Genomic DNA, 56,219 nt, shown 5'->3' on the forward strand with positions numbered 1-56,219 from the left:
TAGCGCCGATGGTAGTGTGGCATTCGCCATGCGAGAGTAGGACACTGCCAGGCACCCAATACAAGAAACCCCGCTCAATGAGCGGGGTTTTTTATTGCCTGCAATTCATCACGTCGCCGGATTATTAGACTTCCCCCTTCTTGTCATTCATTGATTAGCCTTCTAAAGCCCCAAAAAGACCTCTTTTTCTGTTCGATATTTGCTCACCAATTCAATGTGTTGGATACAAAAAGTACAGAATGTGATGCCTCTACCTTTCTTGTGATGTCTCCTCTGGTTTAATTCTTCAGTCCATATTGATGGACCAAGGAATCACAATAATTTAAGGAATAGACTCATGTTCAAGAGAACAGTAACGATGATGCTGGCGGCGGGAACCCTGGTATTAGGCGGTTGCGCATCCAATGGTGGTGCAGAGCAGGCTGGGGCAGACAACAGCGACTTCGGTGGCAAGTCCATCTACCTGCGCGGGGAGATGAACGACTGGATGGCGACTGATGAAAGCAAGGTAGTCAAGGTGGCCGACAAGCTCTATATGGCCAAAGGCACTCTCAAGAAAGAGTGGGCCCCCTACAAGTTCAAGTTTGCTGATTCAGGCTGGAGCTGTGGCACCAACTTTGGCTACAAGAGCCCGAGTGATGGTGTTGCCATACTGGGTGGTGAGGCTGTGCCGGTCAACCCCTGTTCCAAGTATGAGGACATGAAGTTCTCACCGGATGCCGATGGCGTCTACGAGTTCTATCTGAATATGGCGGGTGAAACACCGACGGTTTACGTCAAGAAGCCCTGATCTATCTCTGAGTGTTAAATCTCTCAGTAAATTAATCAGTTAAGTGCCTCGGCCCAGAAATCTACTGGCCGGGGCATTTTTTTAGGTTAGAATCGGCGCCCTCATGGCATCAGCTGTACTATATGTTGTGTCGTTAATTTTAGATGGCACCATTAGTTGTGTTTTCTGCTGTTGCCATGATGTTGATGCATTCACATAAGGTTGATTGAAAATGGCTAAATCGAACCCGGTGCTGGAGAGTGAGCTTGGCTCCCGCCTTATCCCCATGCAGGAAACGTCCCTCGAGATCTGGGATAGCAAGTATCGCCTCAAGAGCAAGGATGGCACTCCCATCGACAGCTCTATCGATGAGACCTACCAGCGGGTAGCCCGAGCTTTGGCGGAGCAGGAGCTGGAACCGGAGGCCTGGTATGAGTCTTTCCTGTGGGCACTGCGCAATGGTGCCATTCCGGCGGGCCGCATCACCTCCAACGCCGGGGCTTTTGAACACAAGCCTGCCACTTCGACCATCAACTGTACCGTTTCAGGCACCATCGAAGATTCGATGGACGATATCCTTGGCAAGGTGCACGAGGCCGGTCTGACCCTGAAAGCCGGGTGCGGTATCGGCTATGACTTCTCGACCCTGCGCCCGCGCGGTGCCTTTGTCTCCGGTGCCGGTGCCTACACTTCCGGCCCGCTCTCCTTTATGGATATCTATGACAAGATGTGTTTCACCGTCTCGTCAGCCGGTGGCCGTCGCGGCGCCCAGATGGGCACCATGGATATCCGCCATCCCGATGTGATCGAGTTTATTCAGGCCAAGCGTGAAGATGGCCGCCTGCGTCAGTTCAACCTCTCCCTGCTCATCACCGAAGATTTCGTCAAGGCGGTGAAAGAGGATGCCCCCTGGTCGCTGATCTTCCCCTACACCGCCAAAGAGGTGGAGCAGGATGGCATTGCGCTGGACGATCCTGCTCAGGTGCTATGGGCCGACTGGCCCAACAAGGAAGGGGTTGTATTCAACGAGTTGGGGCAGGTCGCTTGTAAGGTCTACAAGACCATGCCAGCCCGTAAGCTGTGGAATGTCATCATGACCTCCACCTATGACTATGCAGAGCCCGGCTTCATCCTGATCGACAAGGTCAACCAGATGAACAACAACTGGTTCTGTGAAGAGATCCGCGCGACCAACCCCTGTGGTGAGCAGCCGTTGCCGCCCTACGGTGCCTGTCTGCTGGGCTCGGTCAATCTGACCAAGTTTGTGCGCGACCCTTTTACTGAAAACGCGGCATTCGATTGGCAGGCGTTTCGCAAGGTGGTGGCCATCTTTACTCGCATGCTCGACAACGTGGTGGAGATCAACCAACTGCCGCTGGCCAAACAGCGCGAGGAGATCACTGCCAAGCGCCGTCACGGCATGGGCTTCCTGGGTCTTGGTTCGACCCTCACCATGCTGCTGATCAAGTACGGCTCTGCGGCATCCGTGGCCTTTACCGAGCAGGTATCCCAGGAGCTGGCGATGACCGGCTGGCAGGAGTCCCTGCGTCTGGCCAAGGAGAAGGGCTCTGCCCCCATCATGGAGCAGGAGTTTGAAGTGACTGGCAAGATGCTGCGTCTGCGCCCGGAAATGGCGGCTGATGGCATCAAGGTGGGTGACAAGGTGAAGGGCAAGGTGCTGCATGCGCGCTACAGCCGCTACATGCAGCAGGTTGCCGAGGTAGATCCTGCGCTGGTCGCCGAGCTGGCCGAAGTGGGTGGGCGTTTCACTCACCACAGCAGTATTGCGCCGACCGGCACCATCTCGCTGTCACTGGCCAACAACGCCAGCAACGGCATCGAGCCGAGCTTTGCCCACCACTACAGCCGCAACGTCATCAAGCCGGGCAAGAAGAGCAAGGAAAGCGTCGATGTCTACTCCTTCGAGCTGCTGGCCTATCGCGAGCTGGTGAACCCATCCGCCATGCCCTATGCCGATGATGAGGCGAGCCGGCTGCCGGACTACTTCATTACTGCCGATGACATCACCCCGGCGCAGCATGTGGACATTCAGGCGGCGGCCCAGCGCTGGATCGACTCCTCGATCTCCAAGACTGCCAACGTGCCGACCGATTTTCCGTTCGAGCAGTTCAAGGATATCTACATGTATGCCTCGGACTCCGGCCTCAAGGGCTGCACCACCTTCCGCTTCAATCCGGAGGCCTTCCAGGGCGTGCTGGTGAAGGAGAAGGATCTGGAGAACACCCTGTACGATTTCACCCTGGAGGATGGCACCGTCATCTCCGTCAAGGGGAACGAAGAGATTGAATACGATGGTGAGCTGCACACTGCCGCCAACCTCTACGACGCCTTGAAAGAAGGCTATTACGGTAAATTCTGAGAACGACATTATGGTCAAGAAGATCGACAAGAAAATCGTCGCCTACAAGGTGCGTACCAAGGATGAGCCGCAAGAAGAGCTGGCCCCGCAGGATGACGTGGTGCACATGCACGAAACCGTGTTGCGTCCGGAGCGACTGATGGGCACCACCTACAAGCTGAAGACGCCGGAACATGTCTCCGAGCACTCGCTGTTCATCACCATCAACGACATCATTCTCAACGAGGGCACGGTGCACGAAACCCGCCGTCCGTTCGAGATCTTCATCAACTCAAAGAGCCTGGAACACTACCAGTGGATCGTGGCGCTGACCCGCATTATCTCCGCCGTATTCCGCAAGGGTGGGGATGTCACTTTCCTGGTGGAGGAGCTGCGCTCGGTGTTTGATCCCAAGGGCGGATACTGGAACAAGGGCAAGTACGTTCCATCGCTGATCGCCGAAATTGGCAACGTGATCGAGAGCCATCTCACCGAGATAGGCATGCTCAAGGCGCCGGGGTTGGACGAGCATCAGCAGGCGTTTCTGGCCGAGAAGCAGGCCGAGTTGAAGGCGGCTCAGGAGGCTGAAGAGCAACAGACTGGCAGTGGTTTCCCGGCCAATGCCGCGCTCTGCTACAAGTGCCACACCAAGGCGCTGGTGCTGAAGGATGGCTGCATGACCTGCCTCAACTGTGGCGACTCCAAGTGCGGCTGACAAACATGCTCAAGTAGTTGAACGATAGAAAAAAGACCGGCCACAGTGCCGGTCTTTGTATTGCTGTTTTTATGCGCAATCAAATCAGGCGGCCAAGTGATTTGTTGCGCGATAGTAAAATCGGGCGTAGCGTTGAGGGTAATAAAACTGTCACGGCCGTGTGGTTTCAATGACATCTGAGATTCACACACGTGGCCCTTCAGTGCCAAGGAGGATGCTTATGGACAATACGGACCGAAAGCTGTTTATCCTGGATACCAACGTTCTGCTTCACGAACCCCTCGCTATCTACTCCTTCAAAGAGCACGACGTGCTCATCCCCATGACGGTGCTGGAAGAGCTCGATAACATCAAGGATCGCAACAAGGATGTCAGCCGCGACGCGCGGGTGGCCATTCGTGCGCTGGAAGATGTCTTCCGCGATGCAACCCCGGATCAGATCACCCAGGGCGTGCCGCTGGCTGGCGAAGCGAGCGGCAATATCTGCATCTTCAGCGATCACCATCTGCCGCAGGATGCCGAGGTGTTTACCGACAAGGAGGCCGACAACCGCATCATCAACGCGGCCCTCTATCTGCAAAAGCACGAGTTGAAGCGTCAGGTGGTGCTGGTCACCAAAGACATCAACATGCGCCTCAAAGCCAAAGGGGCCGGGCTTGCTCACGTTGAAGATTACCGTAGTGACCAGTTGATCGATGATATCCGCCTGCTGGCCAAGGGTTTTCAGGTGGTGCCCGGCAGCTTCTGGGAGCGGGTTGGCGAGTGTGAGAGCGAGACCCACGGCCGCGACACCATCCATGTGATCGATGCCAACCTGCTGGAGGGGGTTCACGTAAACCAGTATCTGGTGGATGAAGAGAATTTCTTCGCAGCCCGGGTGCTCAGTCACGACGGCAACAAGATCCGCATCAAGGATCTGGGTCGCGAGCGACTGATGTCCCGCAAGGCGTGGGGTGTCCATCCCAAGAACGTCTATCAGGGGATGGCGCTGGATGCACTGCTCGATCCGCACATCGATCTGGTGATCCTGACCGGCCCGGCCGGTTGCGGCAAGACCTTGCTGGCAATGGCTGCTGCGCTGGAGCTGGTGATTGAGAAGGGCATTTACGAGAAGGTGATCGTCACCCGGAATACCCCGGAAATTGCTGAAAGCATCGGCTTTCTGCCCGGCACCGAAGAGGAGAAGATGATGCCCTGGTTGGCGGCGGTGACCGACACCCTGGAGGTGCTGCATAAGCAGGACGAGAACATGAGCGGCTCGCTCAGCTACATCATGGAGAAGGCCAACATCCAGTTCAAATCGGTCAACTTCATGCGCGGGCGCAGCATCCAGAACACCTTCGTGTTGCTGGATGAGTGCCAGAACCTGACCGCGTCCCAGATCAAGACCATCATCACCCGCTGCGGCGAAGGCACCAAGATCGTCTGCTCCGGTAACCTGGCCCAGATCGACTCCAACTATCTGAGCCCGGTGACCTCGGGTCTCACCTACATCGTCGAGCGTTTCAAGGATTTTGACGGCAGTGCCAACATCTTCCTCAATGGCGTGGTGCGTAGCAGATTGGCATCCTTTGCCGAGGAAAACCTCTGATTTAGCTGACTATCTTCATATGAAAAAGGGAAGCCACTTGGCTTCCCTTTTTTGATCCCGTCACCAGTTCAGTGTCCTTGGGTCACTGTCCAAGGTAGCGCAGCAGCCCCGGGTGGTCGCTATTTTGCAGAATATCCGGCTTGCCTTGCAGGGCGATGCGCCCCTCGTCGACAAACAGCACCTGATCGGCAATCAGCTGGGCATCTTCAGGATTGTGGGAGACCATCAGTACGGTAATGCCTTGCTCGCAGGCTAGCCTCGCCACTTCCGCCAGCATCTCCCGGCGCAGGGCGGGATCGAGGGCAGAGAAGGGCTCATCCAGCAGCAGCAGCGGTTTGCCGCGCACCAGCGCGCGAGCCAGCGCGACCCGCTGCTGCTGGCCGCCGGAGAGCTGCTCCGGCAGACGGTTTAGCATCTCGCCAAGACCAACCCGCTCGGCTGCATCGATCACCTGTGCCCGCTGGGCGGCACTCAGGCGCAGACCCGGGTGCAAGCCGATGGCGATATTGTCGAACACCGACAGGTGCAGGAACAGGTTGTGATCCTGAAACAGGGTGGTGACTGGCCGCTCGGCCGGGCCCAGCGGCAACAGATCTTCGCCATCGAAGCTGAGGCTGCCCGACTCCACCGGCACGAATCCGGCGATCATCCCGAGCAGGGTCGATTTGCCTGCGCCGCTTGGGCCAATCAGCGCGGTGATCTCCCCTTTGGGCAGCTTCGCGCTGAAGCTGACGCGCCAGTCGGGGTAGCTGGTCACCAGCGTATCAATGTTCAGCATGTTTTCCTCCAAGTCCCCGTTCCACCAGCCAGAACAGGGAGAAACAGAGTGTCAGCAGCAGCAGGGCGGTGGCGGCCGCTTCGGTCAGCCGGTAACTGCCGAGCTGCTGGTAGAGCAGCCAGGGCAGGGTGGTGAGCTCCTGGCTGCCAAACATGGCGATGGCACCAAGATCCCCCAGCGAGAGGATCATCGACAGCGCCATCGCCAGTGCCAGCGGACGGCGCAGCAGCGGCCACTCCACCAGCCGCAGGCGATGCAGGCCACGTACCCCCAGGCTGTCCGCCAGCCGGTCATACTGGCGCACCACCAGCTGCATGGGGGCGGAGAGGGTGCGAAGCACATAGGGTAGCGCCATCAGGGCGTTGACCAGCACCACCAGCCAGGGGCCGAGGGCGAACACGTCGGCAAAGGGCATAAACAGGATGAACAGGCCGGTAGAGAGCACCACTGCCGGGATCATCAGGATCACCGAGCCGCTGGCTTCCCACAGGGCGGCAGCCCGTCGCTTGCGAACCCGTACCCGCAGATGACGGCTGGTGAGCAGCAGTGCGCCACCGAGCAGGGTGGCCAAGGCACCGGCTGCCAATGCAATCAACAGCGACTGGCCGCTCGCCTGCCACAGCTTGGCGGAAGTGAGTGCCATCAGCAGGCCGGGGTGGAGGCCGGCGACGACGATGGCCAGCAGCGGCGGCAGAAAGATGGCGAGGCCGATACAGAGCGAGAAGAGATCCACCACGGCCGTGCCCGGCTGATGGCGATCCGGCCGCAGGCAGGGACGACGGGGAGTCACCCGACTGGCCGGCGTAGTCTGCAGCTTGTGCTGCAGGAGCAGCAGGGTGGCGGTCAGGATGAGCTGCACCAGCGCCAATCCGCCAGCGGTGGCGAGATCGAAGTCAAAGCGCAGCGCCTGATAGACGGCCACTTCCAGCGTGGTGGATTTCGGCCCGCCTCCCAGCGCCAGCACTGTGGTGAAGCTGGTGAAGCAGAGCATAAAGATGAGGCTGGCAAGCCCCGGCAATATGCCGCGAATGAGCGGCCACTCCAGCAGCCGGAAGATATGGGATGAGCGCATGCCAAGCTGGCTGGCGAGGCGCCAGCTAGATTCGGGGATACTCTCGATGCTCTGCAGGATGAGACGTGCCGCCAGCGGCATGTTGAAGAAGACATGGGCCAGCAGGATACCGAACAGGCCGTAGAGATAGTTGCCGGGATCCAGTCCCAAGCTGCGCAGCAGTTGCGGCAGCCACCCCTGTTTGCCATGAACCGCCACGATGCCGAAGATGGCGATGATGACCGGCAGTACCAGCGAGAGACCGAACAGCTTGATCAGCAGGGTTCGGCCAATGAAACGGCGCCGAGCCAGCGCGCGGGCCACCGGAATGGCGAGCCCCAGGCTCAGCAGGGTGGAGAGCAGCGCCTGCCAGAGGCTGAAGCCCAGCACATGGCGCAGATAGGGGTCTGCCAGCAAAGTGCGCGGCGCCAGTGAACCGGCCTGCCACAGCAGGGCCGCCAGCGGCCCGAGGGACAACAGCAGGATCAGCAGGGTGGCTGCACTGCCCGGCAGCCACCAGAGGGGGCGATCCTGTCGCTTCAGCGCGAGCTGACTCACTGGGCGACGGCTTGCAGCCATTCGCGGATCCACCCTTTGCGATTGGCAGCCACCTCATCGGCACTGAAGGCGAGCGGCTTGGCTACGGTGATCATCTGCTCGAAACCCTTGGGTAGCGGCGTGTCGATAACCGGATACATCCAGTTGCCGGTCGGGATCTCGTTCTGGAAGGCGGGGCTCACCATAAACTGCAGGAACTGATCAGCCAGCTTCTCCTGTTTGGCACTTTTCAGCTTGGCGGCCACTTCCACCTGACGGTAGTGCCCCTCTTCAAACGCCGCTGCCTGATACTGAGGCTTGTTCTCGGCAATCAGGTGGTAAGCGGGGGAGGTTGTGTAGGAGAGCACCATGTCCGCTTCGCCATCGAGGAACATGCCATAAGCCTCGGACCACCCCTTGGTGACGGTGACCGTCTTCCTGGCCAGCTTGGCCCAGGCTTCAGGAGCCTTGTCACCGTAGACAGACTTCATCCACAGCATCAACCCCTGCCCCGGGGTAGAGGTGCGGGGATCCTGATAGATCACCTTGAGATCGGGACGCTCCACCAGCTCTTTCAGGCTTTTTGGCGGCTGCTTGAGTTTGTCTTTGTCATAAACAAAGGCAAAGTAGCCGTAGTCGTAGGGGACGAAGGTGTCATCCTGCCAGCCCCCCGGCACCTTGATGCCATCCAGCTTGGCGGGGTGGGGGGCGAACAGACCGCTCTGCTTGGCTTCGCTGATGAGGGCATCGTCGAGCCCCAGCACCAGATCGGCCTTGCTGTGGTTGCCCTCCAGTCGCAGCCGATTGAGGATGGCGACCCCATCTTCGAGGGGAACCAGATTGAGGGTGCAGTCGCACGCTTTCTCGAAGGCCTGTTTGATCTTGGGCCCCGGACCCCACTCGGCAGTGAAGGAGCTGTAGGTGTAGACGGTGAGAGTATCGGCGGCGAACACATTGGCCGACAGCAGGCCGGTGGTGACCAGCAGCAGGGTCTTCATGGGTGGCACTCCCTATTACTTGTTAATAACGAGGTGCCAGCGGGTGAGGGCGCAAAAAATGAGCGCCATGCCTCAAATTCCTCCGCCAGCATTATCTGGATCAGGTACACGGGTATAATCTCAGCGGTAAACCGCACCCCGTTTGAGAAACGAACCGCATTGTATTAACGTTCTTTTGGGTAGACCAGCACAATTGTGCAATACCCATGAGATGACGCCCACCCAACAGAGGATGTTCGCGTGCTTACCAATACCAAGGAAAGGCGTGCCTTTGCGCGCATGGTCATCAATGCTCCGGTCACCGTCTATCAGCAGCAGCTGGTGCTGGAGGGGATCTGCCGGGATCTCAGTGCCAACGGCATGGGAATTGCGGTCTCTGAACACCAGCTCGACATCAATCAGCCCATCCGGATCAGTCTTGCCACCAACAACAACCTGTTGCCTCCCTTTGAAGCTCATGCCCGTATTATCCGGGTGCTGGAGGAGGAGAGCGGGTTGCTGCTGGCGGTGGAGTTTCTGCCTCAGGGTTAATCCTCTCTCCTCATCGGCAGAGGGAGGGGGTTAGCCTTTTTCCTGAACCGGCTGCACACTCAACTGCTTGCTATCGACCAGCGTTTTGCTGGTCGATGCTATTTGGCCTGCAGGCAAGGTGGCGGGACCGGTAGGTTCGAGCAGCAGGTAGTTCTGCCCCTGCCAGTTGAGGGTCGCATCCCCCGGCTTGGCGGGCAGGTCAACAGCCAGCAGGGCATGGCCGGGGACGAACACCATGGCCTGTTTCAGCTCGGGAAAGAGCTGGGCCAGCATGGCGGCCATCAGGGTTACCTTGCTGTCGCAATCACCCCGGTTCTGTTCCAGTACCTGACGGGGCGGGAGGAAGCCCTTGCCCTGTCTTCCATTCAGGCTGTCGAGCTGCTGATAGGGGATGCTCTGGATAAAGGTGAGCATATGGGCCACGGTTTTCTGGCGCGCTTCTGTTTCGGTACTGCCCTGCTGTTTGAGCTGATCCGCCAGCGGAGCCAGCCCGCTGCGACTCTCCAGCGCGATGCGCACATGATCTTGCTTCACCGCCAGCTGCCCGTCGGGGGTGTTGAAGTACTGGAAGTAGTGTTTGGTCAGCCACGCCTGCTCCTCTTTGCTCCGCTTGGACTGCAGAAAGGCCATCGCCTCGCGTGCCTTGTCCTGATTGCTGCTTTTCAGATGCAGCTCCAGCGAGGGGCGGGAGAGGGTGAACTGCACCTCGGGGTAGTTCTGGCGCACCTCCCGCAGCAATACCTGCAATACCTCCTCCTGCATTCTGGCCGGGCGATAGGCGATGAGAGGCGGTAACTTGCCCTGTTCGAGCCGGTAGGTGAGCTGTTGGGATTTGCCTTCGCTATCCTGCCAGCCGACGCTGATCTGGCCGAGGCTGTTGTTGAAGCTGGTTTGGCTGGCCCCCGCAGGCAGGGCAAGCAGCAGGGCACAGAGCAGAGGAATTGCCGTCGGTCTCTTCATCATCCTTTCCTGTGGCACGGGCCAGTTCCGGTGGTCCAAAGTGGGAAGCGTCGCGGACAGTAAAACAGGGAGCCGAAGCTCCCTGTTGATTCTACTCGTTTTTTGCAACTGGCTGATTAAATCCAGCTCGGCTGCTTTGCCTCAAAGGCGCTGATGGCGGCCTCGTGCTGCAGGGTCAGGCCGATGGCATCCAAGCCGTTGAGCAGGCAATAACGGCGGAATTCGTCGATCTCGAAACCGAAGCTGAGGCTACCTGCACGTACCTGATTCGCTTCCAGATCCACTTCGATCTGGATGCCCGGCTGGGCGGCGACCAGCTGGAACAGGGCGTCGACCTCCTCCTCCTTCAGACGCACCGGCACCATGCCATTGTTGATGGCGTTGCCGTAGAAAATGTCGGCAAAGCTCGGGGCTATGATGGTCTTGAAGCCGTAGTCGGCCAGCGCCCAGGGGGCGTGCTCGCGACTCGAGCCGCAGCCGAAGTTCTCCCGCGCCAGCAGGATGCTGGCACCGGCGAATTGCGGCTGGTTGAGTACGAACTCGGGGTTTGGCTGCTGGCCGGCATCGTCCAGAAAGCGCCAGTCGTGGAACAGGTGCTTGCCAAAACCGATGCGGTTGACCTTCTGCAAAAACTGCTTGGGAATGATGGCGTCGGTGTCGACGTTGGCGCTGTCGAGGGGGACGACGATCCCTGTATGCTGTTTGAATCCTGTCATCGAAATGTCCTCTTACAGTGCGCGAATGTCGGCGAAGCGGCCGGTGACGGCGGCAGCGGCGGCCATGGCCGGGCTGACCAGATGGGTGCGGCCGGCGCGGCCCTGACGCCCTTCGAAGTTGCGGTTGCTGGTGGAGGCGCAGCGCTCCCCCGGTTGCAGCCTGTCGTTGTTCATGGCCAGACACATGGAGCAGCCGGGCAGGCGCCACTCAAAACCGGCCTCGATGAAGATCTTGTCCAGCCCCTCGGCTTCGGCCTGCGCCTTCACCTGCTCGGAACCCGGCACCACCAGCGCCTGCACGCCAGCGGCAACCTTGCGACCGCGAGCGATGGCGGCGGCGGCGCGCAGATCCTCGATGCGGCTGTTGGTGCACGACCCGATAAATACTTTGTCGATGGCAACGTCGGAGAGCTTCTGACCCGGTTGCAAGTCCATGTAGGCGAGCGCCTTGCGGGCTGACTGCTGCTCCATCAGATCGCTGAAGGATTCCGGCGCCGGAATGGGTTCATTAACGGCAATCACCTGCCCCGGGTTGGTGCCCCAGGTGACCTGCGGGGCGATATCGGCGGCATCGAGCACCACTTCGGCATCGAAACGGGCACCTTCATCGCTCTTGAGGCTCTGCCAGTAGGCGATGGCCTGCTCCAGCGCCTCGCCTTTGGGGGCGAACTCCTTGCCGCGGATGTAGTCGATGGTGGTCTGGTCGGGGGCGATCATGCCGGCCTTGGCGCCCAGCTCGATGGCCATGTTGCACACCGTCATCCGCCCTTCCATAGAGAGGCTCGCAATGGCCTCGCCAGCGAATTCCACCACGTAGCCGGTACCACCGGCATGGCCGACCTTGCCGATAATGGCCAGCACCACGTCCTTGGCGCTGATGCCCTCGGCCAGCTTGCCGTTGACCGAAATGCGCATGGTCTTGGCGCGGCCCTGTTTCAGGGTCTGGGTGGCCATCACATGCTCCACCTCGGAAGTGCCGATGCCGAACGCCAGCGAGCCGAAGGCGCCGTGAGTGGCGGTGTGGGAGTCGCCGCAGACGATGGTGGTGCCGGGCAGGGTGATGCCGAGCTCGGGGCCCATCACGTGGACGATCCCCTGATATTTGTGGTTGAGATCGTAGAGGCGAACCCCGAACTCTTTGCAGTTTTCGGCGAGCGTCTCCATCTGGATGCGGGCCATCTCGCCGGAGGCGGCGATGTCCTTGGTGGTGGTGGAGACGTTGTGATCCATGGTGGCCCAGGTGAGATCCGGGCGGCGCAGCTGGCGGTTCATGGCGCGCAGGCCGTCGAATGCCTGCGGGCTGGTCACTTCATGCACCAGATGGCGGTCGATGTAGATGAGGGGGGTCTCCCCTTCCACTTCCCGTACCACGTGGGCGTCGAATACTTTCTGATAGAGGGTCTTGGCCATTGCTTCTCTCTTCCTTGTTCTCTGTTATGCGGCTCAGATCCGGGCGGCGATCTGGCTACCCATCTCGGACGTGCTCTGCACCGGATGGCGGGCGCTGGCCTGATGCAGGTCGGCGGTGAAGTAACCCTCGGCCAGGGTCTGGGCCACGGCCTGCTCAATGGCCTGGGCGGCAGCCTCCATCCCTAAGCTGTAACGCAGCATCAGGGCGGCGGAGAGGAGCTGGGCGATGGGGTTGGCAATCCCTTTGCCGGCGATATCCGGGGCCGAACCACCGGCCGGTTCGAACAGGCCGAAACCTGATTCGTTGAGGCTGGCGGAGGGGAGCAGCCCCATGGAGCCGGTGATCATGGCGCACTCGTCAGAGAGAATGTCGCCAAACAGGTTGGAGCAGAGCAGCACGTCGAACTGGGAGGGATCCTTGATGAGCTGCATGGTGGCGTTATCGATGTACATATGGTTGAGGGTTACGTCCGGATAGGACTTGGCGACTTGCGTCACCACCTCGCGCCACAGAATGGAAGAGGCGAGCACATTGGCCTTGTCGATGGAGGTGACCTTGCCACGGCGCACGCGAGCCGACTCAAAGGCAATCTTGGCGATGCGCTCAATCTCGAAGCGATGGTACACCTCGGTGTCGAATGCCTTCTCGCTCGCCCCTTCTCCCTCGCGCCCCTTGGGCTGGCCGAAGTAGATGCCGCCGGTCAGCTCGCGCACGCAGGCGATGTCAAAACCGCGATCGGAGATGTCGGCGCGCAGGGGTGAGAACTGTTCCAGACCGGTATAGATACGGGCCGGACGCAGGTTGCAGAACAGCTTGAAGTGGGCGCGCAGGGGCAGCAGTGCGCCACGTTCCGGCTGATCGTTGGGGGGCAGATGTTCCCATTTCGGGCCGCCCACCGAGCCAAACAGCACGGCATCAGCCGCTTCACAACCCGCGATGGTGCTTTGCGGCAGCGGGGTACCGTGGTTGTCGATGGCGATGCCGCCCACGTCATGGTTATCATACTCGAAGGCGAGGCCGAACCTGGCCTGCACCTTCTCCAGTACCTTGATTGCCTCGGCCATCACTTCAGGGCCAATGCCGTCACCCGGCAATACTGCGATCCGATAACTGCTCATACACTCTCCATCCTGATATTGTCATTCCATGCCGTCTGTTTGGTTCCGAACCCTGTTCAGACGGTTTCTGATTTGATGCTGTTATTGCGTTCCATCTGTTCGGCCACCTGATCGGCGCGCCAGATGCTGTTGATCACATGGAGCAGGGCGTGGGCCGAGGATTCGATGATGTCGGTGGCCAGTCCCATGCCGTGGAATTTGCGCCCTTTGTACTCGGCGACGATATCGACCTGACCGAGGGCATCTTCCCCTTCGCCCTTGCTCTTGAGGGCATATTTGTCGATGCGGATCTCATAGCCGGTGATGCGGTTGATGCACTGGTAGACCGCATCCACCGGGCCATTGCCGGTGGCCGCTTCGCAGATCAGATCCTGTCCCACCTTCAATTTGACCGAGGCGGTGGCCAGTACCGAGCTGCCGCTCTGCACCCCGAGGTACTCCAGTTTGAAGTGTTCCGGCTCTTCGTGGATCTGGCTGAAGAAGGCCAGTGCTTCGAGGTCGTAGTCGAACACCTGCCCCTTCTTGTCGGCCAGGGTCAGGAACTTGCCGTAGAGGTGGTCGAGGTCGTAGCTGCTCTCGGCGTAGCCCATGGACTCCATCCGGTGCTTGATGACGTGGCGGCCGGAGCGGGAGGTCATGTTGAGGTTGTTCTGGGTCAGGCCAATGCTCTCGGGGGTGATGATTTCGTAAGTGTTTTTCGCCTTGAGCACCCCATCCTGATGGATGCCGGAGCTGTGGGAGAAGGCGTTGGCCCCGACGATCGCCTTGTTGGGCTGCACCGGCATGTTGCACAGCTGGCTGACCAGTGTGCTGGTGCGATGAATTTCGTTGTGGCGGATATTGGTTTGCACCCCGAGCAGGTCGGCGCGGGTTTTGAGGATCATCGCCACCTCTTCCAGCGAGCAGTTGCCCGCCCGCTCGCCGATGCCGTTGATGGTGCACTCGATCTGGCGTGCCCCCATCTGCACTGCGCCGATGGAGTTGGCTACCGAGAGCCCCAGATCATCGTGGCAGTGGACCGAGATGATGGCCTTGTCGATATTGGGGACCCGGTTGAACAGGGTGTGGATGATGCCGGAGAACTCGGTCGGTACCGTATAGCCCACGGTATCGGGGATATTGATGGTGCGGGCCCCCGCCTTGATGGCGGCCTCCACCATGCGGCAGAGATTATCGATCGGCGTGCGGCCCGCATCCTCGCAGGAGAACTCCACATCGTCGGTGTAGCGCAGCGCGTGCTTGATGGCGCCGACCCCCATCTCCAGCACATCCTCGAAGCTCTTTTTCAGCTTGCTCTCCACATGGATGGAGGAGGTGGAGATAAAGGTGTGGATGCGAAACGCCTCGGCGACCCGCAAGGCTTCGCCAGCGGCGTCGATATCCTTGGGCAGGGCGCGGGCGAGTGCGCAGACCCGGCTGTTCTTGATGTGGCGGGCGATGGTCTGCACCGATTGAAAATCGCCGGGAGAAGATACCGGGAAGCCCACCTCCATGACGTCGACACCGAGCCGCTCCAGCGCCTGGGCGATCTGCAGCTTCTCCTTGACTGTCAAACTGGCCGCCAGGGCCTGCTCACCATCACGCAAGGTGGTGTCGAATATGATGACCCGATCTGACATGTGACTTCCCTCTTCCTAAGTTCGGTAACGTGCATCCTGCGGCGGCATAAAAAAACCCGTGCAGGGTGCACGGGTTTTTGTAAATTCCGGCTATGCCTTAGCCCGGCTACAAGGATCCCGCGCGAGTTAACGCGATTAGGGAGATTAGTAGTAGCGGGGTGGCGATACGCATGACGTTGTTATTCCTTCCAGTCGATAACGCTTTTACCAATATCGAGATTTTTATGCTGTGTCAACACGGAAGGTCAGGGGCAATCTGCTGACGTATTTAATCGGATTGTAAAGGATTGCAAATTTCCTTGTCCCATATTCGGCCCATGACCGATTATCTGGTCATTCCTGCTGTGCTCTATTCTCTGCACAACCAGATCGACTTATCAGCATTGGCTGAATTATCTGAGGTGTTAAATGGAAAAACGTAGACCTGGTCGTCCGGTCGGACGTTCTGACATTCGTGACAAGTTGCTTGCTGCCGCCCGTGAGCGTTTTCTCAATACTCCCTATAGCAAGGTGACTACACGCGAAATCGCGGAGCTTGCTGGCTCCAATCTGGCAATGATCCACTACTACTTCGGCAGTAAAGAGGGTCTTTACAAAGCGGTGCTGGGCGATGTCGCCGAGCCCCTCGACCATGCCTGGCAAGATGAACACAGCAATCACAGCCTCAACGAGCTGCTCAACACCTACTATCAGGTGATGGCGCCCAACAGCGAGCTGACCTCTGCCATCTCCAGCGCATTGTCGACCGAGAAGAGCCCGGGCCGGGATTTTGTGCTGAACCGCCTGTTGGAACGTCAGCTGCCGCAGTTCGATGCCCTGCTGGAAACCATGAAGTCCAACGGTGAGCTGGGTGACAATCTGGATCCCGACATGCTGAAGATCTCCTTCCTCAGCATGATGTGGCAGCCGTTTGTGATGAAAGATCTCTACGAGCAGGTGTTTGGCCTGAAAGTGGATGAGCACTTCATGGCCCGTCTGGCGGACCACAACTGCCGTCTGATGGAGACCGGTCTGCGCGGCAGCCACTGATTTTGCCGCAACATCGAGATTAAAAAGGGCCATTCGGCCCTTTTTTCATAAATCTGTTATCCCTTGTTCAACGTAACGTCATCCCGCTTTCTTACTCTGCAAGCAGAATTCAGGGAAGGAGGGGATATGAACAAGATCCAGCAATGGGACCTGCAGGTGTGCCGGGTCTGCCTGCTTCACGGCTACAACCGGCAGCAGGCGAGGGTGAGTCGTCTCATTTCCCGCACCGGCGATGGCCCGCTTTACGCCGTGCTGGCCGCCCTGCTCTGGTGGCAGGGGGAGGCAGAGCGGGAGCTGGTGCGACTGGCGCTGCTAGCCTTCGCCATCGAACTGCCCCTCTATCTGCTGCTGAAAAACAGCCTGAAACGGCAACGGCCGGTCGGCTTGCCGGTCTTTATCACTCCTTCCGATCGTTACAGTCTCCCCTCCGGCCACACCGCCGCCGCTTTTCTGATGGCCACCATACTGGCCACCGGCTTTCCGCTCTGGGCGCCCCTGCTGTTTGGCTGGGCGGCGCTGGTGGGGGCATCCCGGTTGCTGCTCGGGGTACACTACCTGAGCGATCTGGTTGCCGGTGCCCTGCTGGGTGGCGGTTGCGCCGTGCTGGCGCTCAGCTGGAGCCACTCATGAGGATACTGTTTGGGGTGCAAGGCACCGGCAACGGTCATATCAGTCGCAGTCGCACTTTGGCGCGGGCGCTGCGTACGGCAGGGGTCGAGGTGGATTATCTCTTCAGCGGCCGCCCTGCCGACCGCTACTTCGACATGGAAGAGTTTGGCGCCTACCGCGCCTTTCCCGGCCTAACTTTTGTCAGTCACGAGGGGCGCGTTTCTCCGTGGCGCACCCTGCAAGCCGCCTCGCCGCTCACCTTCTGGCGGGATCTGCGGGCTCTCGATTGCAGCGAATACGATCTGGTGGTGAGCGATTTTGAGCCGTTGACCGCCCACGCCGCCCGCCGCTATGGCAAGCCGAGCCTCACCGTCAGCCATCAGGCCAGCTTCAACTGGCCCATCCCGCGTTGGGGGGAGGATGGGGTCAGCCGCCAGCTGATGCGCCACTTTGCCCCGGTGGATCAGCCGCTCGGGCTGCACTGGTTTCACTTCGGTCACCCTTTGCTGCCGCCGGTGATCGACCCCATCACCGCCGCACCGGATAACGGCGAGATCCTGGTCTATCTGCCGTTCGAGCAAACCGAGGCGATCGCTGCCCTGTTGTCGCGCTTTGGCCAGCAGCGCTTCGTCTGCTTTCACCCCGCCATTCGCACCCCCAGCCAGTGGCGCAACCTGCGCTTCGAACCGCCATCGCGGCACGGGTTTATCGCCGTGCTGGCCGGTTGTCGCGGCGTCATCTCCAACGCGGGTTTCGAGCTGGCTTCCGAGGCACTCACCCTCGGCAAGAAGCTGCTGGTCAAGCCCCTCGGCGGCCAGTTCGAGCAGCTGACCAACGGCAAGACCCTCGAGATGATGGGACTGGCGACCCTGATGGATGTGCTCGATGCCAATCTGGTGCGCACCTGGCTCGACAGCGCCTCGCCGGGGGCGGTTTGCTACCCCGATGTAGCGGGGGAGCTGGCCCGCTGGCTGGCGGCGGGCGCTGACGAGAGCGTGGCCTCTCTGTCACGGCGGCTCTGGGCGCGCACTCTGTTTCCGGAGGAGGTAAGTGATCGCCTGAGCGAGCTGGATGGGGGCGACTGTTTATCCAGTTGCTGGTTATCGCAAGTGAGCGTTGTTGACTAGACTGAAAGGCGATCCCACCAAGGAGAGGACGGAGCAAATGCGCTTTACCAATGAAAACGGCGAAGTCATGAACCTGGCTGACAATCTCACCCTGCACGAGTTGCTCGATATGGGTGTCAGCATTTCGGTCAGTGAAGAGACAGATCCGGATCAGCAGATCTGGTTGGCGGAGCCGGATCAGGACAACTGAGTCATCATCCGGCATCAAGCCCACCGCTGAACGGTGGGCTTTTTTGTGGCTGTTTTCCCCCTCAGCGGAATGATCCGCTGGCCATTCCCCGACTTCCTTCCCTTTTGTCTCATGGTCGCTGCGGCAAGTCATTGAATGTTAATAGCCGGTTGAAATGTATGACTGTTCTGGTCAGATAAAGCCGTGGACAAGCGTTATGAAGCGGGTTAAGTTGGTTTTTCACCCTATTTTCGTGTGAATGACGGAAAAATCCTTTTTTTCTACTGTCGACGGGGCTGAATTGGACCGATCTGCATTCAGATAACAACAAGAAACTGATCGGGCTGTGCCGGGAAGCACGGCATCGTCGGCGGGATTCGCTAAACGGAGCAAAGCCTGGAGGGCTTTATCATGGAGATGTTATCAGGCGCCCAGATGGTGGTTAGAGCGCTGGAAGATCAGGGAGTTGAGCACGTCTTCGGCTACCCTGGTGGCTCAGTGCTCGACATCTATGACGCTCTCTTCGAAAACGGCAAGATGGAGCATGTCTTGGTGCGGCACGAGCAAGCCGCGGTTCACATGGCGGACGGTTACGCCCGTTCCACCGGCAAGGTGGGGACAGTGCTGGTAACGTCAGGCCCGGGAGCGACCAACTGCATTACCGGTATTGCCACCGCCTATATGGATTCCATTCCGCTGGTGATCCTCTCCGGCCAGGTGCCGACCAGCATGATCGGTGAGGATGCGTTCCAGGAGACCGACATGATCGGTATCTCCCGCCCGGTGGTGAAGCACAGCTTCCTGTGCAAGAAGGCGAGCGATATCCCTGAGGCCATCAAGAAGGCCTACTACATTGCCGCCAGCGGCCGCCCGGGGCCGGTGGTGGTGGATCTGCCCAAAGATGTGCAGAACCCGAAAGAAAAATTCCCCTACCAGTATCCCGAGACAGTCTCCCTGCGCTCCTACAACCCGACCAAGTCTGGTCATAAAGGGCAGATCAAGCGGGCTGCCAAGCTGCTGGTAGAAGCCCAGCGCCCGGTGATGTACGTGGGCGGCGGCGCTATCAACGCCAATGCGGACCATCTGGTGACCAAGCTGGCGGAGCTGCTGAACCTGCCGGTGACCACCACCCTGATGGGGCTGGGGGCTTTCTCCGGTGTCCATCCGCAATTTATCGGCATGCTGGGGATGCACGGCACCTTCGAAGCCAACAAGACCATGCACAACGCGGATCTCATCTTTGCCGTGGGTGCCCGCTTCGATGACCGCGTCACCAACAACGTGGCCAAGTTCTGCCCCAATGCGACCGTGGTCCATATCGATATCGACCCCACCTCCATCTCCAAGACGGTGCAGGCCCATGTGCCTATCGTCGGCTCGGTGGAAACCGTGCTGGAGCAGATGCTGGAAGTGATCCGCGAGTGTGGCTTCGATAACGACAAGGAGGCGCTGGCGGACTGGTGGAACCAGATCAATCAGTGGCGCTCCCGTCACTGTCTAGCCTACGAAAAATCGTCCACCCAGATCAAGCCGCAACAGGTGATCGAGACCCTCTACAAGGTGACTCAGGGTCAGGCGTTCGTTGCCTCCGACGTGGGCCAGCACCAGATGTTTGCTGCCCTCTACTACCCGTTTGCCAAACCGCGCCAGTGGATAAACTCGGGGGGCCTCGGCACTATGGGATTCGGCATTCCGGCCGCCATGGGGGCCCAGTTTGCCAACCCGGATGCGGTGGTCTGCTGCGTCACCGGCGACGGCTCGGTGCAGATGAATATTCAGGAGCTCTCTACCTGCATGCAGTACGGGGTGCCCATCAAGATCATCTCCATAAACAACCGTGCGCTGGGCATGGTCAAGCAGTGGCAGAAGATGTTCTACGGCGGCCGTCACAGCCACTCCTACATGGAGTCCCTGCCGGACTTCGTCAAACTGGCGGAAGCCTACGGCCACGTCGGCATCGCGGTGAGCGATCCGGCCGAGCTGGAGAGCGCCATGGAGAAGGCCTTCGCCATGAAGGAGCGGCTGGTGTTCATGGATATCTCGGTCGACCCGGATGAGCACGTCTATCCGATGCAGATCAAGTTTGGCGCCATGGATGAGATGTGGCTGAGCAAGACGGAGAGAACCTGACGATGGAACATATTATTTCGGTCGTGCTCAAGGAGCTCAAGTTTGGTTCCATCAAGGACGAGATGTGGCTGAGCAAGGCGGGGGAAATATCATGAGGCATATCATTTCGGTACTGCTGGAGAACGAATCCGGCGCCCTGAGCCGCGTGGTGGGTCTCTTCTCCCAGCGCGGCTACAACATCGAGACCCTGACGGTGGCACCGACCGAGGATCCCACTCTGTCGCGCATGACCATAGTCACCATGGGTGACGAGCGGGTGCTGGAGCAGATCCAGAAGCAACTGCACAAGCTGGTGGATGTGCTCAAAGTGTGCGATTTGAGCGAAGGGGAGCATATCGAGCGGGAGATCGCGCTAGTCAAGGCGCGCGCCGCCGGTGGGGCCCGTGACGAGCTGAAACGGCTGGCGGATATCTTCCGTGGCCAGATCGTCGACGTCACCCCCGAGCAGTACACGGTGCAGCTGGTGGGCACCAGCGAGAAGCTGGATGCCTTTATCAAGACTGCCGCCCAGACCAACGAGATCATCGAAGTGGTGCGCTCCGGCGTCTGCGGTATCTCGCGGGCGGACAAGGCGCTGCGGCCTTGATGGCTGGCGGGACAGCTGATGACTCGTCAGCTGCCGCAGAGTGAAAGGAAAGAGGGCTCTGCGGAGCCCTCTTTGTTTGGTTTTTCTTTATGATGGGAGGGGTGATGTTCGGTATTCATGATCTTGCTCTGTTTATGGTCTCGGGGCTGCTGCTCAACATCATGCCGGGACCCGACTCCCTGCTGGTTATGCTGCGCAGCGGTTCGCAAGGGTGGCGTGCCGGTTCGGTCGCGACCCTTGGCATCGGCACTGGTGTCATGGTGCATGTGTTGGCGGCGGCCCTCGGTCTGTCGGCCCTGCTCAGTGCCTCGGCCGAGCTGTTTGCCCTTATCAAGCTGGCTGGCGCCATCTACCTGATCTATCTGGGGTTCTCCCTGCTGCGCCAGCAAGCAACGGGTTCCATGGAGAGAGGGCTCACCTTGCCCGCCCTATCCTATGGCCAGATTTACCGGCAGGGTGTGCTGACCAATGTGCTCAACCCCAAGGTCGCGCTCTTTTTCCTCGCCTTCGTGCCCCAGTTCATCGCACCGGATGCCCCCGACAAGGCGCTCGCCTTTATCCTGCTTGGTTGCATCTTCAACCTGGGCGGCATCATCTGGTGTCACTTGCTGGTCTTTACCACCGTCTATGCCAGCCACAGGGTACGGTTGTCACAGCGTCTTGGTCGCTGGCTCAACCGGGGCATTGGCACCCTGTTTGTCGGGCTAGGGATCAAGCTCGCCAGCGACTAGCTCGCTGCTTTCTGACCTGAGGCAGATTATCGTGCACCGCGCTGTGGTATGGTCGGCAGTCAGCTGCGGGGCCAGCCCCGCTCTCTCTTTTTCAGGTCAGCCCCACTGGCCGCAGCAGCGAGATCCCTTGCCCAGATGAACATCGCCCGGCTCAAGAACTTTACCGAGATTGTGAAGAACAACTTCAACATCTCGGCGACGGCGGAGAAGCTCTACACCTCCCAGCCAACCCTCAGCAAGCAGATGAAGATGCTGGAAGATGAGCTGGGGCTCGCCCTCTTTACCCGCAAGGGGAAGAATCTGGTCGGCTTGACCAGCGCAGGCGAGCAGGTGATGGAGCTGGCCAAGGGGGTGGTGGCACAGGTGGAGCAGATCAACCAGCTGTCGCTCGGGGAGCAGCTGGCCACCAGCGGGGTGCTGCGTATCGCCACCACCCACACCCAGGCGCGCTACAAGCTGCCAGCGGTGATCACCGAGTTCAGTCGTCGCTACCCTGACGTGGCGATTCAGCTCCATCAGGGGGCGCCTGCCCAACTGGCCCAGATGGTGCAAAGCGGCGATGTAGATATGGCGATCGCCACCGAGTCCATGTATCTGTTCGACGAGCTGGCCGCGGTGCCCTGCTATCGTTGGGGGCGCAGCGTAGTGGTGCCGCACGGTCATCCGTTGATCGACTGCCAGCCGCTCTCGATGGCGGATCTGGCCCGCTATCCCCTCATCACCTATGTGTTCGGCTTTACCGGCCGATCCAAGATGGATAAGGCCTTCAGCCGTCACGGCCTTTCGCCGAAAACCGTGCTGACCGCCACCGACACCGACGTGATCAAGCACTACGTCCGGCTTGGTATGGGGGTCGGGGTGATTGCAAGCGTGGCCTTCGACGAGGGGGACAGGGAGGCTCTGGTGAGCCTCAACATCGACCACCTGATCGCCTCGAGTGCCACCCACATCTGCCTGCGCAAGCATGCCCATTTGCGTGACTACATGTACGACTTTATCCACCTCTACGCCCCCCATATCAGCCGGGAGACGGTGCAACTTCATCTGATCAATCAGCCACCGACTGCCAATATGGCGGAGTTGCCGTGGCTCTAGCCGCTGGGGGCTGCCGCGTACAGAGCAAAAATACAGAGATAAAAAAGAGAGGCCTTGGCCTCTCTTCTGGTTTTATCGGTATGCGGGATTAAGCGCTGCGGGTCGCCAGATTGATAAAGATCTGGGCTCCGACCAGCAGGCAGTCGTCATCCAGGTAGTAGGGGATTTGACCTGATGCAGGTAGTTGCAAATCCCTTGGCCTGTCAGGCGCTTTTAGTCGTGGCCAGATTGATAAAGATCTGGGCTCCCACTAACAGGCAGTCGTCATCCAGATAGTAGGGATTCGCATGCAGATAGTTGCAGATCCCCTTGGCCTGACAGCCGCTGCCGAGGAAGAACATGGCTCCCTTGCGGCCACGGCAGGCGTTGACCATGTAGCTGAAATCCTCGCTGCCGGTCATGGGTTGACCCTGAGCGTTGATCCCCTCAGAGGGTAATACGTCGGCGGCCGCTTGCAGCAGACGGGCGCAGGCATCGGAGTGGTTCTCCACCGCCGGATATCCGGCATAGACCATCTTGGTCTTGAAGCCGCGCAGTTCGCTCTGGGCCACGATCTCCTTGAAGCTGTTCTTCAGGATCTGGTCGGTCTCGGCATCCATGGCTCGGATGGTGCCGCGCGCCTGCACATGGTCGGCGATGGCATTGGGGATGGTGCCGCCGTTGATCATGCCGCAGCCAAATACCGCCGGGCTGAACGGACTGGTGCGCTTGGCGACGATGTAGTCCATGTCCTCGATGATCCGCACCGCTTCACGGATGGCATCCAGCCCCTTGTGGGGGGTCGAGCCGTGGGCGGAGATACCGTGCACATCCAGCGTCCAGGCGGAGCCCCAGGAGGACATGACACCGTGGTTGAACTTGATGGTGCCGGTCTCCATGGCGCCGTCGTTATGGAGGGCATAGACCTCGTCTACCCCCTTCATGCAGCCCAGTTCAACCATCTTCTCGGCGCCCGGCACCCGCATATCCTCTTCCGCCATCTGGAAGATAAAGCGGACGTTGTACTGCAGGCGATCGCGGTTGGCGGCCAGAAACTTGGCTGCGGTCAGGGCGATCGCCATATGGGAGTCGTGACCGCAGTTGTGGGCCATTCCCTCGTGGGTCGACTTGAACGCAACCTCGCTCATGTCGTGCATCTCGAGGCCATCCATGTCGGCACGGAAGGCGATGGTCGGCAGCACAGGATCAACTACCAGATCGCCGTGGAAACCGGTGAAGCCTGGGTAGTCGGTGAGACGGTAGCCAAAGCCTGTCATCAGCTCGCGGCAGTAGGCCGATGTCTTGAACTCGACGCCAGAAGCCTCCGGAATGGTGTGCAGATGGTGGCGCACTTCCTGACTGAAGTCGCGCAGGGCCAGCAGGGCCGGTTCAATGTGGATGTTGTTCATCAGATGATCCCTTGGATGGAGAAGCCGAGCTGGGCCACTAGTGAGGCGCCGAAGAAGCAGCAGGTGGAGACGATCATGAAGATCAGGATCACTTTCCAGGACATCTTCTTCAGCTCTTCCAGCTGACCGCCCACCGAGAGACCGGCAAAGGCCAGCAGCGGTACGCAGCAGGAGAGGAAGGAGATCTTGGCGACGGCGTCAATGAAGAGGCCGCGCACCGGGGTCTCCGGCAGGCAGATGAGAATGCCGATGATGGTGGCATAGGCAAACGCCGGCAGGGAGGAGGGCAGATAGCGCTTGGCAATCAGCGAAGCGAACACCACCAGCGACATGGCGATGAAGCTGTCGCCCATCAGCCAGAGCGGGGTGCCGGTAGTCAGGGTCTGGGTAAACATGGCCAGCAGGATCGCCAGAAAGACGAACCGCATATCCATTACGATGCTTTTCATGCTTTCTCTCCTTTGGCAGTCAGGGCATAGATTTTTTCAGCGAGCGGCAGACCCAGATAGGTGAGGGAGAGGGCGCCGAGGGCGGAGGAGAGCAGATTCGATGCGGCGGCGATACTCAGCACCTGCTGGGCCAGCGCTTCGTCGAGACCGTTGATCAGGGCGCCGGAAGCGGCACTCAGCATGGAGCCTGAGCCCACGCCGGAACCGGCGGCCAGCGCCAGCGGGTGCAGACCGGTGAGCGGGGCGATACTGCCCAGCACGCTGAACCAGAGGGTGCCGATGACGGAGCCGCACAGGTAGATGGCCAGCACACCGATGTACTCCTGGGAGCCGGTACCGAACTTGCCCTGGATCACCGCGACGGACGGCTCACGGCTGATGGAGGAGCAGGCCCCGATGGCGCGGCGGCCAAAGCCGAACTTCACCGCCAGCGGAATGGCGATCAGGATTGGCAGCAGGTTGCCGATCTCCTGCAGGAATAACGGCACGCCGACGCTCAGGATCATCTTCAGGTTGGGGATGATCATCCCCGCGTACTGGGTACCCAGGATCAGCAGGCTGAAGCCCACCATCTTGCCGCAGAAGCCCTCTTCTTTCTCGGTGAAGAGCTGCTTCCAGCCGGGTATGCGATCCTTGACCGGTTTGGCGGAGACAATCATGCCGATGATGACGGCAAAGAGCATCGGCAGGATCGGAATGATGGCGATGCCTATCTTGATCTCCTGCTTGCCTATCAGGTACTGGGCCACAAAGATCAGCATGGCGGTTGCCAATATGCTGACCGTGACCGTCTTGAGGGGACTGGTTTGCTGCATAGTCTTTTCTCTTGTTATTCCCATGTGTGGCCATCGTCAGGATTGTCCAGACCGATGATGGGGGCATGATAGGGAGGGTCGCGGGGGAGGAATGTGACCTTCATCAAGCTGGCCATATGGCATTTTTTCATGGGGTATGCCCTTTAACCCTATGGATACCAAGGGTTAAATGCCGTTAACAGAACGTCAGCATTGGCTGGACAAGATACGCAAACAGGAGGGAAATGGTGACACCGCCCAGCAGGGCGGTGACGCGTATCAGACGGGCGTTTTGAGGCGGGCACTGCGCAGCAGCAGGGGCAGTTGGTAGAGCACCAGGGCGCCGAGCACCAGTCCGGCTCCGGCCAGTTTGGCGCCGCCGAGGGGTTCGCTATAGAAGAGGGTGCTCAGGATCAGCGTCCAGACCGGTTCCAGCAGCATCATCAGGGCTGCGTGAGCGGTAGTCATCTTGCTCAGTGCATGGGTGAGCAGCCAGTAGCGCAATGTGGTGGCGATCAAGACGCTCGCCGCAAACCAGCCCCAGATGCCGTGGCTGACTCCAGCCTCGGGCCACTGCTCGGTCAGCAGGGAGAGCAGGGTGCCGAGCAGGCCGGTCATCGCCAGCTGGATACAGGTGAGCCAGGTCGGTGCAATGGATTGGGCGAAGTGGCGATGGACGGCAAGCTGGATGCCGAGGGTGGTGGCCGCCGCCAGAAACCAGAACAGCGAGAGCGACACGCCCCAGTGGGTACTGCTGGAGAGCAGCAGCAAACCGGCGATGGCGATGGGCAGGGTGAGCCAGTAGTGGCGGCTGGGCTTGGCCCGAAAGGCTCCCCATGCGGCCAGCGGGGCCATCAGGGTGGCGACGCTCATGATAAATGCGCCGCTGCCCAGCGCATCGCTCTGGCTGATGGCGGTGACCCACAGCAGCAGGCTGGCACCGAGCAATGTGCCGCAACCGGCAGCGCGCACCAGCTGGGCGCGGGTCGGCGGCGGTTCACGCAGCCAGGCGAGTGGGAGCAACAGCAGCGCCGCCAGCAGGAAGCGGCTGCCGATAAAGGCGGCAGGGGGCAGTTCGCGGATCGCCTCTTTCGAGAAGAGCCAGCCAGCGGCGGCCAGCAGGGTGACCAGTACCATCAGCAGCAGGGGAGTGCGGTTCATCGGGGTCGTCATGGTGAAATGGAGGGGAGAGCATAAAGGAAAGGCGCCAGGTATTGCTACCTGACGCCTTTCGCATCTGCCTTGAACCGCCGTCGCGGCTCGCGGCCAGCAATCAGTTCATGCCGTAACGCTTGAGCTTCTTGCGCAGGGTGCCACGGTTGATACCCATCATCACGGCAGCGCGAGTCTGGTTACCACGGGTGTACTGCATGATCACGTCCAGCATCGGCGCTTCGACTTCGGAGAGAACCATATCGTACAGATCAATCACTTCCTGACCGTTCAACTGGGCCAGGTAGTTACGCAGGGCCTGTTGCACAGAGTCACGCAGGGGGCGCTGGGTCGGCTCGGCAGCGTGATTGTGAGTAGTTGTTACCAATGCATCAGAAGTCAGGGTTTGTTCGAACATATTCGGTCGGCTCTTTAGTTATCTTGTTAACCTAATCCATCGAAATACGCTTCGAGTGCCTCAAGTTGCGCGTCTGCGCAATCCAGGGCATTGAAGTGCTTACGGAATTCTCGGCCCGTCTCTTCTTCATCCAGATACCAGCCCACGTGTTTACGGGCTATGCGCGCTCCCAGATATGCACCATAAAACCGGTGCAGGTTGGTTACATGCTCGTTCATCAGGGTGCGAACCTCTTCCCTCTCGGGAGGCGGCAGCTTGGTGCCCGTCTCAAGAAAATGACGGATTTCCCGGAAAATCCAGGGTCGTCCTTGCGCAGCTCGGCCGATCATCACGGCGTCTACACCGGTATAGTCGAGGACATACCGGGCTTTCTCCGGGCTGTTGATGTCACCATTGGCGACAACAGGAATCGATACGGCCTGCTTAATCGCCCTGATCGTGTCGTACTCCGCTTCGCCCTTGTAGAGGCATGCACGGGTACGACCATGCACGGCAAGGGCCGCGATACCGCAATCTTCGGCGATTCGGGCGATCTCCACGCCATTGCGGTTATCCGGATCCCATCCTGTGCGGATCTTCAAGGTGACAGGCACCTCCACTGCATCCACCACGGCCCGGCAAATTGCTTTGACCTGATCGGGGGCACGCAGCAGGGCAGAACCTGCCAACTTCTTATTCACTTTTTTTGCCGGACATCCCATGTTGATGTCGACGATCTGTGCGCCCTGCTCCACGTTGTAGCGGGCAGCAAACGCCATCATCTCGGGGTCGGCTCCGGCAATCTGGACCGATCGCAATCCGCCTTCTGCAGAGTGATCCATCCTCATCCGGGTTTTCTGGGTATCCCAGACATCCGGGTTGGCCAGCAGCATCTCGGAAACGGCCATGCCAGCCCCCAATCGCAAACAAAGTTCACGGAATGGTCGGTCAGTTACACCGGCCATGGGAGCCACAATCAAGGGAGTTTCAAGCGTGTGGGGACCTATCTGCATTCCACGGTTACCATCGGCTTAGGGCGGCGTATATTACGCATTTTTTAGGCAGGAGAAAAGGTTAGTATTTGAGCGTCAGCCATTTTTTTCTGAAAAAAACGTCGCGCCAAGGCTTGCAAATTCTGGAGTTATTGAAAAACGGCCAGATTGCCGGAGAGTGAGCGCTGTACCATTCGGGTCGGACGCCTGCATAATTGTCAGTCCACTTGCAGGCCCGCTTTGCGTTATGATAGCTGGCTTAAATCGAGCAAATGCTCCAAACATTTATGCAACAAAAGCGGATTGGGGATCTATGACGTCAAGGTTCATTAAATCACTCTGGCCGTGTCTGATGGGGGCCGTGCTGGGGTCGGCGCAGGCGCAAACCATCAGTTTTGGCGAAGCCTGGACCCGGGTCATCCAGCAGGATGAAGGGCTGGCTGCCGAGCAGGCCGGGGTCGATCGGGCCAAGCAGCTGCGCGAGGCGGCCAAGGATATGTATCTGCCCAAGGTGGATCTGGGGGCCAGCTATACCCATCTTGATCAGCCGATTGAACTTGATGCCCTCGATCTCAATCCGCTGGCCAAGCAGAAAGATCTGATCCTGGCACTCGGCAGCCTGTTCGGGGTCGGAGCCAACGCATTTGTCACCCCCCTGACCAAACAGAATGTGGTGACCAGCTCGGTCAAGATGCTCTGGCCGCTGTTTGCCGGTGGTCGCATCGATGCGGCGCAGGATATCCGCCAGGCGCAGGTGAGCGAGGCGCAACAGCTGCTGGTGCTCAAGGAGCAGTCCACTTTCGAGAGCCTCTCCCAGACCTATTTCGGCGTGGTGCTGGCTGCTCAGGTGGTGCAGACCAAACAGGAGATCGAAGAGGGGCTGGCCCACCATCTGGATCATGCCAAGAAGCTAGAAGCGCAGGGCCAGATAGCCAGGGTGGAGCGTCTCTCCGCCCAGTCGGCCTATGACAGAGCGCGCATCGATACCCAGAAGGCGCGCCGCAGCCTCGAGATCGCCGAACTGGCCCTCGGCCGCATGCTGAAGTTGCCAAATGCCCAGCCGGGCAGCGGCCTGTTCGTCAACAAGGAGCTGCCGCGCCTCGAGGGGTTGGTGAGCCAGACCCTGGAGGTGCACCCCGGTCTCAAGCTGCTCATTGCCAAGAAGGAGCAGGCCAAGGGGATGATCCGGGTCGAGCAGGGCAAATATGCCCCCGAGGTGTTCCTGTTCGGCAACTACAACCTCTATGAAGATGATTCGCTCGCCTCCAAGACCGCGCCGGACTGGCTGGTGGGGGTGGGTGTCAGCATGCCGCTGGTGAGTCGCGATGGCCGTTCCGAGACGGTGCAGGCAGCCAAGAGCGCCGAGCTGCAGGTCAATCTGCTGCAGGCCAAGACTCGCGATGATCTGAAGCTGCTGGTGGAGAAGACCTGGCGCGAAGCAGCGCAGGGGCTGGAGGAGTATCAATCCCTCTCTTCCACCCAGGCGTTGGCAGAGGAGAACGTGCTACTGCGGGACAAGGCCTTCGGGCAGGGACTCTCTACCTCCCTTGATGTGGTGGATGCCCAGAACCAGCTGGCGGGGGTGAAGACTCAGCGCGCGGCGGCGGCCTATCAATATGTAGTGTCGCTGGCCCGCCTGCTGGCGCTCTCCGGCCAGATGAACAGTTTCAATCAATATCAGCACGGTCAGGTGATCGAGGTGAACTCATGATCGCACTCCAGTCCGTGCCTTTTTCTATCTCTGTTTCGACCGCCAAGGGTCGCCCGTTTGTCGAGGTGAAGTGATGAGCCATCCCCCCATCAAAAAGAAGATGAGCCAGGGTAAACCGCTGTTGTTGCCGCTGGTGCTGGTGATCCTGGTGGTCTGGCTCGGCTGGCGCTTCTGGCTCGCCTATCAGCCCGAGCCGGTGCATCTGCAAGGGCAGATTGAAGCGCAGCAATATTCGGTCTCCTCCAAGGTGCCGGGCCGCATCGACGAGGTGCTGGTTAAAAAGGGCGATCAGCTGACCAAGGATCAGCTGGTCTTTACCCTGGCGAGCCCCGAGATCGAAGCCAAGCTGAGCCAGGCCAAGGCCGGTGAGGCCGCAGCGGGTGCGCTGGCGCAAGAGGCGGAGAAGGGGGCCCGTGCCCAACAGATCGCCGCTGCCAAGGATCAGTGGCAAAAAGCCAAGGCTGCCGCCCAGCTGCGTGGCAAGACCTATGAGCGGGTTGCCAGCCTGCACCGCGACGGCGTAATGCCGCTGCAAAAACGCGATGAGGCCTGGACCGCATGGCAAGCCGCCCGCTACAGCGAAGGGATGGCGTGGCAGCAGTACCAGATGGCGCTGGAAGGGGCGCGGGAAGAGACCAAGATCGCCGCCCGCGAGAAGGCCAAAATGGCGGCGGGTTCCGTGGCTGAGGTAGAGGCCTATCTGGCCGACACCCGCATCACCAGTCCCCACAATGGTGAAGTGAGTCAGGTGCTGCTGCGTAGCGGCGAGCTGGCGCCGCAAGGCTTCCCTGTGGTGACGCTGCTCGACATGAGCGATGCCTGGGCCCAGTTCCACATCCGTGAAGATCTGTTGCCCCGTTTCACCGTGGATACCGAGTTTGATGCCCGCATCCCGGGCCTTGGCGACCAGATGGTGCGCTTCAAGGTGACCCATGTGGCCGTGATGGGGGATTTCGCCACCTGGCGTGCCACCGATACCCGTCAGGGCTTCGATATGAAGAGCTTCCAGGTGGAGGCTCGCCCGCTGCAACCGGTTGAGGGGCTGCGGGTTGGCATGAGTGTGCTGGTTGAACTCTGATGGGACGTGAATTTCGGCTGCTGTGGCAGGATCCGTTCAGCCGTGCCCTGATGAGCTGGGTACCGCTGCTGCTGATGGGGATCCTCTGCTGGATCTTCTCGGCAGGGCTGGCCCGCGACCTCAAGGTGGGGCTGGTGGATCTCGACCGAAGCGTACTGTCGCGCCAGCTCGCCTTCTCGCTGGATGGCTCGGCCGGGCTCAAGGTGGCCAATCAGTTTGACTCCATCGATGCCGGTGCCCACGCCCTGCGCGGTGGCGACATCTATGCGCTGGTGGTGATCCCCAACCATCTGGAGCGGGATGCCCGCCGGGGTACCCAGCCGCAGGTGACAGTGTTCAACAACGGCCAGTTCATCCTGATCGCCAAGCTGGTCAACTCGGCGCTGGCGCAGGTGGTAGGCACCCTTAACGGTCAGGTCGGTGTGCTGGAGGCGATGGCCGAGGGCAAGGCACTGCCCGGCGCGCTCGGGCAGTCGGTGCCTATCAGCAGTCAGGTCACTGCGCTCTATAACCTCAACTCCAGCTATGCCCAATTTCTGCTGAGCGCCATTCTGCCCGCGGTGTGGCAGATCCTGGTGGTGCTGTTCGGCCTCAATGCGCTGGCCCGTACCGATCGGCTGGGGCTGGACTGGACCACTCGCGGTGTCTGGTTTGGTCTCTGGCGCACCCTGCTGCCCCACGTGCTGATTGGCTGGGGCTGGGGGATAGTCTGGACGCTGCTGCTGTTCAAGGGCTTCTCCTACCCCATGCACGGCAGCTGGCTGGTGCTGGTGGTGGGTCTGGGGCTCGCCTCGGGCGCCTGCGTCACCATGGGAGCCTTCTTTTACGGCATCATCCGGGATCCGGCCCGTGCCCTGTCGCTGGCGGGGGCTTACACTGCGCCCGGTTTTGCCTTTATGGGCGTCACCTTTCCGGTGAGCGCCATGGGGGATTTCGCCCGCTTCTGGCGCAGCCTGTTGCCGGTCTCTCATTATGTCGAGCTGCAGATTGGTCAGAGCAACTACGGTCTGCCAGTCGCATCGGCGTTGCCGCAACTGGGGGCGCTGCTGTTGTTCCTGCTCCCCCTACTGCTGGTGGTACGTCGTTACAAGCAGCAGGCCGAGCTGGCCCGTCAATCAGCCGCAGTGGCGAGCGCCGAAAAGGAGCCTGAGTGATGCTGGGATTTGTCGATCTGTTGCGCCTCGAACTGCGCACCCTGCTGGCGGATCGCGCCATCATGCTGACCCTGTTTGGCGGGGTGATCTTCTACTCGTTTCTCTATCCCCAGCCCTATCTGCATCAGCTGCCGCGGGAAGAGGCGGTGGTGGTGGTCAACGACGATGACAGTCAGCTGTCCCGTCAGCTGGAGTTTATGGCCGATGCCACGCCGCAGGTAAAGCTGGTGGCGCGAGCCAATTCGCTGGCCGAGGCGCGCCAGCTGATGATGGCCGGGGAGGCGAGCGGGATCCTGCACATCCCCAACCACTTCTATCGGGATCTGATGCAGGGCAAGAGCGTCACCCTGAGTTATGCCGGTGATGCCTCCTACTTTCTGGTCTACGGCACCATTGCCGAAGGGCTGGCGCAGGCCGGTGGCACTCTCGCCGCGCAGGTGAAGGTGGCGCGGCTGTTGAGTCACGGTGAGGCGCTGCCACAAGCGGCCATGGGCTGGAATGCGGTGGCCCTCAACGTGGTACCGGTGTTCAACCCCACCATGGGCTATGTGAATTACGTGGTGCCGGCGGTGTTCGTGCTGATCCTCCATCAGGTGTTGCTGATGGGGGCGGGGATCCTGGGGGCGACCCAGAACCAGCGCAGTTGCCGCGGCGAGCATGGTTACTGGCAAAGCGCGCCGGTGTTGCCGCTGCTGCTGGCCAGAACCCTGGTGCTGGCTGGGTTGTTCCTGCTGCCGGTGAGCTACTTCCTCGGCTTCTGTTTCGATCACTACAATATCGCTCGTCATGCAGATCCGGTGCAGCTTTGGCTGTTTGCCCTGCCGTTCCTGCTGGCGACCTGCTGGTTCGGGATTGTGCTGGGGGCGATCTTTACCCGGCGGGATCTGCCCACTCAGGTGGTACTCATATCCTCCCTGCCGCTGGTCTTTCTGGCGGGCTTTATCTGGCCGCTCGAGCTGATCCCTACGCCTCTCAACTGGCTGGCTCAGTGGGTGCCCACTATCCCCGCCATCGAGGGTTTTCTGCGCCTTAACCAGATGGGGGCCGACTTTGCGCAGGTCTCCCGCTACTGGTGGCAGCTGTGGGGTCTGGCGCTGCTTTACGGTGTGCTGACCTGCCTGTTGCTGCGTTGGCGGCAGCAGTCACTGCCGGTGGCCAGTCAGCCGGTCGTAAAGAGTGAGACGACCGCCGGTTAAGTGGGATGGTGCAAGCGCCCGTGAGATGGTGTGTGCGGTAAAGCGAAAACGGTCAGCCCTTGGGCTGACCGTTTTGTTATGTGGTGGGTATGAGCGATTTTACTGCTGCTTTAGCCGCGCTGGAGCGTGGGATCCCCGATGGCGTAGATCTGCCCCACCGCTGTCTCATCCGCCAGCAGGCGCAGCCCTTGGGCGGCCACATCGGCGCGGCGCACCAGTCCGTGTACCTCCTTGCCCTGACTCAGCTCGGCGCGGCCGGTGGCGTCGCCATCCTGCAGGCCCGCCGGGCGCAGAATGGTCCACACGAGGGAGCTGGTCTGCAGCCAGCTCTCCGCCAGACTCTTGAGACGTACCTCGTGACCGAAGGCGGCGCGTGCCCGCTCCGGCAGATACTGCCAGCTGTCACCACAGCCGAGGGAGGTGACCAGCAGCAGCCGTTTCAGGCCTGCCTGCTCCATGGCATCGATCACATGACGGTTGCCCTGATAGTCCACCGGCGTCGTCTGACGGAAGCTGCCGAGGGTAGAGACAACGTGGGCATCTTGCCCCGCTAGGGCGCACGCCTGCTGCACCGCAGCCGGATCCAGCGCATCCCCCTCGATCACTTCGACCCCCAGCGCATCTAGTTCTGTGGCCATCTCGGGGCTGCGCACCAGCGCAACGACCCGGTGACCCATGTTCAGGGCGTGGTGAGTAAAGGCGCGGCCCAGCCCGCGGCTGGCTCCGAAAATCAGTGTGGTTGGCATAGCTGAGCTCCCTTGGCAAAAGGGGCTAGCCTAGTGGCTTGTTCGCTTGCTGTAAATGAGAGTTGTTTCTATTTGTGAGCTGGCAGGGAGGAGAGAGTGCGAGCCTCCAGCGACTCGCACTCTTTGAGAGGGATCAGCCGTTGTAGTTGCCGATGCTGGGGCGACGGCTTGGGCCGCTCAGGTGGATATCCACCGGATTGAACGCCTTGATCGCCTCATAGCTGAAATCACCGATCGCCTGATGCAGGCTCTGGGGTGTGTGGTTGGTGATGATGATGACGCTCTTTGACAGGTTGCGACGGCGGCGCAGCAGGTGGCCGAGGAAGCTGGACTGGCTCTCCGCCATTTTGGCGCGGTTGGCCGATACCTCGTCGATGATCAGCAGATCCACCTCTTCCAGTGCGCGGCGGTACTGGTTGCGCTCATCCTGGTCGGGGATGACGTTGAAGAACAGCCGATCGACGATGGAGGCCCACTGCTGGAAGATCACCGATTTCTGGTGACGGGCGATCAGCTCATGCGCCACCGCTCCCGCCAGCGTTGACTTGCCGGTGCCGTAGTCGCCGTAGATCAGCATGCAGCCGCCACCGCTCTTCTCCCAGTGCTCGAAGCCGCTGATAAAGTAACGGGCTGTTTCGATGGGGTATTGCAGCGCCGGGTCACCGGCATCCATCTTGTCAAATACCCAGTCGGGGTTGAGGTCGGCCTGGGCGATCAGCTTCTGGATCCGCTCCTGACGGGCCGCTTTCTGCAGCTCGCGCACCTCGGCGTTGGCCTTGGCGTCATACTCCTTGCGCAGAGTCTCGTAGTCATACTGACTGCCGCCGGTCTCTTGTTGCAGGCGACGAATGCGCTCCAGCAGGCCACCCACATGGCGACTCAATTCCGGGTCGTGAATGCGGTGATCCTGCTTGGCCTTGGCGATCTTCTGGCGCTTGGCTTCGATCTCTTCCAGCTCCTGGCGCAGGGGATCTTGCGGGTCAGTCATGGAATGCTCCTTCTGCTCGATCAGGGATGGGTAGACAAGGGGTTGATTCTGCCTGCAGGCGGGGGCCGCTATCAATCATTATCCGACTCCTGCTGCGCTGCGGGTTCTTGCGTCTGCTGTTGGGCCAGTCGCTTGGCCTCTTCAATCATCTGTTGGGCCCGTTTGCTGGGGCCCGACTCTGGCGGGGCCGGCGTCACCTGCTGGTAGCCCTGCACCTCCATCGGTTTGCGACGGGTATAGCGGCGGGTCTTGAGGGCGCGAATGAACTTGAGCATCCATTGATGCTGAGAGTCGAACACCTCGGGGCGCCCGAGCCAGTAGGCGATAAACTCCCCCAGATCCTCTTCGCTATAGCTGGCATCGATCACTCCGCACAGGCGGGCGAGGGCGGGCAGCTCCTCGTCCGGTCGCCATTGCAGGTGCATCTGGAAGGGGCGCTCCGGCAGGGGGCTGCGCAATTTCTGGGTCAGCAGCGGCAACTGGAACGGGCACTGATGGTAGTGCTCACTCTCGGGCTGAGCCTCGACTTGCAGCAGGCCCGCCTCCATCAGTTCATCGAACAGCTCGGTGAGCTGGCGGGCATTGACCTGAAACGAAAAGCCGCAGGGATCTCCCGGATCGACCACTGCCAGCGCCCGACCCAGCTCGGGATAGTTGAGCCTTGCCGCCTGATTTTCCAGCACCAGTCGGCGCAGCTGCAGGGTATAGAGACTGCGAGCCGGATGGGACAATCTTGGGTGGGCAAGGGCGCTGTATTCGGCTGGGGTCATGGTCTTCTTCACGAGCTGGAGTGAGGGGCATTATCCCTTATGGCGCCCACTTGCACAATTCGTCACACTGCAAGTGAGTGCCCTGCATGGTCGGGTGGTGAAAATTGATCGTACCGCGGAGCGTTGAGCAGGGAGAGCGGGATTGTGTCGATAATCCAGCAGCTTGCACTATTTTGGTATGCAGATTAGCCAATCCGGCTATTTGTGACGCAAGGCACGCGGCATTTCTGCTGATTTAGACTAGTCTTATTACTTAAATAAACAATTGACTCATAAGGTTTTTGTCAACATGCCAAAACCCGGACTGCGGATCCTGGTGGTGGAAGACGAAGCAGTTTTTCGCCATTCGTTAGTGAGTTACCTCGCGCGGGACGGGGCAACGGTGTTTCAGGCTGAGGATGGAATTGAAGGGTTGTCAGCTGCAGCGATTTATCATCCCGACGTGGTACTGTGCGATCTCAATATGCCCAATATGGATGGCCGCGAGGTAATCGCCTGTCTCTCTGCGCGCTATCCCCATATTCCGGTTATCGTCATTTCGGCCCAGAGCTCCATGGAGGCGGTCGCCAGTGCCTTGCGTGCCGGTGCTCGGGATTACCTGCTCAAGCCCCTCGAGAACTTCGCACTGGTCGATCGCAGTATCGACCAGTGCCTGAATGGGAGTTCCACGCGAGCTCAGCAGCTCGAATTGATGGCGCATATGGATTACTTCAGTGCGCATGATCGGGCTGCCAGCCGTTTGCTCGCCGGGCTGAAGCCACCGGGATTGCAGGAGTGGGGCCCCTGGCAGGTCACGTTCAAGGGGCTTGGGCACCTCTTCATTCCCGATACCTTCAAGGTGGAAGACAAGCTGCTGGTGCTGGTGATGGAGATGCCCATCATGGGGACGGATGCAGGATTTTGCGGGGCGCTGGTGCGCTCTCTGATGAACGTGCCCTATCGCCAGTTTCAGCAGAACGAGAGCCGTTTGCTGAGCCAACCGCACCGGTTGCTCGACTACCTAAACCATCAGTTGATGGAGTCCGGGTTGCGCCACGCTTTTGCCATGGCTGCTCTGCTGTTTGATCAGCACGATGGGCTGGTATTTGCCAATGCCGGGCTCACTTCCCCCCACTGGTTGATGCGCTCGGGTGGATTACCGCTTGGTCTGATGCGCAACAGCCACTACGCTCTGCACAAACGCAGCTGGCATGAACCATTCGATCTGCAGTTTCGCAGCGACAGCGGTAGTGCGCTCAATGTGCAGGTGCGTCATCACTGAGGCTGCTTGACTAGAGACCAAAACAGACAAGGCGCCCGATGGGCGCCCTGTCTGTTGTCTACAATCCTGACCGTTTAGACGGTGGCGGAGTGTAGTTTCTTCTCTTGAGCTTGCGGCTCTTTGGCCGGGCCTTCGGCACCGTGCATCCAGTAAACCAGACGATTAGCCATGGTCAGCAGCAACAGGGCGCTCAGCACCGCAGCCAGGGCGATGCCACCGAAGATGGCGATCGGGCCGGCTTCACCAACAATGGAGCCGATAAAGCCCGCAGCATAGTTGGCGATGGCGATAAAGCCCATCCAGGCACCCATCATGAGGGAAGCCAGACGCAGCGGAGCCAGTTTGGTCACCATGGAGAGGCCGATCGGGGAGAGGCAGAGCTCGCCCAGGGTGTGGAACAGGTATGCGCCAACCAGCCAGAACATGGAGGTCTTGACGGTGTTGTCACCACCCTGCTGTAGCACGGCACCCACCATGAACAGGAAGCCGATAGCCAGGAACAGCAGACCCATGGCGAATTTCACCGGAGAGTTCGGCTCTTTCTTGCCGAGCTTGATCCAGATGGCCGCAACGACCGGTGCCAGAGTGATGATGAAGAAGGGGTTCAGGGACTGGAACCAGGCAGTCGGCACTTCGAAGCTGCCGATCATGCGGTCGGTATACTCCTGGGTGTAGAGGTTCATCAGACCACCGGCCTGCTCGAAGCCGGCCCAGAAGATGATGGTGAACAGACCCAGTACCAGAATAACCTTGATGCGATCCACTTCCTGCTTGGTCAGCGGTGCTTTCTGCTCGGTAGTACGCAGGGCGGCTGCGCGCTGGGCGGCAGTGACACGACCGATGTCACCCAGGAAACGTTGGGCCATGGTGGCCTGGATCACCAGAGAGAGCAGCATGCCGATACCGGCGCCGACGAAGGCTGCTTGCCAGCCGTAGGCGGTGGCGGCAGCACCACAGATCACACCTGCCAGCAGGGAACCCAGGTTGATGCCCATGTAGAAGATGGTGAAAGCACCATCACGGCGGTGATCGCCCTCTTCATAGAGGTCACCCACCATGGTGGAGATGTTCGGTTTGAACAGGCCGTTACCCACGATCAGCAACGCGAGGCCCGTGTAGAACATGGTGTTGACCATATCCGGGAACATGGCGTGGGGCAGTGCCAGAGTGAACTGACCTGCGGCCATCAGCACGGCACCGATCAGGATGGCGCGACGTTGACCCAGGAAGGTGTCAGCCAGCCAGCCGCCGATCAGCGGAGTGATATAAACCAGACCGGTATAGATACCGTAGAGTTTGAGGGCATCTGCCTGACTCCAGCCCAGACCGCCGTTGGCAGTCAGGTCGGTCAGATAGAGCACCAGTACGGCACGCATGCCGTAATAGGAGAATCTCTCCCACAGTTCGGTACTAAAGAGCAAAAAAAGCCCTTTAGGGTGACCTAAAAAGGTCCCTTTTGACGGGTTATTCATTGGAACTTCCACCTGTGTCTTATATTTTTTTGAGTTTTTTATGCAAGGGCGAGAAACACGCCTCAACCCTTATAGAACATGCGTGAATAAATTACAACATTATGATTTGCTGAGAGTTTATTTACTCTTGATTGATTTTTTGTTGCGCAAATGAAAAAGGAGCATCATTTGATGCTCCTCGAATACCTCTACAAAAAACAGATTTTTTAGCGATTACAACTGTTTGACGAACTGCTTCAGCCAACCGATGAACTCGCCGTTCAGCTCACGATGGCGTACGGCATATTCCACATTGGCTTTCATATAGCCGAGTTTGCTGCCGCAATCGTGGCTCTTGCCCTTCATGAAGTAGGCGTTGACCTGCTCCTGCTCCATCAGCATGGCGATGGCGTCAGTCAGCTGGATCTCGTCACCGGCACCGGCCGGGGTCTTCTCCAGCAGCGGCCAGATATTGGAGGAGAGGACGTAACGACCCACCACCGCCAGATTGGAGGGGGCTTCGTCACGGGGCGGCTTCTCGACAATGGCCTGCATTGGCAGGGACATCCCCTCGCTCAGGGCCTCGCCCTTGATGTCGGCGATGCCGTACTTGTCCACTTCGCTTTCGGGAACCGCTTCCACCATGATCTGGCTGATCTGGTTCTCTTCGAACATATGCACCATCTCGGCCAGGTTGTCTTTTTTCGGGTCGCTGGCCACTTCATCAATCAGCACATCAGGCAGCAGCACGGCGAAGGGGTTGTCACCGATCAGCGGGCGGGCACAGAGGACCGCGTGGCCCAGCCCTTTGGCCTCCCCTTGGCGGACGTGCATAATGGTGACGTCTTTCGGGCAGATCTGTTGCACCTCTTCCAGCAGCTGACGCTTGACTCGCTTCTCGAGGGTCGCTTCCAGTTCGAAACTCTTGTCGAAGTGGTTTTCGATGGAGTTCTTGCTCGAGTGGGTGACCAGCACGATCTCTTTGATACCGGCGGCGATGGCTTCGCGCACTACGTACTGGATCAGCGGTTTGTCGACCACCGGCAGCATCTCTTTCGGGATGGCCTTGGTGGCTGGCAGCATACGGGTACCCAGACCGGCTACCGGGAGCACGGCCTTGCGAACTGTCAGAGGAGTCTTTTTCATGGAAAACTATCCAGCGGGATTAAAGTGCGGCCATGATACTCCAAGAAAAATGGGGCAGCCACAGGCTACCCCATTCGTATATGCAGAGCTCGGACGTTATTTGACGATGATCATGTCACGGTTGGCTTCCAGCGTGGCAGGGCCAATTCCATTGACATCTGCCAGCTGATCGACCGAGGTGAACTTTCCCTGTTTCTCCCGATAGTCGACGATGGCTTGTGCCTTCTTGTCGCCAATCCCTTTCAGGCTGGTGAGTTCGGCAAGGGTGGCCGTATTGATATTCAGCTTGCCGGCTTCCTTGGCGACCTCGGCTGTGGTTGTTTGCTTCGGCGCTGCTTTATCAGCGGCCAACACAGGTTGGCTGAACAGGGGCAAGCAGGCTAACAGCATGATTGCAGAGAGCTTCTTCATCAGCATTTCCATTCCTCCATGATGTGGATATTGCCGAGTGGCATATTGATGAATAGCGTATCGAACGGGTCTTTTTCACTGCTATTTCTAACAGGTCAAATCCTCATGCCGATGGCGAAATATTTGCTATAAGCGCTTCGCTATGAATGCCCTCATATATCCAACCGTATGATCTGGAATGTATTTCAGATGCATCTTTGATTTGACGAGCAAACTTCTCCGAGATGCTCTGCTCAAACCGTTGTGGAGGTGCCGGATGGAATTATTCTGCGCAACAAAGTGCGGATGGCATGTTTCACTGGTCTTCAAAAGAGAACCAATAAAAAAGGCTGCTCACCTGGGGTGAGCAGCCTTTGTGATCGGTTTTTTCAGACAGGCACTAATTAGGCTTGTTCGTCAGCCTGGGCAGCCTGGATACCGGTCAGGGCGATGGTGTAGACGATGTCGTCAACCAGGGCACCACGGGAGAGGTCGTTGACCGGCTTGCGCATGCCTTGCAGCATGGGGCCGATGGAGACCAGGTCAGCGGAACGCTGCACCGCTTTGTAAGTGGTGTTACCGGTATTCAGGTCAGGGAAGACGAACACGGTAGCTTTACCGGCAACCGGTGAGTTCGGTGCCTTGGACTTGGCCACGTTCTCCATGATGGCCGCGTCGTACTGCAGCGGGCCGTCGATGATGAGGTCGGGGCGCTTGGCTTTGGCCAGCTCGGTCGCTTCACGCACTTTCTCTACATCGGCACCAGCGCCAGAGGTACCGGTGGAGTAGGAGATCATGGCGACGCGCGGCTCGATGCCGAACGCGGCAGCAGAGTCGGCGGACTGGATGGCGATCTCGGCCAGCTGCTCGGCAGTCGGATCCGGGTTGATCGCGCAGTCACCGTAGACCAGCACCTGGTCAGGCAGCAGCATGAAGAAGATGGAGGAGATCAGGGAAGAGCCCGGTGCGGTCTTGATGATCTGCATCGGCGGACGGATGGTGTTGGCAGTGGTATGTACCGCGCCTGATACCAGGCCGTCAACTTCATTGCGCTCCAGCATCATGGTGCCCAGTACCACGTTGTCTTCCAGCTGCTCGCGAGCAACCACTTCGGTCATGCCCTTGTTCTTGCGCAGCTCGACCAGACGCGGCACATAGCGCTCGCGTACAACGGCCGGATCGATGATCTCGACGCGATCGGTCAGAACTACACCCTGCTGCTCGGCAACACGACGGATCTCTTCCGGGTTACCCAGCAGCACCGGACGGGCAATGCCACGCTCGGCACAGATGGCGGCAGCCTTGATGGTGCGCGGCTCGTCGCCTTCCGGCAGCACGACACGCTTGTTGGCCTGACGGGCCAGCTCGGTCAGCTGATAACGGAATGCCGGCGGGCTCAGACGACGGGAACGGGTAGAGCTGATGGTCAGCGACTCGATCCAGTGTTTGTCGATGTGGCCAGCGACGTAGTCCTGTACCAGCTCGATACGCTCGCGGTCATCTTCCGGAATATCGACGTTGAAGTTCTGCAGGCTGACGGCGGTCTGCCAGGTGTTGGTACCGGTCATCATGATCGGCAGGCCGGTGGCCATGGCCTGTTGGCACAGCGCCATTACCTGCGGCTCCGGATGATAGTTACCGGTCAGCAGCAGGGCGCCCAGCTTGACGCCGTTCATGGCGGAGAGGCAGGCAGAGACGATGACGTCAGAGCGGTCGCCGGAGGTCACCAGCAGGCTCCCCGGACGGAAGTGCTCGACCATGTTGTGGATGGAGCGGGCACAGAAGGTCACGGTCTGCAGGCGACGGCTGTCCAGCTCACCCTTGTGCAGGATCTTGGCGGCCAGATGCTTGGCGAGATCCTTGGCGCGCGGGGCGATCAGCTGGGTGTTCCAGGGGATGCAACCCAAGATGCGCAGCGGGCTCTTGCCGAACACTTGCAGCACTTCCAGGTTGTGAGCTGCGTCAGAAGCGTGGTGATGGGCTTCGAACATCTCGGTCAGGTCAGGGCGGGTTACGCCATGCTCGTCAACCGGCGCGCCAACCTTGTTGATCACGCAGCCAACGATACGGGGGTTGTTGACACCACCGAAGTTGGAGCAAGCCAGTTCGATGCGCTCTTTCAGCTTCTGGCTGGAGTCATGGCCCGGATGGGTCACGAATACCATGTCGGCATCCAGAGCTTTAGCGACGTCGTAGTTCAGCTTGTTGGCAAAGGGCTGCTTGTCGGTCGGCACCATACCTTCGACAACCAGCACTTCGGCACCACTGGATTTCACGTGCTCTTCGAAGCGGGCAACGATCTCTTCCAGCAGGATGTCGGTGTTGCTGGAGCTGATCATGTTCTCGGCGTAGGAGAGGGTGAACGGCTCGGGCGGGTTGATGTTGGCAGCAGCGCGGATAACGGCGGTTGAGCGCTCGGCACCGGTTTCACCCGGACGCGGCTGGGCAACCGGTTTGAAGAAGCTGACATTGACACCGTGACGCTCCATGGCGCGAACAACGCCCAGACTCACGGAAGTTACGCCGACACCAGTGCCGACCGGGATAAGCATAATAGTGCGTGCCACTTTATACCCCTTGTTCATTTTTTGGGATCAGGAAAAGGCCGCCCTGGTGGGCGGCCTCGAGTTACTGCGTCAATTAAGCGCCGACCAGTTCCAGCGCGTCGTGGGCGATAACCCACTCTTCGTTGGTCGGGATAACCAGGGCCTTGGTAGAACCAGCCTTGGTGATCTCGCCACCCTTGCCGAAACGAGCCTTCAGGTTGGCGTCGTGATCAACGTCAAAGCCCAGCAGACCCAGCTTGTTCAGGGTGATTTCACGGATCGGGGCAGAGTTTTCACCGATACCACCGGTGAAAACAACGGCGTCCAGACGACCGTCCATGGCGGCAGCGTAGGCGCCGATGTACTTGGCCAGGCGATAGCAGTAAACGTCCATAGCACGCTTGGCTTCTTCTTTGCTGTCGTAGTTGTCTTCAACGAAACGGCAGTCGGAGGTCACTTCGGTCAGACCCTGCAGGCCGGACTCTTTGGTCAGCATGGTGTTGATATCGGCCACGCTCATGCCCAGCTTGTCGTGCAGGAAGAAGATGATGGCCGGGTCCAGATCGCCGGAGCGGGTACCCATAACAAGGCCTTCCAGCGGGGTCAGACCCATGGAGGTATCAACGGATTTGCCGTTCTTGATGGCGCAGACGGAACCGCCGTTGCCCAGGTGGCAGTTGATGATGTTCAGCTCTTCAACCGGCTTGTTCAGCTGCTTGGCAGCTTCCAGGCTGATATAGTAGTGGCTGGTGCCGTGAGCGCCGTAGCGACGGATGCCGTTCTCTTTGTAGAGCTTGTACGGCAGGGCGTACAGGAAGGCTTCTTCCGGCATGGTCTGGTGGAACGCGGTATCGAATACGGCCACGTTCTTGTCAGCCAGCGCCGGGAATACGCGGCGAGCTTCACGGATACCGATCAGGTGAGCCGGGTTGTGCAGCGGTGCGTACGGAACAGCAGCTTCGATGCCGGCGATCACGTCTTCGCAGATGACAACGGAAGAGGTGAAGCGCTCGCCACCGTGAACAACACGGTGACCGATGGCGATCAGGTTCTTGGACAGTTCCGGATTGAGCGGCAGGATCTTGTTGACGATGAAGTCCAGCGCTTCCTGGTGAGCGGCACCCGCACCCAGATCGGCACTGCCCTTCTCGCCATTCAGTTTCCACTTGATGCGGGCGTCGTCGAGGTTGAAGCACTCGGCCAGGCCGGACAGCAGGTCATCACCGGTGGTTGCGTCAATGACGGCAAACTTCAGGGAAGAGCTGCCACAGTTAAGAACAAGAACCAGCTTACTCATGAATAAATCCTATCGCAGATTGGGTTGTGTAGGCGGATGCGTTGGACGCGGTGCGGCCAAAAACTTTCAACTTATCCTTATGAGGGTTGGCAATCTGTTGCTTGCCCCTTGTATAGTGATACAAGACCCGAAATCCAGACGTCCCTGACAGGTCAATAGCAAGAAGCTTTTGACGCAAAAATGGGCGTACAAAGGATAACCCGATTGTTGAAAAATAACAAAGTCATCCTCAACCTTTGTTACTTTGCATCAAATTTTGTCGAGGTTTTGCCGTTAGTACGTTCAAAAAGCGCTCGGAGGTAGTATGAGCATGAACATTTTTGGAACTAAGTTACAGCAAGGCCGCCATTATATGACGCTTTGGCCGCGCCGTCCCGAGCTCAATTCGATGTTTCCTGAAAATCGGGTGATCAAGGCAACCGAGTTCGCCCTCAAGGTGATCCCCGCGCTGGCGGTGCTGAGCGTGATGCTGCAGTTCCAGTTTGGCGAGCTGCACTACTGGCCCTCCGTTATCACCTCCGTGCTGTTTCTGCTCAGTTTGCCGCTGCAGGGTTACTACTGGCTCGGCCAGCGTGCCGACACCCGCTTGCCCCCGTCGCTGGCGAGCTGGTATCGGGAGATCAACGGCAAGATGAACGAGCAGGGGGGCCGCCGCCAGCTGGTTTCCCAGCCGCGCTATGAAGAGCTGGCCGATACCCTCAAGGCCGCCTTCCAGCAGCTCGATAAATCCTTTCTCTACGAATAACCCGTTTCAGATGCAAAAAGGCGCCAGTGGCGCCTTTTTTGTTGCGGTTGGTATGCGGATCAGGCCGCCAGCACCTTGCGGATCTCCTGGATGGAGAGCTTGTACTGACGTGGACACTGACGCCACACCTGCAGCATCCGCTGGTATTTGTCGCGCATGGCGATGTCGCTGGAGAGCTCGTCGCACGGGCACTTGAGCTCGGGGAAGCGCTTGTCCACCTCCAGCAGGAAGCAGACGTAGTCAGCCAGCTCACGCTCCTGGCTGCGGCTGTAGCCGTTGAACTCCAGCCGACTGGCGTTGATCTCGCCCTGATCGGCTGCATCCAGATTGCCCCATGAGATGGCCAGTGCGTGGTGCAGCTCCAGGGTGTCGATCACCTCTTGGCAGGTTGCCAGATCCAGATGGCCGAAGCTCTTCTCCAGCTCGAGGATCTGCAGGCAGTAGCCGCGCTCGATGATGGTGCTGGCGCGCTGGTAGACGTCCGCTTTCTCCGGATTGAGTTTCGCCAGAATTTCGTACTGGTTGCTCAGGATCAAACGTTCTGTGTTGCTCATGTTCATGGGATATCTCGCTGGAAGATGATTCTGGGGTCACGTTAACCCATATATAAAATGAATTTTTTGATCTGGGCGGGGGAGTTGGTGAGAAAAATCCGCTGGCAAGGGGCGGCTGACCAGACAAAAAAGGCCTGCATGGCAGGCCTTTCAATGACGCAGGGGAGGATTATCCCTTGAGGAAATCCAGTACCACCTGATGGTGATCGCTGGTTTTGAACTTGTCGAAGTGGTGGGCAATCTTGCCCTCTTCATCGATCAGGAAGCTCTGACGGTGAATGCCGTCATACTCCTTGCCCATGAACTTCTTCGGGCCCCAGACGCCAAAGGCATCGGCGACGGCGTGGTCTTCATCGGCCAGCAGGGTGAAGTTGAGCTGGTCCCGCTCTTCGAACTTTTTCAGCCGTTTGGCCGGATCCGGGCTGATGCCAAGCACCACCACATTGAGGGCGGCCAACTCGGCGTTCACATCGCGCAGGCTGCAGGCCTGGGTAGTGCAGCCGGGGGTCATCGCCTTGGGGTAGAAATAGACCAGCACCTTCTTGCCGCGCAGGCCAGCGAGGCTGACCTGATTGCCATTCTGGTCGGGCAGGGAGAAATCGGGGGCGGGGCTGCCAGCTTGTAGTGGTTGCATGGTGTCTCCTCGGGTAAAACGCCCTCAGGCGTGTTTGCGATTGACGGTAAACTCGAACGATTCGGCACCCAGTTGACGACAGAATTCGGCGAAGGCGGTTTGCGAACCTTCCACTTCACCCTCTCTGGCCAGATTGAGCTGAAAACTGATCTTCAGCAGGTTGAACGGCTGCTGCTCCAGGGTCATGGATTGCATCGCCTGAATGTTCCAGCCATGTTCGCTGAAGAACTGGGTGCACTGGCTTACGATGCCGGGCTCGTCGCGGATCAACAGGTCGGCGCTGGCGCGGACGTCATACTGCAGGGACTGGTGGCGCTCGGTGCGTTTCATCATGGTGATGAGATCCCACTCCTGGCTACGCAGGGGCAGGCTGATTTCGAGTTGCATCATGCTGTTCCAGTCGCCCGAGAGCAGCATGATAAAGGTAAATTCATTGCCGAAGATGCCAAGGCGGCTGTCTACAATGTTGCAACCACAGCCACTGACGTGGCGGGTCACTTCATTGACGATGCCAGGCCTGTCCGTGCCGATGGCCGTTACGACCAGGTAGTGAGTCATAAATCTTCTCTCGTCCGTTATTTCGTTGCGAAAGCCGCGCTGGCAAGCCAACCCTCCGGCCCTGATGACCACTCCCTGAGGGACGCTGCCGACTTTCGTCCATTACTTTTTGTTCCGGATGGTATCACGGCTTGCCCCCTCTCTCCCTTGTTTTTCAAAGGGGTCAGCTTTACCATTACGCCCCTGAAAATCGGGAGAAAAGTCCATGTTACGCGGTAGTATTGTTGCGCTCGTTACCCCCATGCTGGCTTCAGGTGAAGTCGATTGGGCCAGTCTGGCCAAACTGGTCGACTATCATGTCAGCGCCGGGACCTGCGCCATTGTTGCGGTTGGGACCACAGGGGAATCGGTGACCCTGAGCGAGCAGGAGCATATCGCCGTCGTTGAAAAGACCGTTGAGTATGCCGCCGGACGCATTCCCGTCATCGCCGGTTGCGGCTCCAACAATACTGCCCATGCCATTGAATTGACCAAGCGACTGGCCAAAACCGGCGTGGTGGCGGGCCTCTCGGTGACTCCTTACTACAACAAGCCCACTCAGGAAGGTCTCTATCGCCACTATTGTGCGATCGCCGAGGCTAGTGGTCTGCCCCAAATTCTTTATAATGTGCCCGGTCGCACCTGTTGCGATCTCAAACCGGAGACCGTGGCCCGTCTGGCCAAGGTTCCCGGCATTATCGGTTTGAAAGAGGCAACCGGCGATTTGAGCCGCACCCCGCGGCTGCGCGAGCTGTGCGGGCCGGAGTTTGCTCTCTACAGTGGCGACGATGCCACTGGTTGTGATTTTATGCTGCAAGGTGGCGATGGCGTGATTTCGGTCACCACCAACATTGCAGCGGCCCAGATGGCCGACATGTGTCGTGCTGCGCTGGCCGGTGATGCCGGACAGGCGCATGACATCAACAATCTCTTGATGCCGTTGCACAAGACTCTGTTCTGCGAACCGAGCCCCACCCCGGTGAAATGGGCCTGTGCCCAACTGGGGTTGATTGCAACAGCCACCTTGCGCCTGCCGCTGGTTGACCTCACTCCCGAGGGCGAACAGCTGATGGCGCGAGCACTGACCACAGCGGAGTTGATGGCGAGTGTTTAAATCTAATGGAAAGGGAAATAGAGCCCGTCTGGTGCTGAGCGTTGCGACTGTGGCCGTCTTGGCCGGTTGCAGCACCCCCCAGGATCGCAAAATGGCCAACCGCGACTTCGGTTATGAAGATGCCCGCCTCGAGGGCCGCGCGTTCTTGATCCCCGCAGGATTGAGTGCCCCCACCTTCAACAGCCAGTACGATATTCCGCCGCTTCCTGAGAGCAGCCGTGAAGGTGCCCTCGGCGCCCAGGTCGATGTGCGCCCACCCGCTCAGCTGCTGACCGTGGTACCGGGCAGTCAGGTGGTGCAGAGCGCAACCGAACCGACCGTTGCTTTCTATGCCCTCAGCACCAGCCAGAGCGTGGAGCGCGATACCTGGTCGTTCCTGATGAACTTCCTGGCCAAATACAAGGTCACCACCGAGAAGCTGGATCAGCAGGATGGCGTATTGCAGACCGGCTGGTTTGACAACACGGTCGCTCTCGATGGCTGGGGTGAAGATGACGAAGACTTCAAAATCCGTCAGCGTTACCAGTTCACCGTGCGCAACGATGCCCAGCGCCACGCTGTCAATATGTCGGTCCGGGTACTGGATCACGAAGAGACCATCGACGGCGAGACCAGCAACAAGCTGACCCCTGCCGATGCCCAGCGCTATGCCGCGCGAGTGCTGAACCAGTTCTCTCTCTATTACGACAGCCAGCTGAAAGCCCGCGAGCAGCACAAGTCCAACGATGGCATGGGTCTGCAACTGGGTCTGGACAACAACGAACTGAGCGCCTGGATTGCCGAAGGCTCCTTTGATCAGGTGTGGCGTCGCCTCAACCAGGTACTGCCTGCTTACGGTTTCACCATCAAGGATACCCAGCAGTCACTGGGCTGGATCGACGTCGAGTACGAAGAGCCGGGTGCCGAGTTCTGGAAGGCGAAAGGGAGCGAGCCGTTCAAACTGGAGGAGGAGAAATACCGCTTCCAGCTTGGCGAAATGGCGGGAGGCAAGACCTCCATCACCCTGTTCGACAAGGACAAGAAGCCGGTATCGTCCGGGGTTATTTCCCAGATGTATATCAGCCTGTCCGAGGCGTTCGCCAAGGGGCTGGCCGATCAGGTAGCAGCAAAAGCAGAATAAATACAGGGGCCTTGTGCCCCTGTTTTGTTATCAAAATCCCCCTGAAAACGCGGGGATTCCGAGCGGTTTTCGATGATGCGAGCCCCCTTGCCAGCCCGTTACAAACAGAGCGTGCAGGTGAGGAACTCGCGATGTTTACCCCCCACAAACAGGAAGTGTTATTAGCCATGAGTCTTGCAGATCAAGTATTGGCGGTGAATGACGATTTGCCGATCCGTACCGATAAACCTGTCCATTCCGGCAAAGTGCGTAGCGTCTACTGGTTGACCCCCGAAGACAGTGCCCGGCTCATAAAAGAGAAAGGCTATGATGTGCCGGCCGATGCGCCCCTCGCCCTCATGGTGATCAGCGATCGCATTTCGGCTTTCGATTGCATCTGGCAAGGTGTGGATGGCCTGAACGGCGTACCGGGCAAAGGGGCGGCGCTCAACGCCATCTCCAGCCACTGGTTCAAGCTGTTCAAGGAGAAGGGACTGGCTGACAGCCACATTCTGGATATTCCGCACCCCTTCGTCTGGATCGTGCAAAAAGCCCGTCCGGTGATGATCGAGGCGATTGCCCGCCAGTACATCACCGGCTCCATGTGGCGTGCCTACAAGGATGGCGAGCGCGAGTTCTGCGGCATCACCCTGCCGGAAGGGCTCAAAAAAGATCAGAAGCTGCCGGAGATCCTCATCACTCCGTCCACCAAGGGCGTGCTGAAAGGGCTGGATGGCGTGCCGGAAGCCGATGACGTCAACGTCTCCCGTGCCGATATCGAGCGCCATTATAAGGGCTTCAACTTCAGCAAGCCGGCCGACATCGACCGCTACGAAGTGCTGCTCAAAGAGGGCTTCAACGTCATCAGCGACGCGCTGGCCGGGCTGGATCAGATCTTCGTCGATACCAAGTTCGAGTTTGGTTATGTCCACGATGCGGCAGGCAACGAGAAGCTGATCTACATGGACGAAGTGGGCACCCCCGACAGCTCCCGTATCTGGGATGGCGCCGCCCTGCGCGACGGCCAGATTGTCGAGAAGTCTAAAGAGGGTTTCCGTCAGTGGCTGCTCAACCACTTCCCGGATCCGGACATCCTGCTCAACAAGAACCGCATGCCGGAACGTTTTGCCCTGGCCCGCGACAACAAGCTGCCGACCGAAGTGATGATGGATATCTCCAACACCTATGTCGGGATCGCCGAGAAGATTATCGGCCACAAGCTGGCGCGTTCTGCCAATCCCAAGCAGGAGATCATCGAGGTGCTGCGCGATCAGTACGGTCTGATCGACTAAGGGTTGCGCTCTTTTTTTGTCGCCAACAAACAAACGTTTGCTGATGGTGAAGGAGAGAGGCAGATAAACAGACGGGCCCCGCTATGGGGCCCATTTTTATTGCTGGTCTGGCGGCAAGCGAGCGGCGATTAGCCGTTGACCCTGAACACCTGGCCGGTCTGGATGCCCAGCACCGACTTCTTGTAGGCCTGCGCTACCTTGGCGGCGGGTACCGGTACGAAGCCCGGGAAGAAGTCAGCGTATTTGTCCATCGACTCCTCCAGCACGGTGGGGCTCACCACATTGATGCGCAGGCCGCGGGGTAACTCGCAGGCGGCCGCTTTCACAAAGTGATCGATAGCGCCGTTGACTGTGCTGGCGCTCACGCCCCAGTTGATCGGCTCCTCGCTCAGAATACCGCTGATCAAAGTGATGGAGCCCTTGTCAGTCAGATAGGGAATGGCGGCGCGGGTCAGGTTGATCTGGCCCATCAGCTTGCTCTCCAGTCCCACCTGCCACTGTTCGTCGGTCATCTCGGTCAGGCCGTTGAAGGCCACGCTGCCGCTGGCGACAACCAGTGCATCAAACTGGCCCAGCTTGGCGAACAGCGCCTTGATGGAGGCGGGATCGCGCATGTCGACCGTGGCATCGCCACGACTGTGGCCGACCCGGATCACCTGATGATCTTTGGCAAGCAGTTCACTGACTGCAGAACCGACGGTGCCGGAGGCACCCACAATCACAATTTTCATCTGCATCACTCCTGGTTGGGATGTATCGATTCTAGCGCAACAGAAAATGCGAAAAAGCGCGTAAAATAAACCCATTGTTTCCATATTGGAGCTAATGATGGATATCGCCCATCTGGCCAGCTTTTACGAGGTGGTGCTGCGCGGCAGTTTCTCGGCTGCTGCCGATACGCTGGGAGTGAGCAAGGGGATGCTGAGCCGCCACGTCAGCGCGCTGGAGTCCTCCCTCAATGCGCAACTGTTGCAGCGCACCACCCGCCGCCTCAGCCTGACCGAGGCGGGCAAGACCCTCTACCAGCAGGCGGGGGAGATCTTCGCGCTGGCGCGGCAAGCGGAGCAGGATATTCAGGCGCTGACCGAAGAGGATGGCGGTCGGCTGCGTTTTACCTGCCCGGTCAGTACCGGTGATCGCATGGTGAGCGAGCTGCTGACCAGCTTTGCCGCGCTTTGCCCGGGAGTGGAGGTGGAGCTCAACTTCACCAACCAGATGGTCGACATGAGCCAGGGGGAGAACGACATCGCCCTGCGCGCCATGAGCGAAGTGCCGGATAATCTGGTGGCCCTGCCGCTGGGGCGGCTCAAGGATGTGGTGGTGGCGAGCCCCGCACTGGTGGCGCGAGAGGGGCGTCCCGCCACTCCCTATGAGCTGAGCGGGCGCAGCTGCCTGTTGCAGGGGCACAATCCGGCCTGGGAGCAGTGGCACTTTATCCGTGAAGGGGAAGAGGCTCACATTCTGGTGCAGGGCAAGGTGCGAGCCAACCACTACAGTACCGTGTTACAACTGGCGCGTGCCGGTGTGGGCTATGCCAAGTGCCCGCTGATGCTGGTGGAATCGCTGCTGACGGCGGGAGAGCTGGTGACCGTGCTCGACGAGTGGCAGAGTGGTCTGCATCAGCTTCATGTGCTGCATGCCCAGCAGCGGCGGGTGCCGCGCAAGATCCGGCTGTTCAAGCAGGTGCTGGCCCAGTGGTTTGCCGAGCGACCCCACTACCTGCTCTGAGCGGCGTTATTTTTCTGTCATCTTCGGCTGCTACCCTGCGCCCATCATCGGCATCAGGAAGATCAGCGGGAATGAAGAGTAATAGAGGGTTGACCGGTTTTGTGCTGCTCTGTGCAGTGTTGGGGGCAGGCAGTGTGCAGGCCATGGTGGACGTGAAGGTGCCGGAGAATTTCCGCATCCTCGCGGTGAGCAACGGCACCTTGCAAGATGAGCAGCATGCCACCCTGGCGGATGGCGAGCAGCAACTGCTGGTGCGCTTCGAGGGGGTGATCCCCAGCCGCAGCAGCAGCGAGAATGATCGGCAGGTACGCTCCGAGCCGCAGGTGGTGCGCTATCAGGGCAGCAATCAGCATTTGCAGCTGACGGCCAGCGTACCGGGAGACGAGCGGGGGATGCAGGCGTATGCCAAGGCTCCTGTGGTAGCGCTGCAGGAGAATGGCCGCGCGCTTGCTATCCAGCAGGATGCGCTGGTGACCAGCGGCATGCTGCTAGGGGTGGATTGGAACGGCAAACTGGCTGAATACAACCGCAGCGGCGGCAAGGTGGCGCTGACGGCCGTCGCTGTGACTACACAACCAACGGCTACGCTCTCCGGTGGGGCTCAACCCGTTGTGGCAGCCAGCGAGCTGGAAGGGCAGTTGCAGCAGCTGTTCCTCCAGGCCGACCCGGCCCTTCGCAAGCGCTTTATCGGTTGGGCCGTGCCACAGCTTTAAGTTTTCTGCCCGTTGCAGTAACGTGGACACTCCTTTCTCAGGCGCTCTGTTCATCGTACTCAACGAGGTTTTCATGTTTGAATTGCATTCACGCCTGCAGGCAGATACCCGGTGGCTCGGGGATCTGCCCCTCTGCCGGGTCTTGCTGGCCAAAGACAGCCAGTATCCCTGGCTCATCCTGGTACCGCGAGTAGCCAACCTGCGGGAAATTCACCATCTGGCGCCGGAGCAGCAGCAACAGCTGATGCAGGAGTCCTGCGCCGTCGCCGCCCTGATGGAGCAGGCCCTCAGCCCGGACAAGATCAACATAGGGGCGCTGGGCAATCTGGTGCCACAGCTGCACATTCACCATGTCGCACGTTTCGCCACCGATGCTGCCTGGCCAGGCCCCATCTGGGGGGCTCATCCGATCGTGCCTTATGAGCCACAGGTGCTGGCGCAGCAGGCCGACAGATGGCGTGCCCGGCTCGCCAAGCTGAGCGGTTTTACCCCTGCGGCTGCTGATAACGGCGTCAACTGAGAGGCGTGTCGCTATTTCAGTCTTCGGGCCGCGCCATCTGTTAGAGTTATGGTATAGATAAGCCCATTCTCGATGTTCAGGAAGGTCCCATGATAGTGACAAGAGCCGATGATGACGTCGTGTTGACGACTGAGGATGTACTGCTCAGCCTGTGCAACTCGGTGACCGATGTGTTGAGTGCCGCGACCATGAGTCAGGTGCGGTTTTCCGGCATGGTGCAGCGGATCAGCAAGACCTGCCTCAAGCCGGATATCGGCTGCTTCGTGCTGTTCGATGGCGGTTTTTCCGGTCTGGTGGTGATCAACTTCTCCGCCGCTGCCGCCATGGAGTTGTACGAGAGCTACATGCTGAGCATGGGGCTCTCCAAGGAGGATCTCGCCATCTCCCATACCTCTGACGAGGTGAGCAACGTGATGGGCGAACTGATGAACCAGATCGTCGGTAGCTTTACCGTCAAGGTGGGCCGGGATTTGCAGACTCACATTACCCAGAACCAGCCGAAGATGCTGGCCCTCAACAAGCAGGTGATGCTGAGCGTCGATACCAATCTTGACAGTCCGGAGTCCCGCCGCGTCACTTTCTTCACCGCCCGTAACAACATCTTTTATCTGGAGCTGGCGATGGACAAGACCGAGTTCATCCGCATTCACAATGAGGGGATGGAGCACGAGGAGCTGGATCCTGACGCCCTGATCGCCCAAGCCAAGCAGGATGCCGCCAAGCCGGCCCCGGCAGCCGCTGCGCCAGCCAGTAATGATCACGATGATCTGCTCGACTCTTTGGGTATTTGAGGCAAATGCCGGATAGCAACAAGGCCACCTTCGGGTGGCCTTGTTGTATCGGTGCGCACAGCCGTTATTAGAAGTTGTAGAGCAGGCCGGTGTTGAACATCACCGATTCAGAATCGTAGAAGTTGATGTCGGAATCGGACTTGGCGTAGCCAGCGGTAAAGGTTGCCGAGAGCGGTGCAATACCGAACAGGCGGTGCCAGAAGAAGGTACCGGTCAGGGCAAACTCGTCGGAGTCGGCTTTTTTGTTACCAAAGTCAGGGATTGGGTTGGCTTCATCATATTTGGTCTGACCCAGATAGAGGTTGCTGACGAAGGACCACTGGGATGCCCGCTTGCCGTAGGTCAACTGGAGGCCGTTGCTCTTGTAGCTCTGGGCGCTGCCGTCCAGGTCAGCCTGACGGTGGATGAAAGCCGGCTCCAGCACCTGACCGGCTGCCAGCTGCCATTTGTAGGAGAGGTCGAGGGCGTGGATCTTGCCGTTGCGATCCAGCTTGGCCGCCGTGTCGGCACCATACTGGCTGCCACTGCGCTCTTCATCGACTTCGATGTTGCGGGTGGTCAGGCTGCCGAAGAAGTTGCTGCCCCAGATATTGTCCCAGGCGAAGCGCACCCCTTTTGACTTGATATCGGTCGACTGGCGATCGACGCTTACGGCGAAGGGATCGCTCCACTGCTCGGTTGGCATGGCATTGAAGACCACGGAGCCGGCCACTGTGCCCTTGTTGCTCATCTCCTGGCGGATACCGAGTTGCTGGGTGAAGTCGAAACGGATGGCATCCTGGATCAGGTTACCGAGGAAGACCTGGGTGCGGGTATCGGCAAAGGTGTAACGGATATCTGCGTTGAGCAGCGGGGCGACGGCGGAGCTGCTCTCTGCACTGCCCAGTCCGCTCAGTCGACGATTTTCGTCGTCACCGCTGTAAAAGTTGGATTCGTAATTGATGACGTTGACGCCGCCAAGCAGGAAACCGGACCAGCCCGATTTGTTGGGAATGGTTCCCAAATCCGCATATGCACTATTTGCGACCAGCAGGCCCAGACCAAGCAGGGTAGTGTTGCGCATCAGATAACTCCTAAATTAAACGCGTTTAAATTACCAGGTGGGCGATTATAGGGGGCCACCCTTAATGGCAACTGACAGAATTTCATCAAATATCCTAACTCACTCATTTCACTAGGCGAATCGTTAATTAATTGTGCGAGATAAGAAGAGTTCAATTCTCTGTGCTGGTATTCTGTTCGCGGATATGGGGGAGAAAATAACAAGATGAAGCAGATTAAATCCTGGGCACAATATTACGTCGATCTGATGACCAAGCTGGGACTGGTGCGCTTCAGCATGTTTCTGGCGGCTGGCATCATAGTGCTGGCTGTCGCCATCCAGATGGGGGTGACCCTGTTCCTGCGCGGCAATATTGATGTGATCGACTTCGTGCGCTCGGTCTTCTTTGGCCTGCTGGTGACCCCCTGGGCGGTCTATTTTCTCTCCATCGTGGTGGATCAGCTGGAGGATTCCCGTCAGCGATTGAGCCGGATGGTGCGCAAGCTGCAGGATATGCGCGAGCGGGATCTGGAGCTCAACAGTCAGTTGCAGGAGAACATCAGTCGCCTCAATGCCCAGATTGCCGAGACCAACCGGGCCGAGGCACTGCGTCTGCAGGCCATCGAGGATCTCGAGAACGAGGTGTTCCAGCGGGAGAAAGCCCAGCTTCATCTGGGGGAGCGTACCGCTCTGCTGCGCTCCTTTATCGACTGTTCCCCGGATCTGGTCTACTACCGCAATGAGGATGAGCAGTTCTCCGGTTGCAACCGCGCCATGGAGGAGCTGACCGGCAAGGCGGAGAGCGAGCTGATTGGCCTCACACCTTTCGATGTCTACAAGCAGGAGATCGCCAACAAGGTGGTGGAGACCGACAAGCAGGTCTTTGCCAGCAACGAGCCGCTCACCTACGAGCAGTGGCTGGAGTATCCCGATGGCCGTAAAGCCTACTTCGAGCTGCGCAAGGTGCCCTTCTTCGACCGCTTCGGCAAGCGACTCGGCCTGCTCGGTTTTGGCCGCGACATCACCGAGCGCAAGCAGTATCAGGACAAGCTGGAGAAGGCGAGCCGCGACAAGACCACCTTTATCTCCACCATCAGCCACGAGTTGCGCACCCCGCTCAACGGCATTGTAGGGTTGAGCCGGATGCTGATGGATACCCCGCTCGACCCGAGCCAGCGCCAGCAGCTCAAGACCATTCACTTAAGTGCGGTCACCCTCGGCAACATCTTCAACGACATCATCGATCTCGACAAACTCGATCGGCGTCGGCTTGAGATCGCACCAACCCGGATCGACCTGCCTGCCTTCCTCGACGAGCTGGAGACGCTGTCGCGTATTCAGGCGGAGCAGAAGGGGCTCTATCTGCACTTTGATCGCGATGGCGACATGCCGCAGTTCGTGATGGCGGATGGCACCCGACTGCGTCAGGTGCTGTGGAATCTGGTGGGCAATGCGGTCAAGTTTACCGATGAGGGGGGGGTCACCGTGCGTTGCCTCTCCCATCCTGCCGACGAGCCGGGCAAGCTGGCCCTGCACTTTGAGGTGGAGGATACCGGCATCGGTATCCCGCGCGCCCAGCAGGAGAAGATCTTCGCCATGTACTATCAGGTGCAGGGCAAGAAGCACGCCACCGGCACCGGCATTGGCCTCGCGGTCTCCCGTCAGCTGGTGCAGGCGATGGGCGGCCAGCTCTATGTGGACAGCGAGCCGGGCGAAGGCTCCTGCTTCACTGCCGAATTGGAAGTGGCTTGCGCCGAGCCTGTGTTGCCAGAGCAGGAGGAGGAGATGCCTTCCCTCGATATCCTGCTGGTGGAGGATGTGGAGCTTAACGTGACGGTGGCCTGCGCCTTGCTCAACAAGCTGGGTCATCAGGTGCAGGTGGCACGGGACGGCACCCAGGCGTTGGCGATGGCCA

General features: G+C 59.3%; 54 protein-coding genes and 1 riboswitch (1 of these 55 running past the window's edge). Of the genes, 27 read left to right on the plus strand and 27 right to left on the minus strand.

Translation table 11 applies throughout. The features are described 5' to 3' along the window. The first annotated feature begins 337 nt into the window (after positions 1–337). The 4 genes from G5229_RS18345 (at position 338) to G5229_RS18360 (ending at position 5,434) form a co-directional block, all read left to right on the plus strand. Positions 338–790 (plus strand): pullulanase, encoded by a 453-nt coding sequence (locus tag G5229_RS18345; RefSeq protein ID WP_100654510.1) that lies wholly within the window; start codon positions 338–340, stop codon positions 788–790. A 211-nt stretch (positions 791–1,001) separates the two neighbouring features. Next, the gene (locus G5229_RS18350) at positions 1,002–3,149 is read left to right on the plus strand and encodes an adenosylcobalamin-dependent ribonucleoside-diphosphate reductase (protein ID WP_421209959.1); all 2,148 of its coding nucleotides are present in this window, start codon (positions 1,002–1,004) and stop codon (positions 3,147–3,149) included. Between the two features lie 10 nt (positions 3,150–3,159). Then, on the plus strand, positions 3,160–3,843 hold the full coding sequence (locus G5229_RS18355; protein WP_201906604.1) for an NrdJb: 684 nt from the start codon (positions 3,160–3,162) through the stop codon (positions 3,841–3,843). A gap of 220 nt (positions 3,844–4,063) precedes the next feature. After that, complete coding sequence (locus G5229_RS18360) at positions 4,064–5,434, plus strand: PhoH family protein (protein ID WP_005358170.1); 1,371 nt, start codon at positions 4,064–4,066, stop codon at positions 5,432–5,434. Positions 5,435–5,516: 82 nt separating this feature from the next. Here G5229_RS18360 and thiQ read toward each other — a convergent pair whose 3' ends face one another. From thiQ to thiB, 3 genes are read right to left on the minus strand one after another with little or no spacing between them, the layout of a single operon-like run. Continuing rightward, on the minus strand, positions 5,517–6,212 hold the full coding sequence (gene thiQ / locus G5229_RS18365; RefSeq protein WP_227341946.1) for a thiamine ABC transporter ATP-binding protein: 696 nt from the start codon (positions 6,210–6,212) through the stop codon (positions 5,517–5,519). Then, positions 6,199–7,842, minus strand: a complete 1,644-nt coding sequence (gene thiP, locus G5229_RS18370) for a thiamine/thiamine pyrophosphate ABC transporter permease (RefSeq protein ID WP_408082984.1) — start codon at positions 7,840–7,842, stop codon at positions 6,199–6,201. Before thiP ends, thiQ begins: the two co-directional genes overlap by 14 nt. Further along, on the minus strand, positions 7,818–8,798 hold the full coding sequence (gene thiB / locus G5229_RS18375; RefSeq protein WP_421203458.1) for a thiamine ABC transporter substrate binding subunit: 981 nt from the start codon (positions 8,796–8,798) through the stop codon (positions 7,818–7,820). Before thiB ends, thiP begins: the two co-directional genes overlap by 25 nt. Before the next feature lie 60 nt (positions 8,799–8,858). Continuing rightward, positions 8,859–8,949: riboswitch (TPP riboswitch) on the minus strand. A gap of 89 nt (positions 8,950–9,038) precedes the next feature. Here thiB and G5229_RS18380 point away from each other — a divergent pair. Beyond that, positions 9,039–9,329 (plus strand): PilZ domain-containing protein, encoded by a 291-nt coding sequence (locus G5229_RS18380; RefSeq protein ID WP_005339160.1) that lies wholly within the window; start codon positions 9,039–9,041, stop codon positions 9,327–9,329. A 30-nt stretch (positions 9,330–9,359) separates the two neighbouring features. Here G5229_RS18380 and G5229_RS18385 read toward each other — a convergent pair whose 3' ends face one another. The 5 genes from G5229_RS18385 to leuA form a co-directional block, all read right to left on the minus strand. Then, positions 9,360–10,289 (minus strand): transglutaminase domain-containing protein, encoded by a 930-nt coding sequence (locus tag G5229_RS18385; RefSeq protein WP_421210032.1) that lies wholly within the window; start codon positions 10,287–10,289, stop codon positions 9,360–9,362. Positions 10,290–10,405: 116 nt separating this feature from the next. After that, positions 10,406–11,005 carry a 3-isopropylmalate dehydratase small subunit gene (gene leuD / locus G5229_RS18390; protein ID WP_266135456.1) on the minus strand — a complete coding sequence of 200 codons (600 nt, stop codon included), beginning with the start codon at positions 11,003–11,005 and terminating at the stop codon, positions 10,406–10,408. A gap of 12 nt (positions 11,006–11,017) precedes the next feature. Continuing rightward, complete coding sequence (gene leuC, locus G5229_RS18395) at positions 11,018–12,415, minus strand: 3-isopropylmalate dehydratase large subunit (protein WP_421209963.1); 1,398 nt, start codon at positions 12,413–12,415, stop codon at positions 11,018–11,020. Positions 12,416–12,448: 33 nt separating this feature from the next. Beyond that, the gene (gene leuB, locus G5229_RS18400) at positions 12,449–13,534 is read right to left on the minus strand and encodes a 3-isopropylmalate dehydrogenase (protein WP_421209965.1); all 1,086 of its coding nucleotides are present in this window, start codon (positions 13,532–13,534) and stop codon (positions 12,449–12,451) included. Between the two features lie 56 nt (positions 13,535–13,590). After that, the gene (gene leuA, locus G5229_RS18405) at positions 13,591–15,153 is read right to left on the minus strand and encodes a 2-isopropylmalate synthase (RefSeq protein ID WP_005341192.1); all 1,563 of its coding nucleotides are present in this window, start codon (positions 15,151–15,153) and stop codon (positions 13,591–13,593) included. Positions 15,154–15,561: 408 nt separating this feature from the next. Between leuA and G5229_RS18410 the strand changes: the two genes are divergently transcribed. The 8 genes from G5229_RS18410 to G5229_RS18445 all read left to right on the plus strand — a co-directional run bounded on the left by G5229_RS18410 (position 15,562) and on the right by G5229_RS18445 (position 22,629). Beyond that, positions 15,562–16,182, plus strand: coding sequence for a TetR/AcrR family transcriptional regulator (locus G5229_RS18410; protein WP_005349170.1), 621 nt, complete (start codon positions 15,562–15,564; stop codon positions 16,180–16,182). Positions 16,183–16,308: 126 nt separating this feature from the next. Beyond that, positions 16,309–16,812, plus strand: coding sequence for a phosphatase PAP2 family protein (locus tag G5229_RS18415; RefSeq protein WP_005358196.1), 504 nt, complete (start codon positions 16,309–16,311; stop codon positions 16,810–16,812). Then, positions 16,809–17,918 (plus strand): MJ1255/VC2487 family glycosyltransferase, encoded by a 1,110-nt coding sequence (locus tag G5229_RS18420; RefSeq protein WP_101531313.1) that lies wholly within the window; start codon positions 16,809–16,811, stop codon positions 17,916–17,918. Before G5229_RS18415 ends, G5229_RS18420 begins: the two co-directional genes overlap by 4 nt. A 37-nt stretch (positions 17,919–17,955) precedes the next feature. Then, positions 17,956–18,108 carry a hypothetical protein gene (locus G5229_RS18425; protein WP_005341188.1) on the plus strand — a complete coding sequence of 51 codons (153 nt, stop codon included), beginning with the start codon at positions 17,956–17,958 and terminating at the stop codon, positions 18,106–18,108. 390 nt (positions 18,109–18,498) lie between these two features. Beyond that, the gene (locus G5229_RS18430; RefSeq protein ID WP_421209968.1) at positions 18,499–20,217 is read left to right on the plus strand and encodes an acetolactate synthase 3 large subunit; all 1,719 of its coding nucleotides are present in this window, start codon (positions 18,499–18,501) and stop codon (positions 20,215–20,217) included. A 91-nt stretch (positions 20,218–20,308) separates the two neighbouring features. Continuing rightward, positions 20,309–20,803 carry an acetolactate synthase small subunit gene (gene ilvN / locus G5229_RS18435; protein ID WP_005311605.1) on the plus strand — a complete coding sequence of 165 codons (495 nt, stop codon included), beginning with the start codon at positions 20,309–20,311 and terminating at the stop codon, positions 20,801–20,803. Between the two features lie 104 nt (positions 20,804–20,907). Beyond that, entirely contained in the window at positions 20,908–21,534 is a 627-nt protein-coding gene (locus tag G5229_RS18440; protein WP_421209970.1) for a LysE family translocator, read from the plus strand. A 135-nt stretch (positions 21,535–21,669) separates the two neighbouring features. Beyond that, positions 21,670–22,629 (plus strand): LysR substrate-binding domain-containing protein, encoded by a 960-nt coding sequence (locus G5229_RS18445; protein ID WP_421209972.1) that lies wholly within the window; start codon positions 21,670–21,672, stop codon positions 22,627–22,629. 203 nt (positions 22,630–22,832) lie between these two features. Here G5229_RS18445 and G5229_RS18450 read toward each other — a convergent pair whose 3' ends face one another. The 6 genes from G5229_RS18450 to dusB form a co-directional block, all read right to left on the minus strand. Then, positions 22,833–24,017, minus strand: coding sequence for a M20 metallopeptidase family protein (locus G5229_RS18450; RefSeq protein WP_421209974.1), 1,185 nt, complete (start codon positions 24,015–24,017; stop codon positions 22,833–22,835). Beyond that, positions 24,017–24,466 (minus strand): hypothetical protein, encoded by a 450-nt coding sequence (locus G5229_RS18455; protein ID WP_033114935.1) that lies wholly within the window; start codon positions 24,464–24,466, stop codon positions 24,017–24,019. The genes G5229_RS18450 and G5229_RS18455 overlap by 1 nt, the downstream gene beginning before the upstream one ends. Continuing rightward, on the minus strand, positions 24,463–25,281 hold the full coding sequence (locus G5229_RS18460; protein ID WP_005339140.1) for a DUF3100 domain-containing protein: 819 nt from the start codon (positions 25,279–25,281) through the stop codon (positions 24,463–24,465). The genes G5229_RS18455 and G5229_RS18460 overlap by 4 nt, the downstream gene beginning before the upstream one ends. Positions 25,282–25,539: 258 nt before the next feature. After that, positions 25,540–26,421 (minus strand): DMT family transporter, encoded by an 882-nt coding sequence (locus tag G5229_RS18465; protein ID WP_421209976.1) that lies wholly within the window; start codon positions 26,419–26,421, stop codon positions 25,540–25,542. Between the two features lie 112 nt (positions 26,422–26,533). Further along, positions 26,534–26,830, minus strand: coding sequence for a DNA-binding transcriptional regulator Fis (gene fis, locus G5229_RS18470; protein ID WP_005309538.1), 297 nt, complete (start codon positions 26,828–26,830; stop codon positions 26,534–26,536). A gap of 26 nt (positions 26,831–26,856) precedes the next feature. Then, a complete protein-coding gene (gene dusB, locus G5229_RS18475; protein ID WP_019445016.1) occupies positions 26,857–27,822 on the minus strand; it encodes a tRNA dihydrouridine synthase DusB in 966 nt (321 codons plus the stop codon). Positions 27,823–28,114: 292 nt separating this feature from the next. Here dusB and G5229_RS18480 point away from each other — a divergent pair, with 292 nt between their 5' ends. From G5229_RS18480 to G5229_RS18495, 4 genes are all read left to right on the plus strand, one after another. After that, a complete protein-coding gene (locus G5229_RS18480; protein ID WP_368176298.1) occupies positions 28,115–29,512 on the plus strand; it encodes a TolC family protein in 1,398 nt (465 codons plus the stop codon). Between the two features lie 73 nt (positions 29,513–29,585). After that, entirely contained in the window at positions 29,586–30,590 is a 1,005-nt protein-coding gene (locus G5229_RS18485; RefSeq protein ID WP_368176299.1) for an HlyD family secretion protein, read from the plus strand. Further along, a complete protein-coding gene (locus tag G5229_RS18490; RefSeq protein ID WP_368176300.1) occupies positions 30,590–31,744 on the plus strand; it encodes an ABC transporter permease in 1,155 nt (384 codons plus the stop codon). Before G5229_RS18485 ends, G5229_RS18490 begins: the two co-directional genes overlap by 1 nt. Then, complete coding sequence (locus G5229_RS18495; protein ID WP_421209979.1) at positions 31,744–32,940, plus strand: ABC transporter permease; 1,197 nt, start codon at positions 31,744–31,746, stop codon at positions 32,938–32,940. The genes G5229_RS18490 and G5229_RS18495 overlap by 1 nt, the downstream gene beginning before the upstream one ends. 110 nt (positions 32,941–33,050) lie before the next feature. Here the strand turns inward: G5229_RS18495 and G5229_RS18500 are convergent, their stop codons facing one another. The 3 genes from G5229_RS18500 to G5229_RS18510 form a co-directional block, all read right to left on the minus strand. Continuing rightward, on the minus strand, positions 33,051–33,686 hold the full coding sequence (locus G5229_RS18500; protein ID WP_368176302.1) for an SDR family oxidoreductase: 636 nt from the start codon (positions 33,684–33,686) through the stop codon (positions 33,051–33,053). Between the two features lie 133 nt (positions 33,687–33,819). Then, positions 33,820–34,674: a DnaA ATPase domain-containing protein gene (locus G5229_RS18505; protein WP_064341084.1), complete on the minus strand. Its 855-nt coding sequence runs from the start codon at positions 34,672–34,674 to the stop codon at positions 33,820–33,822. Between the two features lie 71 nt (positions 34,675–34,745). Next, entirely contained in the window at positions 34,746–35,444 is a 699-nt protein-coding gene (locus G5229_RS18510) for a DnaT-like ssDNA-binding domain-containing protein (protein WP_421209982.1), read from the minus strand. Positions 35,445–35,733: 289 nt separating this feature from the next. On the opposite strand from G5229_RS18510, the gene G5229_RS18515 reads away from it, so the two are divergent. After that, positions 35,734–36,705, plus strand: a complete 972-nt coding sequence (locus G5229_RS18515) for a response regulator (RefSeq protein ID WP_421206036.1) — start codon at positions 35,734–35,736, stop codon at positions 36,703–36,705. Between the two features lie 74 nt (positions 36,706–36,779). Here the strand turns inward: G5229_RS18515 and G5229_RS18520 are convergent, their stop codons facing one another. The 5 genes from G5229_RS18520 to G5229_RS18540 form a co-directional block, all read right to left on the minus strand. Further along, positions 36,780–38,177 (minus strand): peptide MFS transporter, encoded by a 1,398-nt coding sequence (locus G5229_RS18520; protein WP_227341975.1) that lies wholly within the window; start codon positions 38,175–38,177, stop codon positions 36,780–36,782. A gap of 213 nt (positions 38,178–38,390) precedes the next feature. Continuing rightward, positions 38,391–39,302: a UTP--glucose-1-phosphate uridylyltransferase GalU gene (galU, locus tag G5229_RS18525; protein WP_227341976.1), complete on the minus strand. Its 912-nt coding sequence runs from the start codon at positions 39,300–39,302 to the stop codon at positions 38,391–38,393. 96 nt (positions 39,303–39,398) lie between these two features. Then, entirely contained in the window at positions 39,399–39,719 is a 321-nt protein-coding gene (locus G5229_RS18530; RefSeq protein ID WP_021231962.1) for a ComEA family DNA-binding protein, read from the minus strand. 377 nt (positions 39,720–40,096) lie between these two features. Next, positions 40,097–42,277, minus strand: a complete 2,181-nt coding sequence (gene pta, locus G5229_RS18535) for a phosphate acetyltransferase (protein WP_041210398.1) — start codon at positions 42,275–42,277, stop codon at positions 40,097–40,099. 55 nt (positions 42,278–42,332) lie between these two features. After that, positions 42,333–43,535 (minus strand): acetate kinase, encoded by a 1,203-nt coding sequence (locus G5229_RS18540; RefSeq protein ID WP_005349210.1) that lies wholly within the window; start codon positions 43,533–43,535, stop codon positions 42,333–42,335. 304 nt (positions 43,536–43,839) lie between these two features. Here G5229_RS18540 and yfbV point away from each other — a divergent pair, with 304 nt between their 5' ends. Further along, positions 43,840–44,280 carry a terminus macrodomain insulation protein YfbV gene (gene yfbV / locus G5229_RS18545; RefSeq protein WP_005339116.1) on the plus strand — a complete coding sequence of 147 codons (441 nt, stop codon included), beginning with the start codon at positions 43,840–43,842 and terminating at the stop codon, positions 44,278–44,280. Between the two features lie 59 nt (positions 44,281–44,339). On the opposite strand, the gene G5229_RS18550 is transcribed toward yfbV, so the two are convergent. The 3 genes from G5229_RS18550 to G5229_RS18560 form a co-directional block, all read right to left on the minus strand. Further along, positions 44,340–44,840 carry a YfbU family protein gene (locus G5229_RS18550; protein WP_005341125.1) on the minus strand — a complete coding sequence of 167 codons (501 nt, stop codon included), beginning with the start codon at positions 44,838–44,840 and terminating at the stop codon, positions 44,340–44,342. A 163-nt stretch (positions 44,841–45,003) separates the two neighbouring features. Next, positions 45,004–45,468 carry a thioredoxin-dependent thiol peroxidase gene (gene bcp, locus G5229_RS18555; RefSeq protein ID WP_005358255.1) on the minus strand — a complete coding sequence of 155 codons (465 nt, stop codon included), beginning with the start codon at positions 45,466–45,468 and terminating at the stop codon, positions 45,004–45,006. Between the two features lie 24 nt (positions 45,469–45,492). Beyond that, on the minus strand, positions 45,493–46,026 hold the full coding sequence (locus G5229_RS18560; RefSeq protein WP_216949630.1) for a glycine cleavage system protein R: 534 nt from the start codon (positions 46,024–46,026) through the stop codon (positions 45,493–45,495). A 205-nt stretch (positions 46,027–46,231) separates the two neighbouring features. On the opposite strand from G5229_RS18560, the gene dapA reads away from it, so the two are divergent. The 3 genes from dapA (at position 46,232) to G5229_RS18575 (ending at position 49,510) form a co-directional block, all read left to right on the plus strand. After that, positions 46,232–47,119, plus strand: a complete 888-nt coding sequence (gene dapA / locus G5229_RS18565) for a 4-hydroxy-tetrahydrodipicolinate synthase (protein ID WP_227341977.1) — start codon at positions 46,232–46,234, stop codon at positions 47,117–47,119. Next, a complete protein-coding gene (bamC, locus tag G5229_RS18570) occupies positions 47,112–48,239 on the plus strand; it encodes an outer membrane protein assembly factor BamC (RefSeq protein WP_421172868.1) in 1,128 nt (375 codons plus the stop codon). Before dapA ends, bamC begins: the two co-directional genes overlap by 8 nt. A gap of 167 nt (positions 48,240–48,406) precedes the next feature. Next, entirely contained in the window at positions 48,407–49,510 is a 1,104-nt protein-coding gene (locus tag G5229_RS18575; RefSeq protein WP_040065098.1) for a phosphoribosylaminoimidazolesuccinocarboxamide synthase, read from the plus strand. A gap of 128 nt (positions 49,511–49,638) precedes the next feature. On the opposite strand, the gene G5229_RS18580 is transcribed toward G5229_RS18575, so the two are convergent. Continuing rightward, a complete protein-coding gene (locus G5229_RS18580) occupies positions 49,639–50,241 on the minus strand; it encodes a short chain dehydrogenase (RefSeq protein WP_100646724.1) in 603 nt (200 codons plus the stop codon). 97 nt (positions 50,242–50,338) lie between these two features. On the opposite strand from G5229_RS18580, the gene G5229_RS18585 reads away from it, so the two are divergent. The 4 genes from G5229_RS18585 (at position 50,339) to G5229_RS18600 (ending at position 53,262) form a co-directional block, all read left to right on the plus strand. Next, positions 50,339–51,238, plus strand: a complete 900-nt coding sequence (locus tag G5229_RS18585) for a LysR family transcriptional regulator (protein WP_421172884.1) — start codon at positions 50,339–50,341, stop codon at positions 51,236–51,238. 71 nt (positions 51,239–51,309) lie between these two features. Continuing rightward, entirely contained in the window at positions 51,310–51,951 is a 642-nt protein-coding gene (locus G5229_RS18590) for a DUF2057 domain-containing protein (protein ID WP_421209984.1), read from the plus strand. Between the two features lie 73 nt (positions 51,952–52,024). Beyond that, positions 52,025–52,471 carry an HIT domain-containing protein gene (locus G5229_RS18595; RefSeq protein WP_227341979.1) on the plus strand — a complete coding sequence of 149 codons (447 nt, stop codon included), beginning with the start codon at positions 52,025–52,027 and terminating at the stop codon, positions 52,469–52,471. A gap of 89 nt (positions 52,472–52,560) precedes the next feature. Continuing rightward, positions 52,561–53,262 (plus strand): DUF3334 family protein, encoded by a 702-nt coding sequence (locus tag G5229_RS18600; RefSeq protein ID WP_227341980.1) that lies wholly within the window; start codon positions 52,561–52,563, stop codon positions 53,260–53,262. 67 nt (positions 53,263–53,329) lie between these two features. Here the strand turns inward: G5229_RS18600 and G5229_RS18605 are convergent, their stop codons facing one another. Further along, positions 53,330–54,325, minus strand: a complete 996-nt coding sequence (locus G5229_RS18605; protein ID WP_421209986.1) for a DUF2860 family protein — start codon at positions 54,323–54,325, stop codon at positions 53,330–53,332. A 204-nt stretch (positions 54,326–54,529) separates the two neighbouring features. Between G5229_RS18605 and arcB the strand changes: the two genes are divergently transcribed. Continuing rightward, a protein-coding gene (gene arcB, locus G5229_RS18610; protein WP_421209988.1) for an aerobic respiration two-component sensor histidine kinase ArcB crosses the window boundary here: on the plus strand, positions 54,530–56,219 show its 5' portion. The gene runs 623 nt beyond the window's last position; only the first 1,690 of its 2,313 coding nucleotides appear in the window; it begins with the start codon at positions 54,530–54,532; its stop codon lies off the right edge, out of view.

Origin of the sequence: Aeromonas sp. 602396, from assembly GCF_049173735.1 — a bacterium.
Taxonomy (GTDB): domain Bacteria; phylum Pseudomonadota; class Gammaproteobacteria; order Enterobacterales; family Aeromonadaceae; genus Aeromonas; species Aeromonas veronii_A.

Coding starts and splice junctions, on each gene's coding strand:
- G5229_RS18345 (WP_100654510.1), top strand. CDS start 338: ATGTTCAAGAGAACAGTAACGATGATGCTGGCGGCGGGAACCCTGGTA.
- G5229_RS18350 (WP_421209959.1), top strand. CDS start 1,002: ATGGCTAAATCGAACCCGGTGCTGGAGAGTGAGCTTGGCTCCCGCCTT.
- G5229_RS18355 (WP_201906604.1), top strand. CDS start 3,160: ATGGTCAAGAAGATCGACAAGAAAATCGTCGCCTACAAGGTGCGTACC.
- G5229_RS18360 (WP_005358170.1), top strand. CDS start 4,064: ATGGACAATACGGACCGAAAGCTGTTTATCCTGGATACCAACGTTCTG.
- thiQ (WP_227341946.1), bottom strand. CDS start 6,212: ATGCTGAACATTGATACGCTGGTGACCAGCTACCCCGACTGGCGCGTC.
- thiP (WP_408082984.1), bottom strand. CDS start 7,842: ATGGCTGCAAGCCGTCGCCCAGTGAGTCAGCTCGCGCTGAAGCGACAG.
- thiB (WP_421203458.1), bottom strand. CDS start 8,798: ATGAAGACCCTGCTGCTGGTCACCACCGGCCTGCTGTCGGCCAATGTG.
- G5229_RS18385 (WP_421210032.1), bottom strand. CDS start 10,289: ATGAAGAGACCGACGGCAATTCCTCTGCTCTGTGCCCTGCTGCTTGCC.
- leuD (WP_266135456.1), bottom strand. CDS start 11,005: ATGACAGGATTCAAACAGCATACAGGGATCGTCGTCCCCCTCGACAGC.
- leuC (WP_421209963.1), bottom strand. CDS start 12,415: ATGGCCAAGACCCTCTATCAGAAAGTATTCGACGCCCACGTGGTACGG.
- leuB (WP_421209965.1), bottom strand. CDS start 13,534: ATGAGCAGTTATCGGATCGCAGTATTGCCGGGTGACGGCATTGGCCCT.
- leuA (WP_005341192.1), bottom strand. CDS start 15,153: ATGTCAGATCGGGTCATCATATTCGACACCACCTTGCGTGATGGTGAG.
- G5229_RS18410 (WP_005349170.1), top strand. CDS start 15,562: ATGGAAAAACGTAGACCTGGTCGTCCGGTCGGACGTTCTGACATTCGT.
- G5229_RS18415 (WP_005358196.1), top strand. CDS start 16,309: ATGAACAAGATCCAGCAATGGGACCTGCAGGTGTGCCGGGTCTGCCTG.
- G5229_RS18420 (WP_101531313.1), top strand. CDS start 16,809: ATGAGGATACTGTTTGGGGTGCAAGGCACCGGCAACGGTCATATCAGT.
- G5229_RS18425 (WP_005341188.1), top strand. CDS start 17,956: ATGCGCTTTACCAATGAAAACGGCGAAGTCATGAACCTGGCTGACAAT.
- G5229_RS18430 (WP_421209968.1), top strand. CDS start 18,499: ATGGAGATGTTATCAGGCGCCCAGATGGTGGTTAGAGCGCTGGAAGAT.
- ilvN (WP_005311605.1), top strand. CDS start 20,309: ATGAGGCATATCATTTCGGTACTGCTGGAGAACGAATCCGGCGCCCTG.
- G5229_RS18440 (WP_421209970.1), top strand. CDS start 20,908: ATGTTCGGTATTCATGATCTTGCTCTGTTTATGGTCTCGGGGCTGCTG.
- G5229_RS18445 (WP_421209972.1), top strand. CDS start 21,670: ATGAACATCGCCCGGCTCAAGAACTTTACCGAGATTGTGAAGAACAAC.
- G5229_RS18450 (WP_421209974.1), bottom strand. CDS start 24,017: ATGAACAACATCCACATTGAACCGGCCCTGCTGGCCCTGCGCGACTTC.
- G5229_RS18455 (WP_033114935.1), bottom strand. CDS start 24,466: ATGAAAAGCATCGTAATGGATATGCGGTTCGTCTTTCTGGCGATCCTG.
- G5229_RS18460 (WP_005339140.1), bottom strand. CDS start 25,281: ATGCAGCAAACCAGTCCCCTCAAGACGGTCACGGTCAGCATATTGGCA.
- G5229_RS18465 (WP_421209976.1), bottom strand. CDS start 26,421: ATGAACCGCACTCCCCTGCTGCTGATGGTACTGGTCACCCTGCTGGCC.
- fis (WP_005309538.1), bottom strand. CDS start 26,830: ATGTTCGAACAAACCCTGACTTCTGATGCATTGGTAACAACTACTCAC.
- dusB (WP_019445016.1), bottom strand. CDS start 27,822: ATGCAGATAGGTCCCCACACGCTTGAAACTCCCTTGATTGTGGCTCCC.
- G5229_RS18480 (WP_368176298.1), top strand. CDS start 28,115: ATGACGTCAAGGTTCATTAAATCACTCTGGCCGTGTCTGATGGGGGCC.
- G5229_RS18485 (WP_368176299.1), top strand. CDS start 29,586: ATGAGCCATCCCCCCATCAAAAAGAAGATGAGCCAGGGTAAACCGCTG.
- G5229_RS18490 (WP_368176300.1), top strand. CDS start 30,590: ATGGGACGTGAATTTCGGCTGCTGTGGCAGGATCCGTTCAGCCGTGCC.
- G5229_RS18495 (WP_421209979.1), top strand. CDS start 31,744: ATGCTGGGATTTGTCGATCTGTTGCGCCTCGAACTGCGCACCCTGCTG.
- G5229_RS18500 (WP_368176302.1), bottom strand. CDS start 33,686: ATGCCAACCACACTGATTTTCGGAGCCAGCCGCGGGCTGGGCCGCGCC.
- G5229_RS18505 (WP_064341084.1), bottom strand. CDS start 34,674: ATGACTGACCCGCAAGATCCCCTGCGCCAGGAGCTGGAAGAGATCGAA.
- G5229_RS18510 (WP_421209982.1), bottom strand. CDS start 35,444: ATGACCCCAGCCGAATACAGCGCCCTTGCCCACCCAAGATTGTCCCAT.
- G5229_RS18515 (WP_421206036.1), top strand. CDS start 35,734: ATGCCAAAACCCGGACTGCGGATCCTGGTGGTGGAAGACGAAGCAGTT.
- G5229_RS18520 (WP_227341975.1), bottom strand. CDS start 38,177: ATGAATAACCCGTCAAAAGGGACCTTTTTAGGTCACCCTAAAGGGCTT.
- galU (WP_227341976.1), bottom strand. CDS start 39,302: ATGAAAAAGACTCCTCTGACAGTTCGCAAGGCCGTGCTCCCGGTAGCC.
- G5229_RS18530 (WP_021231962.1), bottom strand. CDS start 39,719: ATGCTGATGAAGAAGCTCTCTGCAATCATGCTGTTAGCCTGCTTGCCC.
- pta (WP_041210398.1), bottom strand. CDS start 42,277: ATGAACAAGGGGTATAAAGTGGCACGCACTATTATGCTTATCCCGGTC.
- G5229_RS18540 (WP_005349210.1), bottom strand. CDS start 43,535: ATGAGTAAGCTGGTTCTTGTTCTTAACTGTGGCAGCTCTTCCCTGAAG.
- yfbV (WP_005339116.1), top strand. CDS start 43,840: ATGAGCATGAACATTTTTGGAACTAAGTTACAGCAAGGCCGCCATTAT.
- G5229_RS18550 (WP_005341125.1), bottom strand. CDS start 44,840: ATGAACATGAGCAACACAGAACGTTTGATCCTGAGCAACCAGTACGAA.
- bcp (WP_005358255.1), bottom strand. CDS start 45,468: ATGCAACCACTACAAGCTGGCAGCCCCGCCCCCGATTTCTCCCTGCCC.
- G5229_RS18560 (WP_216949630.1), bottom strand. CDS start 46,026: ATGACTCACTACCTGGTCGTAACGGCCATCGGCACGGACAGGCCTGGC.
- dapA (WP_227341977.1), top strand. CDS start 46,232: ATGTTACGCGGTAGTATTGTTGCGCTCGTTACCCCCATGCTGGCTTCA.
- G5229_RS18575 (WP_040065098.1), top strand. CDS start 48,407: ATGAGTCTTGCAGATCAAGTATTGGCGGTGAATGACGATTTGCCGATC.
- G5229_RS18580 (WP_100646724.1), bottom strand. CDS start 50,241: ATGAAAATTGTGATTGTGGGTGCCTCCGGCACCGTCGGTTCTGCAGTC.
- G5229_RS18585 (WP_421172884.1), top strand. CDS start 50,339: ATGGATATCGCCCATCTGGCCAGCTTTTACGAGGTGGTGCTGCGCGGC.
- G5229_RS18590 (WP_421209984.1), top strand. CDS start 51,310: ATGAAGAGTAATAGAGGGTTGACCGGTTTTGTGCTGCTCTGTGCAGTG.
- G5229_RS18595 (WP_227341979.1), top strand. CDS start 52,025: ATGTTTGAATTGCATTCACGCCTGCAGGCAGATACCCGGTGGCTCGGG.
- G5229_RS18600 (WP_227341980.1), top strand. CDS start 52,561: ATGATAGTGACAAGAGCCGATGATGACGTCGTGTTGACGACTGAGGAT.
- G5229_RS18605 (WP_421209986.1), bottom strand. CDS start 54,325: ATGCGCAACACTACCCTGCTTGGTCTGGGCCTGCTGGTCGCAAATAGT.